The following is a 52,698-nucleotide window of genomic DNA, read 5'->3' on the forward strand; positions in this document are numbered from 1 at the left end:
CATAAAACGCGCGCTCCGCGGCAAAATCGCTGGTGCCGTATCCGACATAGCGAATCTCGGTAACACGGGCGGTCATGGGCAATTCCTCTCTGCGGGGGGCGCGGCGAACGGGGTCGTCGCGCGTGCCAGGGGTTCAAACTATCGCCGCATCGCGAGGACACGACGGCAATGTATAGGAGGGAATGGGAAGCAACGGACGGGGTGTGGCACCGGATCGATCCGGTCCTTCCCCTCGCCGTTCAAAGCCCCTTTCCCCCGTCATATTATTAGAATGTGATTTCTAATTAAAGAACCGCCAAGCGTCAATGCCGCGCGCCGTGACGCTTTGCAAAAATCTCGGCCGAATTATCAGGGCGCATGTCACGCGAAAGGAATGCCAGGGCAATCGCGATCTTGGCGGGCGCCGGCCCCACCGATCTCGCCTTCGTTCTGTCTCCGCCAACCGAATAATAGGCCGTACCGACGACGGCGATGCCGAGCAGCCGGGCGGTTTTTCCCGGAGGATGGCAGAAGACGTGGAACGAGGACCCCGATGCCGACCATCACCCCTGCGCCGAAAGGAATAAGGACAAGAACAGTCTGAAGCGCACTCAGCCACACCCCCTGCTGTTGCTAGATGGCAAAAACGAGCAGGCATCCCATGCCGGCCATGGCGAAGCAGATTGCCGAGGGTACGCCCCCGCGGAACGTCTGGATGTCGCAAAATGCAGGCTCGATAATGGCGTGGGAGCTCTATGCCCGGCCCCGCCGCGCGCGATCACAGCCAGAGACGACAATCGCAGATGACGCGATTTTTGCGTACCACGAAAGCGCCCAATACGCCGGGCTACGGGGCATTGAACAGCCCGCCGAAGCCCGCGGCGAAGATCAACGCGCCGACCGGATCGATGCGCAGATCGTCAATCCTGACGCGCGAACAGCTGCATGCCCGAGAACCAGGGCCGCCGATCCCCACGAACCGGCGGCCCTGTGTTTTATATCAGGCCCTGCTTCAAAAGTCCGACCGCGTGGTCCGCCGCACGCGCAGTCAGCGCCATGTAGGTCAGCGAGGGATTCTGACACGCGGACGAGCTCATCTGCGCGCCGTCGGTCACGAACAGGTTGGGGATATCGTGCGCCTGGCTGAAACGGTTGAGCACGCTTGTCGCCGGATCCCAGCCCATGCGCGCCCCGCCCATTTCGTGGATCGCGCTTCCGCCCGCACCCGGACGGTCGAATCCCATGACGACATGCCCGCCCGCCTGGGTGAGCATCTGTGCCGCATCCTCTTTCGCCTGCGCGAGCGCGGCAAGCTCTTCCGCACCGAACGCAAAGTCGATCTTGAGCTGCGGAATGCCATGCGCATCGGTCTGCGTGGGGTGGAGCGTCAACCGGTTCGTCGCGCGCGGCACGCAATCCGCAAACGCCACCAGCACGACCTGCCACGGCCCGGGCGGTTGCAGCGATTCCTTGTACGCCGTGCCCACCCCGGCCTCGCGCTTGCCCCGGGTCCAGCCCGATTGCAGCGCGCCGCCCTGATACGAGTAACCGCGGGTGTGGCCCACCCCGTCCATGTCGTCCATGTTGCGATACCGTGCGATCACCACGCCCGTCGGACGGTTGCCGAAGGTCGTCACGTTCTCGAACCCCGGCATGATCGCCATCGCCGAAAGCGTGCTGGCGTGGTCCATGATATGCGTGCCGAGAACTCCGCTCGAATTGGCGAGACCGTTCGGCATCGCCTCGTTCGCGGAATTGAGCATCAGGTGAACCGAGTTGAAGCTCCCGGCGTTGAGGAACACCATGCGCGCCGTGGCGCTCGTCCGGGTGCCATCCTTGCGATTGACCCAGCGCACGCCGGTCACGCGGCCCCGCGCCGCATCGTAATCGACGCGTTCGACCACCGCATCGGTGACGAGCGTAAGATTGCCGGTCGCCTGCGCCGCGGGCAGCGTGCTCGACTGCGTGGAGAAATACGCGCCATAGGAGCATCCGCGCGCGCAGATCGAACGCGCCTGACACTGTCCCCGACCATTGATCGGCCGGGTGAGATTTGCGGTACGCCCGATGGTGAGCACGCGGTCGGACCAGCGCGAACGGATACGCTCGCGCGCGGCCTGCTCCACCGGGTTCAGATCCCACGGAGGCAGGAACTTGCCGTCGGGCAATTGCGGCAAGCCTTCCGCCGCGCCGGACACGCCGATGAATTCCTCCGCCTTGTCGTACCACGGGGCGAGATCGGCATAGCGCAACGGCCAGTCGGTGCCATTCCCGTCACGCTTGTTCGCGCCGAAATCGTAATCGGACCAGCGATAGCTCTGCCGCCCCCAGGTCAGCGAACGGCCACCGAGGTTATAGCTTCGGAACCAGTTGAAGTCGGTCGAGGCGCCCGTTTGATAGGGATTTTCGCGGTCGTTCACGAAGTGGTTTTCGGTGTATTCCGTGAAATGCCGGTTCAGCATCTGCACCGGGTGGTCGCGCGCCCACCGCTCGGCATCGCCGCTTCCGCGAAACGGCATTTCCCACGGCGTCTTCATCTCGGTTTCATAGCCGGTCTGGTGCGGGATGTCCTGCCCGCGCTCCAGCATCAACACCTTCAGCCCCGCCTCGGTCAGCTCCTTCGCCGCCCAGCCACCCGAAATTCCCGAGCCGACGACGATCGCGTCGAATTGCATGGCTTCACTCATCATCCAAACTCCACCGCAGTCCAGTCACTCGACCAGCTGCGCGTATCGGGGCCCATGGGAAGGGAAGAATCGTAGCGTCCCGGCACCAGCTCAAAACGCAACTCCTCCGATCCGCCGACCTGCGATGTGTAATATCCGGTCAGGATCAACCCCTTCACCTTGCGCCAGGGATGCGTATCGTTCCCCTCGGCAAAGGCTTCCTTGTCGAGCTCGGTCAGGATGCGGATATGGTCGCGCGGCGAGCGGCGGACAAAATCGCCGTTCGCCCGGCGATCCAGCTCGTGCTCGAGCCAGCTCACGTAACGCAGGCTGCCGTCGCGCCGGCGATATTCCGGAAACGCCCACGGCATTTCGGCCGATCCCGCCGGTTCGCGCGTCCCGTCCAGCCCGTGCGCGAGCGCCAGGATAACGAAATCGCCGGTGCCGACCTCGCCCGCACCGGCCGTGTCCGTGCGGGGGAGCACGGCCTGGCTGACCTGCGTCATCATCGTGCGCTGACGCTCCGAAGGCGCGTCTTTCTCATCCAGGTCGGACAATGAGACGGCGGCCACCGGAACCCCGATCGCGAGCGCGAGCAATGCCGCCCCGCCGAGAAAATCGCGACGGTCCCAGCCCGTCTTCTGCGTGCTCGTATCAGTCAATTCCCATGATCCGCTTGTTCAGGTCGCGATCCGCGCCGCCCTTGGCGAAATCGTCGAACGCATGCTCGGTGACCCGGATGATATGGTCGCGGATGAAAGGCGCACCCTCTGCCGCACCCTGCTCCGGATGTTTGAGCGCGCATTCCCATTCGAGCACGGCCCAGCCATCGAAATCGTTCTCCGCCATCTTGGAGAAGATCGCCTTGAAATCGACTTGCCCGTCGCCGAGCGAACGGAACCGTCCCGCCCGGTCGACCCAGCTTTGATAGCCGCCATAGACACCCTGCCGCCCGGTCGGATTGAATTCGGCGTCCTTCACGTGGAAGCACCGGATCCGCTCGCGGTAGATGTCGATGAAATCGAGATAGTCGAGCTGCTGCAGCACGAAATGGCTCGGATCGTAGAGGATGTTTGCGCGCGAATGGCCTCCTACACGGTCGAGGAACATCTCGAACGTGATCCCGTCGTGCAGATCCTCGCCCGGATGGATTTCATAGGCGACATCGACACCGTGCTCGTCAAAATGGTCGAGAATGGGGCGCCAGCGACGCGCCAGCTCCTCGAACGCATCCTCGACAAGGCCGGCGGGACGCTGCGGCCAGGGATAGAGATAGGGCCACGCCAGCGCGCCGGAAAAGGTCGCATGCCGGTCCAGCCCGAGCCGCTGGCTCACCACGGCGGCTTTCTTGACCTGATCGACGGCCCATTCCTGCCGCGCCTTGGGATTGCCGCGCACGTGCTCGGCGGCAAAACCGTCGAATGCCGCGTCATAGGCGGGATGCACCGCGACGAGCTGTCCTTGAAGATGCGTCGACAATTCGGTGATCGACAGGCCGTGCTGCTTCACCGTGCCCGCGATTTCGTCGCAATAATCCTTGCTTTCCGCCGCCTTGTCGAGGTCGAACAGCCGGGTTTCGAACGTGGGGATCTGCACCCCTTCGTAACCGAGGCCGGCCGCCCATTCGCAAATGGTGTCGAGCGAATTGAACGGCGCTGCGTCGCCCGCGAACTGCGCGAGGAAGATCGCCGGTCCCTTGATCGTTTTCATGATGTCGTGTCCATTTCAGTCCGTGAGTTTCGCCCAGCCCGCACTCGCCGCGTTGGCGCGCACGCAGGTGTCGATGAATTGCATCGACCGCAGCCCATCCTCCAGCCCCGGCAGGAACGGAGCCTCTCCGCCGCGCAGGATCGTCGCGAAATCGCGGTAGAGATTGGCGAAGGATTCCAGATAGCCTTCGGGATGTCCGCCGGGAATCCGCGTCAGCCGCGTCGCTTCGGCGCCGAGCGTGGGGTCGCCCGCGCGCAACAGCTGCGTCGTCCCGTCGAGCTTGTGAAACAGGACGCTGTTCGGCGTTTCCTGATGCCAGACCATGCCGCCCGCCTCCCCGTAAACGCGGATGCGCAGGCCGTTGAGCTCGCCGACCTCGATCTGGCTGGCGAGCAGCACGCCGCGCATCCCGCCTTCGAGGCGCAGAAGCACGGTGCAATCGTCATCGAGCGCCCGGCCCGGAACCACCGCACCGAGATCGGGAAGAACCTCGGTCACCGCGCGGCCCGTCACGAATTCGGCGAGGTTGAACGCATGCACGCCAATATCGCCGATGCACCCGCCGGCCCCCGCCTTGTCGGGATCGACCCGCCACTCGGCCTGCTTTCCCGTGGCCTCTCCGGCCAGCCACCCTTGCGGATATTCGACGACGACCTTCCTCAGCGCGCCGAGCGCGCCGGCGGCGATCCGCTCCCGCATCTCGCGGACCAGCGGATAGCCGGTGTAGGTGAAGGTCAGGCCATAGGGCAGCCCCGCATCGCGCACGGTTTCGGCCAGTTCGCGCGCCTCTGCCAGCGTGGCGGTCATCGGCTTGTCGCTCATGACCGGTATGCCGGCGCGCAGCGCCGCGCGCGCGGAGGGGAGATGGTTGTGATTGGGCGTCACGATCGACACGAAATCGATACCGTCGGCGCGCGCCTTTTCGGCGGCGAGCATGGTTTCAAGATCGGGATAGCCGCGCGCGGGGTCGATGCCGTAGGTTTCGGCGGCCTCGCGGCTGCGGCCCGCATCGCTCGAAAAGGCGCCGGCGACCAGCTCGATCTCGCGGTCGAGTTCCGCCGCGATGCGGTGAACCGGGCCGATGAAGGCACCCGGCCCGCCACCTACCATGCCCATTCTGAGGCGTGTCACTGAAATGCTCTCCCATCCCATTTTGTAATGGCAGTTCTATTTTGAATGCTGGGCAAAGGCAACCCCTGCCGCGCGGGGCGCGCACGCACGGTCGCGACCGCCCCGCACGGAAACGCGCGCGGGTATCGCGGCCCGGAAAATGCATGAGGGGCGAAGCCGCAAGGCCCCGCCCCCATGTCCGTTCCGGTCAGAGTCCCGGCGGCAATGCGCCGATGTCGAGTGTCAGCGAAATGCCGTCGTCTTCTGCGTGACGCGCCACGCGAACCTTGCATTCGCCCTCGGGATAGCGCCAGCCATCGTCCTGCCACGATGCGAAGGCACGGCGCGTCAGCGGCACGGTCACCCGCCCTTCCTCACCGGGGTCGAGCATGATCTTGGCAAAACCGACCAATGCGGTCTCGGGCGCATCCCTGTAGACCTGGACGACCTCGCTGCCCGCGCGGTCGTGCGTGTTGGACAGACGCAGCGAGAGACCGCCATCCTCCGCCCGCGCATCGTGCCAGTCGAAGCGGGCATAGCCCTGCCCCGCGCCGAGCGTGTGGCGCGCCCGCTTGCCCGCGCCGATGATGCCGCGATAGCCGACCCGCGTGCCGTCGTCATAGGCGAGCTTGCCATCCGCGTCCGGCTGGAGCCCGAGCGCGGGATAATCCGCCTCGCTCTGCGCGATGGAGACGGGCATCCGGCCGCCCGGCTCGACATCGCCGGCCAGCACCGCGGCGATTGCATCGGCGAACCCTTCGCCCGGATACCACACGGCAAGATGGGCCGCGGCCCCGTCTTCCCAGCTCGCATCATAGGCATGGCCGACATTGGCGATGACCACCGTGCGCGGATTGGCCGCCGACACCCGCTCGATCAGCCGGAGCTGCAATTCGGGCAGCAGCGTATCCTTGCGGTCCTTGCTTTCGACCGAGCTGTCGGAGGTTTCGCCCACGAACAGGAACACCGTATCGGCCCGCGCCGCGGTGTCCTCCGCCTCGCTCAGCATTTGCTCCACGCTGCCCGGTTCGCGGACGCCATACCAAAGCCCGTGGACGCGCGCGGCCTCGAACGGGAATTCGACGACGATTTCGACCGACTGCCCCTTTGTCAGGGTGACCGACGTGCTCTCGCTGTCCCCGGATTTCAGCACGCCCATCGTGTCGCCCGGCGGCGTTTCGGTGGTCGCCACGATTTCCTCGCCATCGACGAACATCCGGGCCTTGCCCGTCGCGCCGAGGTGGAACGCGTGCGCCCCGTCCTTCGCCGCGCGATAGATACCCGATGCGCGGATCGACCCGCCATTGGCGAAATCGGCCTGATCGTGCATGCCGGTGAACCAGACCAGCGAATTGGTATCGCGCGTTTCCCGGGTCATCGGCGTGCCGCTGCAATCGGACGACGCGAAATATTCGAGCGTCATGCCGCTCGTGCAGCCGTCGCCGATATCCTGCGCCGGGCTGACCGCCATGAACGGCAGGCGCGGCGCCGGATCGACACCGGGTGCGAACAGGACGGTAGCGTCCTTTTCATACCGCGCACGGACCGTCTGCTCGGGCGTGGGGAGATCGGGCCGGACCGAAATCTTGGCAAAGGTGCCGCCCTGGAAACAGGGGGCGGCCGCATTCGGGCCGATGATCGCGACGGTCCCGGCCTTCGCGGGGGCGAGCGGGAGGATATCGCCCTCGTTCTTGAGCAGGACGAAACCCGCCGCCGCCGCCTCGGCGAGAAGGCTACGCGCCTCGGCATCGGTATAGGGGCGCGATTTTGCCCCCGTCGCATTTTTCGCGAGGCCGGCGACACGCGCGGCGGCATCGTCGACGCGCGATTGCGGCACGTCGCCTGCGGCCACGGCCTCCGCCGCCTTCGGCCCGAGAAAGCGGAACGGGCCCGGCATCTCCAGATCGAGACCGGCGTTGAGCGTCGGCGCGGTCGAATGCGTCCCGAACCAGTCCGACATGATCGCCCCGCGGTAATTCCAGTCGCCCTTCACGATCTCGGTCATGACGTGATATTGTTCGGCGCAATAATCGCCGTTCACCCGGTTATAGGCGGCCAGCATCCCGAAACAGCCCGCATCGGCGGCATATTCGAACGGCAGCAGGTAGATTTCGCGCAAGGTGCGTTCATCGATCTGAATATCGACGGTGTCGCGCGCGGTCTCGCTATCGTTGCAGACCAGATGCTTGGCGACGGATGCGGTCCCGGTGGACTGCAACCCCGCGATCCAGCAGCCGCCGAGAATGCCGGTCAACAGCGGATCCTCGGAGAAATATTCGAACGCCCGCCCGGCAAGCGGGCTGCGCGCGAGGTTGATATTGGGGGCGAGCACCGCATCGACCTCGCGCTCGACCGCTTCCTGCCCGACCAGCGCGCCGATGCGACGGACAAGATCACGGTCCCAGCTCGCGCCTAGCAAGGTGGCGCACGGGCTGAGCCGGGCAATATCACGCTCGTCCACCTTGCCGCTGGCGATGCCCATCGGGCCATCGCTCATCGCGAAGGCTACGATGTCGGCAGACGGCACCGCAACGCTCGACCACATCGTACCGCCGGCGGTGAGCGCGGCGGCATCTTCGAGTTTCAGATCAACCATGTCGCGCTAAGGCTCCCATTACGTGTTGTTTGGTGTCCGTGGCCGTACGCACGAACGGAGGGTAGGACGCGCATTTGCACGCCGAAATTCATCGCAGGCTTCCCCGCCATCGACGCCGCCGTTGATGGGCGCGATGGTCGCCGCCGTCTCACCAAGGTTCCGGCGATCGGGATGGACCGGGTCCATTTCATCGATGTCGAGGACGGCATTTTCGAACAGGATGTCGATACGCGAAAGCAGGCGGCAGGGTCCATTTCACCCGCAAAGGTTTCATGCCGACAGGAATGACGGCTCACGCCCCGCTCGATCGCCATCGTTCACCCTCCCCGCGCGCCATGCGCAATGGCCGCGCTGTGTGCCGCATCGGAAACCTTGCGTGCACCGCGCATGCCACCATTCTTAATTAGAATTGGCATTCTATATAAAATTGACGGGCGGTCAAGCTGGCCACCGTCCGCCGTCCGGCAAAACCGGACGTCAGACAGCGTGCCATCGCGCCCCGCACGCAGACGCGCGCCCTCCAGAAAGGAGCGCGCGCGTTGCAATCTCACGAAGGGTCGAAGCGGCTCCGATTGCCCTCGCAATGCCGCCTGCCCGAAGGAAGGCGACCTTCTGCGATCAGAATTCGACGCCGACCCGCACGCCATAGGTGCGCGGTGCACCGAAGGTGAGGTTGAAATTGTCGTCAGGCCCGGCCGAAACGAACGAGGCATAGGCCAGCGGCTGCGCGTCTTCCAGATTGCGCACGAAACCCTGAATGCTCCACATCTCGCTGTCCGGCTGATACTTCAGGCTGAGATCGGTCTGCGTGAAGGCGTCCTGCTTGCTCGACCGGTAATTGAAGATGTCGAGGAAATAGGCGCTCTTGAAGCGGGAGAACGCGCTGGCCGTAACCGTGCCCGACGTGCCCAGATCGAAGATGTGGTCGTAGCCCAGCGTGATCGTCACGTCCGGCGATTGCGGCAGGGTATTGCCGGCGAGGTTCGGCGGCGAGACGCCCGGACCGGGGTCGAGATCGGCAAGACCGTTATTGCCCGGATTGACCGTGTCCAGGACCGCGTAGGAGGCGAGCAGCTCGTCATATTGTGCGTTCAGATAGTTGAACGACGCGCTGAAGAAATCACGCGGGCTAAGCTCGAAGCTGCCTTCGACCTCGATGCCCCAGATGGTCGCGGCACCGGCGTTGAAGACCCGCTGACCCACGCTCGGATCGAGAAGGACGGCGGTCTGCAAATCCTTGTAGTCGTAGTAAAAGCCAGCGGCATTGATGGTATGCTCGCCGACCGGGCCGAGCCCAAGCTTCGCACCGGCTTCGTAGGCGGTGTTGGTTTCCGGTGCATACTGCCCGACGCTGTCGAAGCCGCCAGCCTTGTAGCCGGTCGAAACCTTCGCATAGAGCAGCGTGTCCAGATTGGGCTTGTAGTTCACGCCCGCCAGCCAGGTCAGCTTCTCGTTGTCCTGCTTCAGGTCGATGATCGACGGCGGCGGACCTTCGGGAGCGACAGGCCCGGTGTTGAAGCGGAAACCATAATTGCCGTAAACGCCGTCGCGCCGGTCGATGGTGTAGCGCAGGCCGCCCACGACCGTGATCTGATCGGTCACGGCATATTCGGCCTGACCGAAACCGGCGTAGCTCTTCGACGTGGCATCACGGGTGAACGAGTTGATGAAGCTGCCGTTGGGCGCGATGAACGGGCTGAACAGACCGCGAGCCAGACTCAGCTCTTCCCTGTAGAAGAACACGCCGCCCTGATAGGTCAATGCGCCGGTTTCGCCGCCCACGCGCAATTCGTGGCTCTGCGTTTCGGTCCGGTTGCCGAATTCGAAGAAGACATAGTTCGGCAGCGAAAGGTCGGCATCCTGATCCGTCCGGCGATACCCGCCCAGATAGGTCAGCGTCGCACCGCCAAGGTCATATTCGACGTTCGCGCGCGCCGCGTAGCTGTCCTGCTTATTCTCATTGAGCGGGATCTGCGGGAGCGGGCCGTCATAGTTGGAACGGTCACCGAACGCGTCCTGAACCTCGGTGCGCGTGGGGATGCATTGCCCGCCCGGAATCAGCGGCGCGGCATCTTCGAAACCGTTCTGCGAACAATCGGCGCCCGGCCCGTTGCCCGGCGCGTTGAAATCGAAGGACGCGAAGGCCGGCACGATGTTCCGATTGCGGACATATTCGCCCGACACGTCAATGGTCAGACGATCGGTCGGCAGGATGCTCAACGTGGCGCGCGCACCCAGATTGTCGGCCGTACCGCTGCGGACGCGGTCATTGCCTGCAGCCGCCCGGTTCGGGTGGAAGAAATAGCCGTCACGCTTGTTGTAAAGACCCGAGACGCGCAGCCCGGCAATCTCGCCGAGCGGAAGATCCACGCCGCCCTCGACCTTCACATGGTTGTAATTGCCATAGGTGGCGTTGACGTCGGCGCCGAATTCGGTCCCCGCCTTGCGCGTGATGAAATTGATCGCGCCGCCGGTCGCGTTGCGGCCATAAAGCGTGCCCTGCGGCCCGCGCAGGACCTCGATCCGCTCAATGTCGAACAGGGCGAGGTTCAGCACGTTGGGACGGTTGATATACTCACCGTCGATGTTGATCGCGACGGACTGATCCTGCGCTTCGTCGTTCGAATTGGTGCCGACGCCGCGGACCGCGACGCGGGTGTTGTTCGCGTCCTGCGTGATGTTGAGGACCGGCGCGATGCGAGTCAGATCCTGAAAATCGGTGATGCCGGCATCCTCGATCGCGTCGTCGCCGAAGACGTCGATCGCGATGGGAACGTCCTGCACGTTCTGCGAACGATTCTGCGCCGTCACGATGATCACATTGGCGTCAACGCCGGGATCGGACTCGGCACCAGGAATCGCATCCTGAGCCAGTGCCGGGCCTGCCACAGCAAACAGCGCACAGCCGCTCATGAGGGTACGATTGACCCGTGAAATTCGCATTTATACTCTCCCAGAAACAACCGCCATTGGCGGGTAACCATTAATTAGAATTGGCCTTCTAGTTATAGTTTACGGATTGTCAATCCATCCGGCTGAGGCCGACGCAACCAATGGCGAGCTGCTTGGCCATCGCGTCGAATTGCGCCGCAATCTGCGGGTCGCTGACGCTTCCGTCCTCGGCAAAAGGCTTCTGTTCGATCGAATTGATCGCGATTCCCATCGGCGTCGGCCAGCCCCGCATTGCGTGGATGATTCCCCGCAGCGCGGCGAGCGTCACCCCGCCCGCCTGCCAACCCGCCGCGGACACGAGCAGCCCGACGGGGCGCCCGTCGAAATAAGGCCGCTCATCCTCCCGCAGATCCTCCAGCAGGTCGATCGCGTTCTTGATCAGCCCCGAAACGCCGCCGTGATAGCTTGGCGAGGCGATGACGATGCCGTCGGCCCGCCGGACCGCCTCGACCAGTTCCTTTTCCCCCTCGGTCCGCTCCGGCTGATAAGGATCGAAATGGGGCAGCGCCGCAAGGCGTTCGCCTCCGAACAGTTCGACATGCGCCCCGTGCGAGGCACAGATGTCGAGCACCGAACTCACGAGGAGTTCAGTGCTCGAACGGGGGCGCTGCGTTCCGCCGATGCCGACGATACGCGGCTGACGCGCCATTATTTCAGCTCCGGCATGACGCGCGTCGACAACAGGTCGAGCGTCTGGTTGCCGAGGCGCAGCTTCTCCTCCGTCAGCGGGCCGGTCAGCGTTCCGCAGAGGATGTTGCCGATGCCGAGATCGCGATAGGGACGCAGATGCTCCACCACCGTTTCGGGCGAGCCATACAGGCACCACGTCCCGATCCAGTCCTCGGTCAGGGCGTTGGGGGTGCGGTCGGTCTTCTTGTTCGCATCGTCGCTTTCGGCGCGCGCGTTGAATTCCGCCTCGCGTTCGATCGCATCCTGATATGCGCGCAGGATGACCTCGAGTTCCTCGCGGGCCTGCTCGTCCGTCTCGGCGACGTGAACGCACTGATACGTGTGGGTGGTCCAGCCCAGCGCGCGGTTGATCGTCGCCTTGTCATGACCCGAAGAGGTCAGGATATCCTTGTAGGCGGTGAAATATTTGTGAACATGCTTGAACGGTTCGGTGCCGCCGATCTGCGGCGGCGTGAACGCCGGAATGAACGCCGGCCAGCCGTTTTCGCCGGCGCGGCGCGTGCTCGCCTCCTTCATGGCGACGGGCATGAGCGGGGCGTGCCCCTTGGTATAGGCGATCGGCGCGATGCGTTGCAGCACGCGGCCACGATGCGGGCCGTTTTCGAATTCGATCGCCGGGTCGTTCATCTCCTTGGCCCAGAGCTGCTCGGCAATCTCGAGATTGCGATCGGAGACGTCCTTCGATTCGGCGTAATTGACGCCGAGACCTATCATTTCCTCCGGCGTGGTGCCGCTGCCGACACCGACCAGCAGCTTCCCGTCGGTCAGCTGATCGAGGATATTGATACGCTCGGCCAGGCGGACGGGGTGATGCAGGGGCACCGACACGACCGAGAAACCGAAGTGCATGTCCGGCATCTGCGCGGCGAGATAGGCAGCAAAGATGAAGCTGTCGCTCGCGATCGGCATGTAGCCGTTGAAATGGTGATCAGGCATGAAAATCGCGTCGAAGCCGCAATCGCGGGCCTTCAATGCGTGCTTTTCCAGATCCTTGATAAGCTTTCGGTCGTCTTCCGGCCGCATCGCGCGCGCATTCAGAAATACGGAGAACCGCATGCTCCCATCCTTTCCCATAAAAATTATAACGGCTCCATCAACCCGAATTAGAATTGAGGTTCTTATTCCTTTGATGCTTTTGTTGCGCATGTCAACCCGGCGCCCCGGTTCCGGTATGGAGAAAATTGCCTCGCTGGCGGAACGCGGCGCGCCGTGCAGGGCGCCCATGGCGCGAAGCCGAAATCGAGCCGGAGCGTTGAGAAAGCAGCGCCGATTTCGCCGCTTCGGGCGTACGCGCGCGGACGACGTAACGGCCGGATTGATCTGCTTCTATTTGCGAAAGCGTTGGCCGCCGGGTTCTACCCCAGGATCGGGGAATCGCGCGCGTCGGCAATCGGTGCCGAGCCGCGCACCCTTCCCTCATCGGCGCGACCGGGCGAGCGCCGCGAGAGTGCCGCGCGGCCTATCGCGATCGTATGAGCAGGCTCGCGCGCATGCTGCACGCCATGGTGGGATAGCGCACGCGGCGACGCATCGCGTTGCCGGGTGGCAAGGCCTGCGTCCCGCTCAACGATCCGGAGCGAAGGGCGGCGCGCCGAACGCCGCCGCCATGCTTACGATTCGTGCCCTTCGTCCGCGCCGGGAAGATGCGGGGCCATATCGGCATATTCGGTTTCATGCGTCTCGATCACGCCGCGGCCGACCGCACTGCGCCTGCGGCTGTACCCGAAATACAGGAACAGCCCGATCACCGACCATACCGGCAGAACCAGCATGGCCTCCGACGGAAGATTGATGAACAGGAACGCGCAGCCCGCGATCGTCGCCGGGCCGATGAGCCAGAGCGCCGGCACACGGAAATGCCGGTGCCGTTCGGGGTCGCTGCGACGCAGCATCATCACCGCCACCGCCACCATCAAAAACGCGTAAAGCGTGCCCGCGTTCGCAATATCGGCAAGCGCGCCAACCGGGAAAAATGCGGAGCCCACGGCGACAATGACGCCGGTAATCGCCGTCACGACATAGGGCGTGTTCCAGCGCGGATGCACCCTGGACAAGACCTCGGGCAGCAATCCGTCACGGCTCATCACGAAGAAGATGCGCGTCTGCGCGAACAGCAGCACGAGGATCACCGACGGCAGCGCGAGGAACGCCGCAATACCCAGCATGTTGCCCACGCCCGAAAACCCGATTTGCCGCAGGACATGGGCGAGCGCCTCGTCCGAACAGACAAGCGCGGCGGCGTGTTGCGGCAGCGCGCATTGACGGGCCAGCTCCTCGGACCCTGCGGGGAACGGGATGCCGCCCGGCCCCATGATCGGCTGTCCGCCGATGGTGCCGATCGCGCCCGCGGCCACCAGGATGTAGAACACGGTACAGAACAGCAGCGACCCGACCAGCCCGATCGGTACGTTGCGCTGCGGATTGCGGGTTTCCTCGGCCGCGGTGGAAACCGCGTCGAACCCGACATAGGCGAAGAAGATCGTCGCCGCCGCGCCGACCGCGCCGACGCCCGAACCGCCCGGCCCCAACAACCCCGCCGGCAGGAACGGGTTGAACCGGTCGACATTGAATTCGGGGCTGGTGAACGTAAGCGCGATGAAAATGGTGAGCGCCGTCACCTTGATCGCGACCAGCACGGCATTGACGCGCGCACTCTCGCTCGTGCCGAGCATCAGCAGGCCCGTGATGAGCAGCGCGATGAACATGGCGGGCAGGTTGATGAATCCCCCCGGCTCCCCGCCCAGCGCCAGCGGCCCCGCCGCCAGCCATTGCGGCAGATGTATTCCGAAAAACTCGTTCAGGATCGTCCCGCTGAAATAGCCGGACCATCCGACCGACACCGCCGATGCGGCAATCGCATATTCGAGGATTAGCGCCCACCCCACGGTCCAGGCCAGCAATTCGCCCACCGTCGCATAGGAATAAGTGTAGGCCGATCCCGCGACCGGGATCATCGCGGCAATTTCGGCATAGCAGAGCGCGGCAACCACGCAGACGAGCCCGGCAATCACGAAAGCCAGCATCAGCCCCGGCCCCGCTTTCTGCGCGCCGGCGGCGGTGAGCACGAAAATGCCCGTGCCGATGATGCAGCCGATCCCGAACAACATGAGCTGTATCGGGCCGAGCGTGCGTTTTAACGATTTCTTCTGAGCCGTCGCGAGAATAGCGTCGAGCGGCTTTACCCTGTCGAATAGCATCGGGTCTTGAACTCCCAGGCCCGCAGCGAAACATCTCCGCCCTGCCAGCCTGCATCGCGCCTGTTTACCCGGTTTTCGAACCGCGACAATCGCAAAAAACGCGGCGCGCACGCTTCGCCTGAAATGACGCGGCGCGGACTTCGGCGGGCGCGGCAACGGGACCGCGCGCGACGCCCCCTGCCCTGCACGAAATCTGCACGACATGGACACAGCTTGCCCATTGCTTTCGCACGCCGGCCCACATCCGGCGCGGGCATGAAAAGGGCGAACAGACGGAGACAGCCCATGCCCATTTCCCGCGCCGTGCCGCAATCCGCGCGGTTTCGCTTCCTTGCAAAGCTGGCGATGGCGGCCATTCTGCTCGCATTGTCCGATGCGGTGTTTTTCGGATATCGCGGCGGCTCCGTCATGGGCGCTTTCGCGCTCGTCTGGCTTTTGTGCGTGGCGGTGTCGCAACCGTCCGCGCGGCGATCGCGCGCAGGCAGGATCGGCATCGCGGCGGCGTTCTTATATGCGCTCGTCCTGATCCTCGATCCGGGGGTGCTGGCGGTGCTGCTGTTCCTGACCGCGATAGGCAGCGTTGCGTTGCTTGCGCGCCATGATTTCGATCATGCCGGATACTGGTTCGTGCGGCTCTGCATCCTTGCGGCATTGGCGCCGTTTCGCGTGGCGATCGATCTTGCCCATGCGATGCGGCTTCTGCCACGCGATGGCACGCGCACACGTTCCATCGCCCTGCATGTCGCGATGCCGTTCGCCGGGGGCGCGATCTTCCTCCTGCTGTTCGCAAGCGCCAATCCCGTGATCGGCGATGTCTTCGCCGCCGCCATGCCGGACATGGAGCTCTTCGTCCTGCACGGGGTCCTGTTGCTCGTGACGTTGTGCCTTGTCTGGCCCTCGTTGCGGCCGCGCACGGTGCGCATGTCGGAACGGATGCGATTGTCGCGCGATGCCGCGTTCGACGCGCCGGTGACCGCGATGCTGCTCACGCTCGGCGTGTTCAATGCCGTCTTCATGGTGGAAAACACGCTCGATCTCGTCTTCCTGTGGAGCGGCGCAGCCTTGCCCGACGGGGTTACGCTGGCCGATTATGCACATCGCGGCGCCTATACACTCATTCTGACGGCGCTTCTGGCGGGGGGATTCGTGCTTTTCGCGCTGCGCCCCGGCTCGCCGGCGGCGGCGAATGGCGGCGTGCGTGCGCTCCTGCTCGCCTTCGTGGCGCAGAACATCCTGCTCGTCGCGTCCAGCATGCTGCGCCTCGTCGATTATATCGAGGCCTATTCCCTCACCGTGCTGCGCATCGCGGCGCTCGCCTGGATGGTAAGCGTCGCCATCGGGCTCGTGCTCATCTGCTGGCGCTTGATGGCCGGGCGGTCGGCGGGTTGGCTCATCAATGCGAACGCGCTCGTTCTGATGGGCATGCTGAGCCTTTTCGGGATCGTCGATGCGGGTGCGGTTGCGGCGGCATGGAACGTTCGCCACGCCCGCGATGGCAATGCGCTCGATCTCTGCTACCTCGAATCTCTGGGCACATCGTCGCTTATCCCGCTGATAGAATTGCGAATTGCGTCGGTGAGCCCCGTGACGCAGGATCGCGCCGCCCAGCTGAGCGAACGGATCCATGCCGACCTCCGCGCATCGCAATCCCACTGGCAGGGGTGGAGCGTGACCGGCGCGCGCCGTCTTGAAAAGGCCGATCGCATGCTCCGTGACGCGCCGAAATCGCCCGGTCGGAAGTGGGATGGACGCGCATGCGACGGAGCGCCCATGGCGTCCGATGCGAGCGCGGCGCGCGGCGAAGGATTGACGGGCGTGAAAAAGCCGTGATCCTGTCCCCCATGCCGCGCCGGATCCTCATTGTCGACGACGACCCCCATATTCGCCAGTTGCTCGGCTTCGCGCTCGGCAAGTCGGGGCTCGACACGATCGAGGCGGAGGATGGGGAGGCTGCGCTTGCCGCCGTCGCCGCCCGCGCCCCCGATCTTGTCATCCTGGACATCAACATGCCGCGCATGGACGGGCTGGAAACGTGCCGACGCCTGCGCGCGCAAAGCGATGTGCCGATCCTGTTCCTGTCATCCCGTGACGAGGAGATCGATCGCGTGATCGGCATCGAAATGGGCGCCGACGACTACGTGGTAAAGCCGTTTTCCCCGCGCGAAGTAACCGCGCGGGTGCAGGCGATCCTGCGCCGCGGCGCGACGCGCGGACCGGGCGGCGAATGCGCCGGCGGACGTATAGTGCACAACAGCCTTTCCATCGATGGCGAAGGCTGGCGCGCGGCGTGGGACGGTACGGACGTGCCGCTCACCGTGACGGAATTCGCGACATTGCGCACGCTCGCCTCGGCACCGGGCCGGGTGTTCAGCCGCGACGCGATCATCGACCACGTGCACGGCCCGGGCTTTGCCGTCACCGACCGCACCATCGACAGCCATATCCGCAATTTGCGCGCCAAATTCGCGGCGGTGGGCGCCACGACGCTGATCGAAACGCGGGCCGGCATCGGCTATACGCTCGGCCCCTGCACCGCCGCCGATGACTGACGACCGAAGCATGCGGACATCATGACCGGGGCAGGAGCGGGCATCAGACCGTGGATCAGGGCGCACTGGCCACGCCTGCGCCTGCGCACCATCGTGTTCGCCACGCTGTTCATCGTGGCCGCGCTCCCCGGAATTGCGGCGATGTTCCTGCGCGTCTACGAAAACACGCTGGTTCGTCAGACCGAGGGCGAGCTTGTCGCGCAGGGCGCCGCCCTCGCCGCGATTGCCGCCGCGGACTGGCCCGGCGCGCCACCGCCCCGCACCGCGCGCACAGGCTTTCGCCCGGAACCGCCACGCATCGACCTGAGCCGCAGCGCGGTCCTGCCCGAGCGCCCGGTGCCGGTCCCAGCCGCCCCTGCGGACAAGTCGGCAACGATGGTGGCGACGGCGCTCGCACCCGTGTTTGCGCAGACCAACAGCGTCACCCTCGCGGCCATTCTCCTCCTCGACAGCCAAGGCCGGATTGCCGGGCCGGGTGCAGGCGCAAGCCTTGCCGCCCTGCCCGAGGTACGCGCCGCATTGAACGGCCGGCCCGCCACGGTGCTGCGCCGCGCGCGCGCCGATCGCGCCGCCTATCGCCTCGAATGGCTGTCGCGCGCCGCGGCCGTGCGCCTGCATCATGCCCGGCCCGTGGTGGTGGACGGGCGCGTCGTCGGCGTGCTGCTCCTGTCGCGGCAGGCGCGCAATCTGTTTCGCGGGCTTTACGCCGATCGGGGGAAGATCGCGCTCGGCGTGGCTGCGATCCTCGCCCTGCTCATCGTGTTGAGCGGCGTGCTGTCACGCGCGATCGTCCGCCCGGTGGAGGCGCTTGGCCGCGCGACGCGTGCGCTCGGCACCGCGGAAGGGTCGATCCCTGAACCGCCCCGCACCGCCGCGGTCGAGATCCAGGGGCTCTATACCGATTTTGCGCGCATGGCCGATGCGATCGAGCGACGCTCGCGCTACCTGCGCGATTTCGCCCATGCGGTCAGTCACGAGTTCAAGACGCCGCTGTCCGGTATCCGCGGCGCGCTCGAAATCCTGTCCGACCATGGCGATGACATGTCGCCGGACGAACGCGCGCGCTTCCTCGCCAATGCGGATGCCGATGCCGCCCGGCTCACCCTGCTCGCGACGCGCCTGCTCGAACTCGCGCGCGCCGATCTCGGCACCGGCGGATCGGGCGACACCGGCGACCTGCGCGACGTGCTGCTGCGCCTGTCCGATGCGCAGAATCGTAAGGCGTTCACCGTCGCGGTCGACTGCGAGCCCGGCCTGCCCCCCGTCGCGATGGCCGAAGCCTCCCTCGACGCGGTGATCAGCGCACTCATCGAAAACAGCAGGCAGGCCGGCGCCATTTCCATCGCGTTCCGTGCCGGGGTCGAGAGCGGCGCCGCACACCTGATCGCGCAGGATGACGGCCCCGGCATTCCCGACGCGGATCGGGATCGCGTGTTCGAGCCGTTCTTCACCACACGCCGGACATCGGGCGGGAGCGGGCTCGGCCTTCCCATCGTGCGGTCGCTGATCGAGGCAGCGGGCGGAACGCTCACGCTCATGGAGAGTGCGGACGGCGCGTGTTTTCGCATCGTCCTTCCGCTCGCCTGACGCCGTTTCGCCGAAATCGGCCGGATAATTGCACGACGACCGCTGTCGCCACGCATCGGACCGGTTGCCCCGCGGCGCCTATTCCGTGATCGCGGGCGGTGCGGACGCGCTGCGCCCGTTATCCGCGTGCAGGTCGCCCTTCGCGATCTGATTGGCGAGCCATTGACGATCGTTCTCGCGGAATTTCGCCTCCAGCGTGTCGATCTCGCTTTCGTTGACCGCGACGCAGTCCAGCGCGGCGCGCGCCATGGCAATCGCGGATTCGCGCACCTCCCGCACGAGAAAACGATAGCGCGGCGGCGAAAGCGCCATGACCGAGCGGCGATCGAAGGCACGGACCATTACGGCGGCATCGGGAAACGCATCCCCGACCGAGGCGAGGAACTCCGACGACAGCTGATTTCCGTCGATGCAGAAACAGATGAGCGAAGCCTCCGCCGCGCCGGCCTGTCGCAGCACGTCCATCCGCAAGCCGTCGCCGTAATGCACGCGCGTGCCAAATTCGTCCGCAACGTCGATCTGGTCGACCTTGCGATCGATGAGCGAGATGCGGATGCCGGCCAGCGTCAGGATCTGCCCCACCGTCTGTCCGAACCGTCCATAGCCGATGATCAGCGCCGAGGCCCCGTCCGGCTGCGGCCCTTCGCGCGTGCGCGTGTCGCCGGGCCCGGACCGGATGCGCCGCGTCACCATCATGAGGAACGGCGTGGTCGCCATGCTGAGCGTGACGATGGCGCCGAACAGGCTGTTGGTTTCGGCATCGATAATGCCGCCGGTGAACGCCTGCGTGAATAGGACGAAGCCGAACTCGCCCCCCTGGCTGAGCAAGAGGCCCAGCGCCAGCGCCGCCCGCCAGCCCATGCGCAGCAGCATGCCCAGCCCGAAGATCACCGCCGTCTTGACCGCGACGAGCGCCGCCGCCATGCCGATCACGAAGGCCGGTTCGCGCGCAATCGCCGACAGGTCGAGCATCATGCCCACCGACAAAAAGAACAGGCCGAGGAGGATCGAGCGGAACGGTTCGATATCCGCCTCCAGCTCGTGCCGGTAGGGCGTATCGGCCAGCATGACCCCCGCGATAAACGCGCCAAGTGCGGTGGAAAGACCGATGCTCTCCATCAATGCGGCGGATGCAACCACGGTGAACAGGCCGGCGACGACGAACATCTCCCGCTCGCCCAGCCTCCCGATGAGACCGAACAGCGGGCGCAGGAGAAACCGCCCGGCCAGCACCAGCCCCCCAATCGCGCCGACGGTCTGTGCCGCGAGAACCCATCCGCCCGGCCCCGTATCCTCGCCGCCCGTCACGGACAGCGCAGTCACGATCGTGATTAGCGGAATGATCGAGAGATCCTGAAACAGCAGGATGGAAAAGGCGCGCTCCCCGAACGGCGTGCGTAACCGGCCCGAGCTTTGCAGCATGGGAAGCACCTGCGCCGTGGAGGACAGGCCGAGGGGAAGACCGATCGCCAGCGCCGCGGCCAGCGGAAAGGCCGCCGCGAGCCAGATCACCGCCACCATGGCCAGCCCGCATAACGCCACCTGCGCCAGGCCGAGACCGAAAATGGCGCTTTTCAGCCGCCATAACCGCCGCGGTTCCAGTTCCAGCCCCACGATGAACAGCAGCAGGACGATACCGAATTCGGCGAACCCGATCATGTCCGCGCCGTCGCCGCCGGCAAGCCCGGTCACCTGCGGCCCGACGACCGCACCCGCCACGAGATAGCCCAGCGTCGCGCCAAGGCCGAGTTTGCGAAAGACGAGCACGCACACCAGCGCCGCGGCCAGCAATACCAGCATCTGCCCGATCAGCGAGCCGCCGCCCTCATGCCCCATGTCGCCATTTCCCCAATTGCGCGCATCGCCGGCACGCCTTCGCGCCGATCCGTCCGCACGGAAAGGTACCCTTTGGTTGCTATCCCGCGCGCGGTCAACGCACGAAGGCGATCACCCCGCCGATTGCCCGGCACCGTCGTGACGCCCGTCCATACCGGGCTCTCGATCCATGCGTCAGGAAAGCGACTTCGTCATCTCGATAATCGGGACGTCGCCATCGTGAAACCGGCGAATTTCGGTGTAGCCGCACAGCCGGTAAAGCGCCTCCCCGCCGAGCGTCGCGCCAAGGGTCGTGGATGCAAAGCCATGGGCTCGGGCGGCGCTTTCGCTGGCGTGCAGGATGGCGCGTGCGACGCCGCGGCGCGTATGCGCAGGGCTCGTGTACATCGCGCGGATCCGGGCCGGTTCGCTTTTGGGACACAGCCGCCGCGCGTCGCGCCCCGTGCTGCCGTCGCCGCCGTAATGGGTCGCGCGAAAGCTCCATCCGCCGCAGCCGATGATCGTTCCGCCATCCACCGCCACGAAATAGGTGCCATCCTCGATCAGCTGCGTGTCGAGCGACATGAACCTGTGGCTCGATCGTACCTGCTCCGGGGTCAGGACATCCGGCAGCAATTTATCCACGCAGCGCCGGATCAGGATGCGAAGATCGGCGGCGTCATCCATCACCGCCGGGCGAAGCGCGAAGGCGCGCGTGCCGGCGGGGGCGGAACCGTCCGAAACGGCCCCGCCCCGCACCTGGCTCTTCATTTTGCGGCCACGACCTCAAGTTCGACGAGGAATTGCGGTGCCGCGAGCGCGGCGACCTGCACCGTGGAGCGGGCGAGCGTGTTGGGATTGTCCGCCGTATTGAAAAACTGGCGAAATCCTTCGTTGAAACCTGCGAAATCCATCGCGTCCTGCCCTTCGGGTGCGGCGACGAAGGCGGTCATCTTGATGACGTCGCTCATCGTGTAGCCGTGTTCGGCGAGGATCGCGGCGATCTTGTTCAGCGTGCTGATCGTCTGCGTCTTCGTGTCCCCGTAATCGGCTGCGGTGATCTCGGACCGGTCCTTCGCCTGTACCGCCTGCTCGTCGATCGGCGATGCGAGTTGCCCCGAAAGGTAGAGCATTTCCGTGCCGGGCCGGACCGTCACCGCCTGAAGGATGAGGCCGGGCGTGCTGCCGGTGTGGCGTTCGATCGCGGCGGGCTCTTCGCCGCCCGGCGGCGTGTCGGCGTGACCGGGATGGGCGTGCGCCTGTCCCGACATGCCGAGCAGGATCGAAAGTGCCAGAATTGCGGGCCTGAAATGCGGTACGATCATCATTCGTCTCCATATGCGAAGCGGTGCGAGCACGCACCGCTCCTGTTTATTCCATAAGGCGTCAGCCCGGCGTCACAGATCCATGCCGACCCGGACATACCAGAAACCGCCCAGGTAGCCGAGCGGCGAAGCATCGTTGTAAAGCCGGCCGCTCGCCTGCGCCCCGGTGGCGGGATAAATATTGCGCAGTTCGCGATCGGGATAGTTGTCGAACAGGTTCTCCGCGCCGACAGCGATGCGGAAACGGTCCTGCAAGGTGATCCCGGCCTCCAGGTCAAAGCTCAGCTCCGCGCCGAAACTCTGCGTCGTGAGGTCGGGCGTGCCGGCGGGCGGCGGCACGGCGTTATAGGACGTATACTCACCGTAATAATTGAGCCGCCCGGTCACATAGACCGCGTCATAGGTCCAGTTGGTCGACAGGACGCCGCGAAAATCCGGGGTCAGCCCCTCGATATTGGCGGCGCGCTGCCCGCTGATCGCCTCGGGCCGGGAGATGCCGGTGACCTCGGTATTGTTGTAATTGACCGCGAGCGAGCTGTTGAAGGTGCCGAACCCGGTCATCGCCCGGTGGGTGAGTACCGCGTCGACACCCTGCGTGCGGGTTTCGAAACCATTGGTGAAATAGTTCACCTGGCCCAGATCGAAGGCATTCGCGACGCCCAGTGCAGAGAGGGCAGCCTGGTCCGCCGCGCTGACCTGGAACGGGGAGGTGATGGCGATGCGGTCCCGCACCTCGATATTGTAATAGTCGAGCGTGAAGGTCAGCGTCGGCATTGGCGTCAGTACGACGCCGCCCGAAAAGCTCGTCGATTTTTCAGGGCTCAGCGGCTGGGACCCGAAATATTCGCCCGTCACGCTCCCCGGTGTGACCGTCGCGGTGGCGACAGGAACGGTGCTGCCATTGGGGAAGCCTGTCTGCACGTTGGAGGTGAAGGATTGCCCCGGTGTCGGCGCGCGGAACCCGGTGCTCGCCGCGCCGCGCAGGGCGATCGCATCGGAGAATGCGTAGCGCGCGCTGATCTTGCCATTTACGGTGTCGCCGAAATCGCTGAAATGATCGTAGCGTCCCGCCACGCCCAGCGTGAAGGCCTCCACGATATCGGCCTCCACGTCGACATAGGCGGAGTAGCTGTTGCGCGAGCCGTCCGCGACCGAGTCCGGGCCATACCCCGGAAAGCCGTTGGCGCCCACGCCCGCCGTCGCCTGAAAGCGGGTGCCGTCGGCGCGCTGCACCGTCTGCGTCGCATAGGGGCCGATGGCGTAGGATTCCGGATCGCCCAGCCCGACCTTGTAAGTCTCGCGCCGGAATTCGAGGCCGCCCGCGATATTGAGCGCGCTCGCAAATCCGACTTCGAGCGGATAGCTCACATCCAGGTTGAAATTGGTCTCCTGCTGCGTCAGCGACCCGAGATAGAACTCGGTCGGCGACGTCGGGCCGAGCGAGGGGTTCAGCGTCTCGTTCATGGTATAGCGGATGCGATCCTGTCCGGTTGCCGCGCTGAGGTCGAACAGCATCCCGAAATCGGTTTCGCCGCGCACGCCGATCACGCCGTAGACATCCTCGTTCGTGCTCATGAACAGGGGTACGAAGCCATCGGGGAAGAACGCGCTGGCCTCGAACGTGGCGCCGCCGGCGTCGTAGACCGGCGCACCGCCCGCGGTCAGCAGGCCCGGAATGGGATCGAGATAGATCGTGCCCACCGATTTTCCGAACGTCTGGTCCGGGCGTTGCGGTTGCCCGGGAAACGGCACCGCGCCCGGCACGGTCACTGCCACGGGCCGGCGATAGTTGAAGTCGACCTCGGAATCGGCATAGCCGTAATTGCCGAAGAAATAGAGCTCGTTCATATCGCCGAACGGCACCGCGGAATTGACCACCACGCGATAGGCGTCCTGCTCCGGTTGGCCGTAGCGCGTCGGCGGAAAGGGCACGTCGATGCCCATTGCGCGAAGGGCCGCCGAATCCGGCCGGTCGATCGCGCGGTTGAAAAGCGACTGGTCCACGTATTCGCCGGAGATATTCAGGAACCCCTCGCCCAGCGCAAGGCCGATATTGCCCGAAATCTGGATGTCCTCGCCATCGCCTTCGTAGCTTTGTCCGTAACGCGCGTTGAGCTCGATCCCGTCGGCATCCTGCCGCAGGCCGAGATTGATGACGCCCGCGATCGCATCCGAACCATATTGCGCCGCCGCCCCGTCGCGCAGCACCTCGACCCGGCCCAGCGCGACCGAGGGGATCTGCGACAAATCCGGACCTTGCGAGCCGGTCGACAGATCGTCGCCCGCCACCTGCACCAGCGCGCTCCTGTGCATGCGCTTCCCGTTGATCAGCACGAGGATTTGGTCTGGCGGAAGGCCGCGCAGGGTCGGCGGCCTCACGAATGCGGTACCGTCCGCACCGGCGTTGCGTTGCTGATTGAACGAGGGGACGAGGTTCTTGATGATCGTCTGAAGATTGGGGCTGGGCTGCGTCGCCAGATCCTGCGCGGTGAAGACATCGACCGGGACCGCGGATTCGGTGACGGTGCGGTCGGTGCGCCGCGTGCCGGTGACGATGATCTGCTCGCTGGCCAGGCTTTCGTCGAACTCAGCATTGTCGGTCGTACGGTCCGAAACGATGGGTGAAGCGTCCTGCGCGGCCACCGGCCCTGCAATCGAAAGAGCCACCGCAAGCGCGGCGAGCGATACCAATGATGCGTTAGTCATTCAGCTTCCCCTGTTGGTTGTTACAACCTTCCGGGCAAACCCCCCCGTTTTCGCGCTCCTCCGCACGATACCCATGCGAAGCGCGATCATCCTTTTTCGAAACGAGTCCTGAGAAACGAGATATCCGTCGGCAGGACCGGACGTTGTGCCCGGCCCGCCGTATTCAGGCCGCCTGCCGCCCTTCGAGCCGCACGCGCTCCGCCAGTTTCGTCACTTGCATGCGGGCGGACTGGATGCCGCCTTCCTGCCAGCCGGGCGTCTGGCTGAGATGGGCGCCGGCGAAATAGATCTGCCCGGCCGGCTCCTGCAGCAGGGCATAGGCGGGCAGGTCGATATGCCCCTCCTGCCCTCCGCTCGCCATGCCCGCCCCCCAATCGGGCCAGGGACCGAGCGAAAAGGGCGCCTTGTTCCAGTTGATGACGGCCGGGTTCGACAGCTTGGACGATTGTCCGGGATGCGCCCGTTCGACCGCGGCGCGCGATGCCTCGATCTGCGCGCTGAGCGGAAGCTTTGCGAATTCCTCGGCCACGTCGCCGGAATTGTAGCAGCCCAGAAGCATGCCCCGATCCGCGAACAGGTCGCCGGAGGGATACCAGATCAGCGCGGTCGGCGCCCCGACGAACGATATGCCGCCGTAGATCTGGTCATCTTCCCAGAAGCGGGGCGCGTCGAACCCCACCTTGTTCGAAAAGCTGTATTGGACGCTGCCGATCGCCTGCTTGACCGGGCCGGGCAGGTTGCTCTTCGTCTTGGCGAGGACCGGGAGCGGAATGGTGCAGATGACGAAATCCGCCATCAACCGGCGCTGCGCCCCGCTCACCCGGTCGCGCATCACCACGCTTGCGCCTGCGCCCGTATTGGCAAGTTCCACCACCTCGGCATTGCGCACGCTCGGTTTCTTGAGCGCGCGGTCCATCGCGATGTGCATCTGGTCCATGCCGCCCACCGGTTCGAACATGGTCGCCTGCATGTAGAGATTGTCCTCGAACAGGGTCATCGGCAATTGTTCGTTGGACAGCAACTGGCGCAGCGGCAATGGCGCGCCATGCTCCGAAAACGCCAGTCCCGCGCCGGGCGCCTTGCCGAAGCCCGATCGTTCGGTGCCGATGAACCGGCCCTGCGCGTCGAGATCGCCGTAACGCGACAGGAACGGCATCAACGCCTCGATGTCGTCCGCGCTCAACGTCTGGTCGAGCGATCCCTGCCGCAGCGCCTTGTTGAGAAGTTCGGACACGTGCCCGCGCATGTCGTTGATCGCGGTGCGCATGCGGATGCGGCTGCCGTCGGAGCCGACGATGAAGGCCGAACGGCTCGAATTGACCTCGACCTCCATCGGCACGCCGAATTTCTTCGCATAGCCCAGAAAGCCGGTGTGAAAGCTGGGTATGCGGGCCGGGCCGGCGTTCATGTAAAGCCCGTCCGCAAAGCAAACAGTCTGCGTTTCCTCGCCGATCATCTCGATCTTCGTGCCGTTGCGGAACGCCCACGCGCGGCCGCCCACCCGGTCGCGCGCCTCCAGCACGGTGACATCGAAGCCGGCCTGTTCGAGTTCGTGCGCGGCCACCAGCCCGGCAATGCCCGCACCCAGCACGATCACGCTACGCCCCGCGCCCGCCCCCGGAGGAAGCGCGGTCCAGTCCTGTGCATGGGCGATGCCCGCGATACCCATGGCCTTCATCGCCGCTGCGGTGACGCCGAGCCCGGCCGCCGAGCCGAGCGTGTTGAGCAACCTACGTCGTGTGATCATTCGCTTCCCCGAGATGAATGAATGCCGCGGCCCCCTCGCCGCACGCCTTTCAGTCAACCTCACCGGAACGAGATTAAGGATTCTCCCGAAAACCTTGCAGATGGCAAGGTAAACCGAGGTCCTTGCGCAACAATCTCTTCACCATCGATTCCTGTCAACAAGAATTGAAACAATTTGTCATAATGTAAGAAATTTTCTTGTTTTGAAGGGGATTGGCGCCGGGGTACACGCGCGAATAAACGGCGGGACGCAGGCGATAATCCGTGGGCCGCGGTCATCACCTCGTCGCGAAGATTCGATCGGAGGGAACGCTTGGCCTTGGCGCCTCGCTTTCGGGACCGACAAATGGCTGACCATCCATGCGGCGGGCCGTCCGTTAGTCGCAAGCCATTGTTTATATTCGGGGTTTTGAGGGGTCGCATGAAACGAGGTGGGCACCACCGAACCCGACCATTCTTTGCAGACGCGACGCATCCCGACCCGATCTTTCAACCCGGGACACGAAGGCGCACCCCCACAACGACGTCCGGTTCAGCCAGCCGGTTCGGCATCCGCCAGAACGAACGCGACCGACGCCGGCGCGATGTAAGGCACGGGCACGCCATTCGCCATCCGCGGATTGTGGAAGCCCGCGCGAAGCTCCTCGCAAGCGACCGCGCCGATCCGGGCACCTACTTCCGCATTGGTTTCGCATTGCGCAACATGGCCATCCGCGTCGACGAAAATCCGCGCCGCGACACGAAATGGCAGCGTCATGCCCGGCGGGCTTGCGGCGATTTCAAGAACCATATCGTCGGGAAAAGGCAGCGATTGGTGATGGGAACTCCCGTTCGGGCCAAGGTCGATGCTCAGCTTGAAGAGCCCATAGGAACCTGTGCCGTCGGGACCACGAGCCGGTTTTGTCTTACTCCCGATGAGCGCCTTGCACAGCATTTCGCTCGCTTCCGGCGTTCCCCCGATCGACATCGATTCGCACTCGATCACCTTGCCTTTCGGGTCGGTTAACGCGATTGCTTGCGCCTGTGCGGTGGCCTGCCCATTTTCGTACGAAGCGGGTAATTTTGTGAGAATGACTCTGGCCGTATTGGCGGTGATAACCGGCGGCGTCAGGGAAAGGATCAGCGTCAGCAAGGCACTCATGACATTCTCCGAATCGCCAGTCTGTGAAGCCTGCGAAAGTTCGCTTGCGCTATAGGACAGGTCCGGAACTGCAATGTCTTTTCGGCGCGGAGGCAGGGGCGGGATGCCGATGCAGGCCGAGCGCAATGGCGGCCGAGACGCGATGTGTCGGCGTTGCGGCATGATCGGCCGGCGATACGCTGGCGATATTGGCGCCACGTGAGCTCGGACGACCGGATCGCCTTGCCCTCGTGGCGACACGGCCCATAGAACTCGCTGGCCGCCTCAATAAAGGACGCGGGCATGCCACATCGAGCGATTGCAGGTACGACGCCCCGACTTGTTCGATAATTCCTGCGCGGTGCACCGGCCGTTCGCTATCGCGCTCTAAGATCGTTACCCGATGAACTGCACGATCGCGTATGATTGCAGCGGAAAGTCATACCCATGCGCCCGCCGATTGCAGGGATTTCGAGTTCTCTCACGGGCGTCGTCCCCATCGGTGTCGGATCGCCTGTTCGGGTTTAATCCGATGCTTTGCGCAGCGGGGGCTTGTCCTGCCCGAAAATGTCGGATGGCAGGCGGGAAACGCTGAGCAGAGACAGCGCCACTGCCGCGGCGATCGCAAGACCCGCCGGACCCAGACCGGCAAGACGCGCGGCTGCCTCCTCGCCCGTCGCGGCAAAATACACCGCTCCGATGATGGCGATGCCCAAGGCACCGCCGATTTGCTGCGCCGTGCGCAAGGTCGCGCTGGCCGTCCCGGCATTGGCCCGATTGACCTCCGCCAGGACGATCGGGCCGAGCGGCCCCGACATCGTCCCCATGCCCACCCCCGCGAGCGCCAGGCACGAAAGCAGGACAATGCCCCCGTCATCGCCGTTCATGATGGCTCGCGTTGCCAGAAATGTACCGACGATCATCGCGGCGCCTCCAAGCAGGGGCAGGGTTTTCCCGATACGGGGAAGCAGCCTGGGGACCAGCAAACCGATACCGACCATGACGCCGGCGCTGAACGGTATGTGGACGAGCGCGGTTTCGAATGGAGAGAGGCCAAGCCCCTGTTGCAGCGACACCGACAGGATGAGCAGAAAGCCGATGGACGCGCTGGCGAAGGAGAAGGCGGCGAGTACGCCCCAGCGGAACGTGCCTATGTTGAACAAGGCCGGTTCGATAATCGCCGGCTCCCCCCTGCCCCTGCGCGCGCCTGCACGGAACCAGCCGCCAATGATCATGGCCACGCACACCGCGAAGAGGCCGAGAAGCCAGACAGACCAGCCCGTTTCCGCGCCGGTGATAAGTGCGTAGAGAAGCCCGCCGAAGCCGGATGCGAAGATCAGCGCGCCCGCCGGATCGATCCGCAAGCTGGCGCTGGGATCACGCTTGGGCAACACGAACAGGCCCACCAGAATGGCGCCCAGGCCAATCGGAAGATTGATAAGGAAAATCAGCCGCCAGCCCAATCCGAACAGGTTCCATTCGATCAGGAGACCGCCGATGATGGGACCAAGGATCGCGGCAAGGCCCACGATCACGCCGAAATACGCCAGCTTCGTGACCCGCTCCAGCGGCGTGTAAAGCACCTGCACGACGGCCATCGTCTGGGGTGCCATCACGGCCCCTGCGGCGCCCTGCACCATGCGGGCGGCAATCAGTTGCCCCGGCGTCTGCGCCAGACCGCAAAACAGCGATGCGAGGACGAAACCGGTCGTTCCGACGACGAAAACCCGCGAATAGCCGAACGCATCGCCAAGCCTTCCCCCCAGAAGCAGAAGCGACCCGAGCGTCAGGAGGTAGCCTGCAACGATCCACTGCATCGCGACAGGCGAGGCCATCAGGCCGTCCCGGATCGCCGGCAGGGCGGTGTTCACGATGGTCGAATCGCCGACCTCCATCACGAGCGCGGTCAGCACCGTCAGGAATGCGGCCGTCTTGCGCCGATCCGACATTTCCTCCGGCCCGACGCACATCGCGCTGGCATCTGTGAGTTCGGACACGCGCCCCTCCATGAGAGGGCATCGCCATGACCTCGACAGCTTAAATTAAAATCATGCTTCTATTACCGCGAAATGATGCTAAACGTCAATCTCCGTCATCCGGACCCGGCATAAGTCAGGGCCACAGTGGCCAAGGGAGAGGTTATTTGGTTTCAAGCACCGTTCAGCAGCGCCAGCCCGGTATTCCGCAAGGAATAATCGTCATTCTTGCAGGTTTTCTGCCGATCCTCGCCATTGTGTCGATGTTTCCGGCCGTCGGGGCCATGATTGGCCATTTCGCGCCGATCGATCCCGATGCCGCCACCAAAGTGCCGTCGATGGTCACCGCTCCGGGCCTCGCGATCGCCGTGACGGCTCTCTTCATGGGCCTGCTCGTCGACCGGTACGGCCGGCGCAAGCTCGTTCTGGTATCGACGTTTTCCTATGGATTCATCGGTGTCATCCCGTTTTTCCTCGAAGATCTCGACTGGATCTATGCCTCGCGACTGCTGCTGGGCTTTAGCGAGGCCGCAATCCTCACCACGGTCAATACGCTGATCGCCGACTATTGGGCCGAAGAGGGTCGGCGCCGCTGGCTCACGCTCCAGGGCATGATCGGGCCCGCATTTTCCTCCATCATGATCTTCTTTGCCGGGACGCTCACGGCCTGGCGCTGGAACGGTATCTTCCTGCTGTACCTGCTCGCCATTCCCATCGCGATCGCGATGTGGCGCTACATGTACGAGCCGGAAAGCGATGCAACGGTCCGCCGCAACCTTGGCATGGACGAAACCGGTGAAGGCACTGCGTTCCCCTGGAAAACGATGTTCGAGATTGCGATCCTGACGCTGTTCAGCTCGGCGATCTACTACGTTTTCATCGTCAATGGCTCTGTCGTGTGGGAAGAACTCGGCGTTACCGATCCCGAGAGCATTGGCCAGATCACAGCGCTTCCGACCCTGTTCATCCTGGTAGGTGCCGGCCTGTTCTGGCTGCTGGGACGCAAGGGTTTCAGCTTCCGCGTCCAGGTCGCCACGTTCCTGACCCTGCTCGGCGCTGGGCTCGCCTTGATGGGTTACACCTCCAACTGGCAGGGCATGGTTGCCGGTATGGCGCTGCAGCAAACGGGCGCTGGCATGTCCATCCTGACGCTCATCGCCTGGGCACAGAGCCGCCTGCCCTTTGCCCATCGCGGACGCGGAATGGGCATCTGGACCGCGACCTTCTTCTTCGGGCAGTTCTCGTCGCCGCTGGCCGTGAGCGCTCTTCGCGGCCAACTTGGGTCCATGCAGGCTGCGTTCGCGGCGATGGGGCTCGTGGCGATCGCCGGGGCTGTCATCTTCTTCTTCGCACTGGGCCGCACGCGCGCCGAGGATGAAGAACAGCTGGTCGGCGCCGTGGCGAAAGAGGGACCGGTGCCCTGAATCCAGACGATTCAAGTCCGGGAATGCAATGGAGGCGCCGGGTCCAACCCGGCGCCTCTTTTCTATCGGGACACCAAATCGCACGCGAACGCAGACGCCCCACCGTGCGATCGACGGCATGGGCCGTAAACGCCATGCGGGTTGGCGAAGAGTTCTGTCGGTCGGACGAACTCCTCTGCGCGCCAACGGTCGCGACGCATTGGTGATGCCGTGGGCCTTGCGGGATCATGGCCCATTCGCGCGGCACCGCTTAATGGGACTGCGGTGCCACCCGACTTAGGCTGATCAAAGCCCATCCGCATTTTCCGCCTGTAAGGTACGACGATTGGGAATGATCCTCGATTCGGATCACGAGCACGTCGCCTGCTTTCGTCAGGCCGTTCGGCATCGCCGCGCTTGTTTCATAGGAATATTCCCTCGCCCAGTGCGAGCACCCCATGCATCGCGTACGGCCATCTTGCGGCTGTATCGGGTTACGCTCCGCTGCATCAAACGGCTAGGCAAAGGAAACGGTCCATCGCGCAATTGCGCCGGCTCCAGTGGCCACTGGCCAATCCAATGAACGTTTCGCCCCTCGCATACAAAGCCAGGATTTCGTCGTAGCGAATGGGGCCGCTCATGCCATGGCCGTGACGCTTTTTCGCACCGCGATCGTGATCGGGCCAACGATAGCTCTGATGTCCCGAGTTCAGCGAACGTCCACCGAGCCTGGAGCAGCCGTTCCGGTCGAGATCGGCACCCGCCCCCTCGCCGCACAGGTCTCAGCGTCGTTGATGCAATTCCTCCACGCATGCACCGTGAAATGGTGTTTGCGCATCCCGACCTGGTATTCGCTCGCCTACAGCCCCGCATTCCCGACACCACCGAACGTCACGCCGCAAGATGCTCTCATCTCCGGTTCCTACCCAGTTGGCGAAGAATACCCGTCCCCGCTCCCGCTCCCGCTCCCGCTTCAGCAGCAGCACCTTCAGACGGTCCGGAGGTCGTTGGGGATAGGAAAGTTTGCTGCCAACATCGGCATGTCGGGCGAACGCGGGATAAGCCGTTTTACGGTACTCGATGGTGACGCGCGCGCGTCAGCCAAGGCCCGCGGTCGCCAGCGAGCCTCGCGGCAATGTCATTAGCGGAGCCGTCCCACGGATACCAGGCCGCGACATGCGCTGCTGCTACGTCCTCCCCACAGGGATCGTAGGCGTGGCGGACGCCGGTGATTACCAACCTACCTTAATTGGTCCGACAGAGCCGGAACATCACGGTCAGTTGTTCTTTCGCAATAAGCAGGCCTTGCTGAGTATTGATCTCTCTACCCAATTGTCCGAAGTTTCGCCGACGACTAGGAAAACGACGTCGGCTTCCGGAGCAACGTCCTCGCCGTCCCGCAAACTTAATCCGCACTGCCGGGCTAGCGATTGCCGTAGCAAATGCCTCACACGCGAACCGTTTAGTAAAGAAATTCGACGCCGCTTTCTGCAGCCTGTCCACTCGTGAGCGAAAATGCTGCAAATTCTGCAGAGTTGCCACACTTCGATCACGGTGCAGCGGTATTCAGATCATCTTGCTGTCGATCATGGCATCGCACTCCTCCATGCAGTATTGAGGGCGGGAACTTCGCGATCGCAGAGCAGGCGGGCCGGCATCACCTGCTGCCGACGGACCTGTTCGACGCTGTCGGGGGCCTCGGCGTGCTTGATTCAGCGATGGCCTTCATATTGTGAGTAGATGGAACCGTAGTAGCACCTATTATGCGCACCTCTACGATCTCGTGATAAGTGGGCGAAGGCTCCCCCTAGTCCTCTGTCAAAAGGTGCAGCTTGCCGCGGATGTTGTAGATGCGGTGCATGTAATCGAGAATGCACTTCGGCTCGAAAGCGGCGTTGCGATGCGCCGTTTCGGCCATCTGGATCGCAAGTCGGACCTGCCCATCTGATGCACGTCGAGCATGATGTTCTCCGCCAAACACATGATCTGGGTTAAGACTTCACGATGGAATCGGCGACAGGCACGGGCACGGCCATGCGCGCCCCCCCTCGCTGTGCCGGCGGAAAGGCGCGCAGGAACATGCCCCTGTCGGGCAAGAAGCCTAGCGCGTCGCAGCCGCCTTTCTTATAGGTTTCGACGTGGCGGATGATCCATGGATGGGCGAAGTACAAGGGGCTTGCACGTCGACCAGGATCTTGATGGCCCTCTCCTCCGCATGGGGCGTCGGGCGAAACAGAGCAGAGCGCGCGAATAGATTTGATCTCCAAACCGGCGCCAAAATTGCTGCGACTCTTCCCGCTGGCGACCTGTTCATCGAACGGCATGATCTGCCTGTTCACACGCTTGGAATCGCGCATGAAATCGCGGCTGAGGGGTACGCAATCGTACGTCCTGATCAGCCGATGCCAGTTTTCGATAGCGGCATCTTCCACGCCGACTTCAGCCCCAGAGTACCTGCTGGCCGAGGATATCGAGGCAGTTCGCGCCGAACTCGGCCGATGTCCGGATGCAATCTTCCAGGCTCGTCTTACCCTTAAAGGTCTCGTTCCGATGTCAATAGAGGCTCACGCGCCGCGTGAGAGCCATCGTCATCCTCCGCGCTTCGCTGGCAAATCGCCGGCCTTTTTTCATGAAATGCGTCAACGCCGCTTGCGTTGCCCTTCATTATAATCAAAACTATAATTCTATAACAATCTGCGCGAGGCCAAGTCTACTTGTGCCGCGACGCGGGAAAGAGGGGTGGATATGCAAGAGCGAAGCAGAAAAACGAACTGGAAATCCGTCACGACTTGGGTGACTCTTGCCGCGCTGGTGATACCGATCGGCGGGTTTTCCATTTTTGTCGGATGGAACAAGGCGAATGCCCCGATCGAGATACTTGCGGAGCATTCTGCCTGGACTTATCATCTTCCGGTCTGGCTGGGTCGGACGGTTGGCTGGTTGGAACTCGTGGCCGCCGCGGTCCTGTTCGCTGGCTTGCTCATTCCGAAATTCGCGCGGCCGGGCATGTTTGCCGCCATCTGGATCACGCTCAATCACATCGTTGCCGCCATCGTCCATATCATCTTCGCGGAGTGGCATACGCTCACGCAAAGCGCCATCGTGACCACCTTGTGCGTGATTATGGTCCTGCTGTTTGCACAACGCGTGCGCAGAACCATTTGAGCAAACGCAAACCCGAAGCAATTGTCGCACTACCTGGTCTTACTGCAACAAGCCTGGCTGCACGGATATCGGCCAGGTCGAACGCCGAGACTATCGGTTCCCGGCAAAAGGAAGGGGGTGTCGCGACACGCCCCCTTCTCGCCCGAAGCCGTCAATCTTCCGTCTGGTATTCTTCCGGAATGTCGTAGGCAGCCGCTTTGTCGTAGGGCGGGATCGTAACCTCGCCGGTGGCCGCCCATTCGGTACCGCGGACAATGAGCGTCCTCACCCCGTCGAACATCAACGTATCCGGACCGTGGCCGAGCGTGATGGAAAATACGCGGCCCTTGCCATAATCCTGAACCCAGACCAGCGGGTTCGCCGCATTCATGCCATCCATCTTCGCGACGTTATCTGCCGAATAGGCTTCGTAATCGTATTTCGGGCCGGCCAATTCCGGTACGTAATTCTTCATATCGTCGAAACCGGTCGCCAGAACCGTGACGTTCGCGTCCGGCGCGAAACTCATGTTCGTGTACATGTCCTCCATGAAGGACCAGACATAGCGCCGTACGCCGCGCGTTATCGGGTGGTCGGCATCGGTCATCCGAACGCGAAAGCCGTCGGGCGGCGACCGTCGGCTCTGCCCCGGTACCATCGTGGCACCCAGCAAACGCTTGTACTCCGGAATGTCGAAACCCCAGGTGAAACTGGAATGGAAGGCGACGAGGCCGCCGCCCTGGTCGACGTAATCGTAAAGCGCCTGAAAAGCCTCGGGTGACCAGAGCTTCTGCTCCGCATCGGCGTAATTCCAGCGACTGGCATAGTTCAGGAAGACGACATCGTACTTCTGCAGCATTTCCAACGTGCCGAATTCGAAATCCTCGACCACCCGGACATCGAACCGGCCCGTGTCCTTCAAATGCGTGCGAAGGCGGTTGTTCACCCCTGTCCAGTCATGCTCGTACGTGTTCTCCCCCGATATGATCAGCACCTTGAGCAATTCGTCCTGCGGGGTGACCGGGGTGACCACGCGCTGGACGGTTTCGGGGGGTGCGTAGGGGACCGCTTCGACCGTGGTGGGTATGTCGGCGACCGGCACCTGCTGCGCCGCGGCAGGACACGCGATGGCGACGCTCGCCGCGATCGAGGCGAAAATAGCTGCTTTCATTCTGTCTCTCCCTTCAACGGATCGGTCCAGTCCGTCCGGCCCTTCCCGGTTTGCTCTTTTGTTCGATTGTCCATCGGCCAGAACAGGACCGTGATCGCCTGGATCGCCAGCATCGTCGCGGCGACCCCGTAATAGGCAAAGCGGATGTTCGCGCGCGCCTCATCCGTGACGCTCGCCGGATCGTATGACGCGAAAGCCAGGACATAAGCGGCGAGCGCGCTGCCGATGGCCATGCCGATTTTCGTCGAAACGCTGATGCCGGAGGACAGCAGCCCTTCGTAGCGGACGCCGTGCTTGGACTGATGATAATCGACGGATTCAGCCGCCATCGTGAAGATCGCCGTGATCGTGATCGACGTCGTGATGGAGAACAGGAAATACGGCAGCAGGAGCGGCGGGACGCCCATTCCCGCGATCTGCCAGTCGGTCGCGCTGTCCACCGACGCCATCGCCGCGAAAAGCGCGAGCGAGACCCCGATGGCTCCGACGCAGCCAGCCTTGATGCCCGTGCGCGCGAGGATCGGCGGCGCTATGAATGCCGCGATAAGCAGGCCGCCCGACACCATCGGAAGCATGACCGGGATCAGCCAGGGCTTCCCGACGACATCCTTGGCAAAGAATATGGTCAGACCCAGCATCGCTCCGAACCTGATGAAGTACAGCAGGCAGAAACAGAAGCAGACCAGCCACGCCCGGTTACGCACCATTTGCACGATGGCCGGCCATACCCGGAAATCGGACACCGACGCATTGTCCTCGAACCGTTCGCGGCAATTCAGGAACAGCATGGCCAGCGCGACGAGTGCGATCGCCCCGAACAGGATGGTCGTCCACGTGAAGCCCTGCTGAAGGTCATCGCCCCCAAAAAACGCGACGAGCGGCATTGTCGCGGCCGTGCCCAGAATGACCGAGATCGAAGTGCCGACGGAACGCGCACCACCAAGTTTCATCCGTTCCTTCGTGTCGAGGGTCATCATCGGCATTAGCGCGGTATACGGAATGGAACCCGCGCTCATCAGGATGCCGAGAAGCTTGAATGTCACGAATGCATAGGCGAGCTGCAACCCTTGCGAGACGTCCGGAACATGAAATACGGCAATGAAGATCGCCACGTAAGGTATTGCCGTAAAAAGGAAATAAGGCCTGGTGCGGCCCCACCGGGTCCGGGTCTTGTCCACCCAGATCCCGAAGAGCGGATCGATGACCGCATCGAGCAATCGCGCGACGAGGAAGATCGTCCCAACGGCCTCCGCCGGCAGCCGCACGACGTCGGTATAGTAGAACAGCAGGAACGCGCCCGCCATGTTGTACGCGAGGCTGTATCCCAGGTCGCCCCCGCCATAGCTGAAGCGTTCTAGAAAGCTGAGCTTGCGGCGAGGGGCGGTCGCCTCAACCATACATGGCCTCTCTCGCGGCGGCGATGGATTGGTCCATCGGCATGGTCGGCATGTATTCCAGGCCGAGCGGACCGCGATAGCCCAACTCCTCAAGGTCGGCGACAATCTGCTTCCAGTCGAGATCGCCTGTGCCGGGCTCGTTGCGTCCGGGGGTTCCGGCCACCTGCACATGCGCCACGAGGTGCATCCGTCCGGCCAGAACCTCCTTCGGGTCCTCACCCATCACGGCGCTGTGATGAACGTCGTAAATCAGCCTGAGATTGGGGCTGTCGACCGCCTCGATAATATCCAGCGCGAGTGGCGTGCTGACGAGGTACATCTGGGCGAAGAGCTGTGTATTCAATGGCTCCAGCACCAGCGTCACGCCGGCATCCTCCGCCATCTTTGCGGCCCGCTTCAGAACCGAGACGGCATTGGCGAAATGGTCTTCTTCCGAAACGCCCTCGACGCGAAAACCCGATGCGATGATCAGCGGCGGCGAGCCGACCTTGCGCGCTTCGGCAATGGTGTCGCTCACAGCCTGCAGCATTTCCTCGTGTTCGGCAGGATCGACGATCGACCGGCGCGGATCGACGCAGAACCCGGTCAGGGTGACGCCCGTCTCGTTGAGCGCATCGGCGACACCGGCCATGTCCTTGTCCCGCCAGAGGTGGAATTCGGCGTGATGCAACCCTGCATCCTTCACCGCGCGAATACGGTCGGGAAGACCGGAGCCGGCTTCGGTAAATTGCCATTCAATACATGCAGATAGGTTGGACATTTCATTCTACTCCGAAATGGTCGGCCACTTCGCCGCCGCGAAATCCATGGGTGAACGTGTCGTCTCGGTAAGGGAGCATGCCCGCATTCCAGCGCTCCCACCGGGTGCGCAGGTCATTGAAGCGATCGGGCATGCGCGCCTTCAGATTTGCGCGCTCCATCGGGTCGGCGACGATATCGAACAGGAATTCGTTGCCCGCGATCGAAAGATACTTGTGCCGCCCGAGGCGCACCGCCTTCTGGTCGAGGTGATTGTAGCGCCAGAACATCGGCCGCTCGTCGAACCCGCCGACCCTGAGATCCCGGCCGTCGGGCAAGCGATCCTGCGGGAAGCAGGCGCCGCCGGCCGCGGCGAGCATGGCCGACAGGTCCATGGTCATGTGCGGCGTATCCACCACCCGGCCGCCTCCAAAGACACCCGGCCAGTGAATGATCGTCGGCACGCGGATGCCGCCCTCGAGCAGCTCCGTCTTGCGCCCGGTAAACGGCCAGACATCGGAAAAGCGCTCTCCGCCATTGTCGCTGGAAAACACGATGATGGTTTCCCGATCCGTGGGGAGCGCGCCGACAGCCTCGACGACTGCGCCGACCTGTTCGTCCATGCGCCTGACCATCTCGGCATATGTCGCCATGTTGCCGCCGTCGAAATGGGCGAGCTTGCGGTAGCTTGGATCGGTCGTCAGCCGTTCGGCCTCCACCCTGTCGTCAGGCGTTTCCCAGGGCCAGTGCGGCGCCGAAAAATGCAGGCTCAGGAAGAACGGCGCGTCGCTGCTGCGCTGTGCATCCACGAATTGCGTGGCGCGCTGCCCCAGCAGACGCGTGAGATAGCCGTCCTCAGTGATTTCGTGGCCGTTCTCCCACAGCCCTTCGCCGCGCGCATCCTCGTGGCGCAGATAGTCAATACCGCCGCCGCGATAGCCCCAGAAATAATCGTATCCGCTTTTCAACGGGCCATAGTTCGGCAAATTGCCGAGATGCCACTTGCCGATCAGCGCCGTGCGGTAGCCCGCCTTCCGCAACAGGCCCGGCAGCGTGGGTTCATCCGGCGGCAGACCGGTGTCGCGCGGTCCGATCGGCTCTTCGAGGCCAGCATCCAGCCGATACTGATACCGCGCCGTCATCAGACCAAGCCGCGTGGCCGAACAGACAGGCGAGTTCGCATAGGAATGCGTGAACCGCACGCCCGCGGCGGCAAGCCGGTCGCAAAATGGCGTCACGTAATCCCGGCGACCGAAGCATGAGAGATCAGCATACCCCAGATCGTCTGCGAGGATGAAAACGATATTGGGTTGGCGTTTGTCCCCGCCCACCTCTCTTGCCGAAGCGATTCCCGGCAACAGGGACAGCGCCCCTGCTGCGAGCACCTGCCTTCGCGCGACGTTCATCGCAGGGCGGGCTCCCCGCCGGAAGGAGCGCGCCGCCCTATGCATCGCAATTCGTAGCCGACGCGCACGCCATGAGCGCGCGGGGGCGCCGGGGCGCGAAATTGAACCTACCGTCCGGCCGGGCCGCAACGAAACTGGCGTAGGCGGACGGTTGCGAAGCCCCTCGGTTCCGAGCGAGACCCCGCATGCTACGGTTTTCGAAGGCTGGCTCGTATTTGAGACCAAGCTCGGTCCGAGAAAAAGAGCCCTGGCTGCTCGACTGTTGATTGAAGATGTCGAGGAAATAGGAGCTCTTGATCCGCGAACGGATGCCGGCCGAAATGACCCCGCTGTTGCCGATGTCGGATTTTGGGTCGGAACCGGCGGCAATGGTGAGCCGGACAGAGCGCGGAAGCGTGTTTCGAGAAAGATCGGGCTGAACCACCGCCGGTACCGGGTCCCGATCCGCCAGACCATTATCGCCCGGAGTGACCTCGAACGTACCCTCGACCTCAAGACCGTAGATCGTCGCGTCACCGGCGTTGAAAATCTGCTGCCCGATAGCCGGGTTCGGCAGAAGGGCCGCCTGCAGGTCGGTGTAGTCATGGTGAAACCAGCGAAAATTCCCGATAGGCTGACCACGATCGACAACCGTCGATTTTGCACCCGCTTCATAAGCCGGTTTGGTCGCCGGTTCGTACGGCCCAACGCTGCCGAAACCTCCGGATTTGTAGCCGATCGATACCTTGCCGGAGACGAGGGCATCGGCATTGGGTGTGTAATTCATGCCGGCCAGCCAGGGCAGCTGTTCGTTGTCATGTTCCAGATTGACAATCGGCGACGGGGACGTCGTTGGCGCGACGGGACCGGCAATGAAACGCAATCCGTAGTTTCCAAAAATCCCTTCCCGACGCTCGATCGCGGAGCGGAGACCGCCCATGAGCGTCAGCTGATCACTTTGGATACATTCCGCCCGGCGAAAACCGGCGAAGCTGAGCGATTTGGTGGCAGGGGCGAATGCATTGATGAGGCTGGCGTTGGGCGCGATGAACGGGATGAGACTGCGAAGATTGTCGCCTTTCTCCTGATAGAAGAAGACGCCCGCCTGATAAGTGAATGCACTGTTGACGCCCCCGATCCGCAGTTCATGGCCCATCGTGTCGACCGTGTTGTCGAATTCGCGGGAAGCGTCGTCCGATAGCGCGAGATCGGTATCCTGATCCGTGAAGCGATAACCGCCGAGATCAGTGACTGTCGCTCCACTCCCATCGCATTCGATCTCCCCACGGACCGCATAGCTATCCCGCAGCTTCGGCGTCGGCGGAGTCTGCGGAAGTGGAATGCACTGGCAGTCCGGGATCAGCGGTGCAGCGTCCACGAAGCCGTTTTTTGTACAATCCGGCCCGGGTTCGCGGCCGGCAACATTGAAGCTGTGCGAAGCGAAAGCGGGGACGTAGCTCTCGTCGTGCCCATACTCGCGTGAAAGATCGAACGAAAGACCATCGGGCAGCAGCAGCGCAATGGTCGCCCTCACCCCCCGATTGTCGACGGTCCCACTATGAACCACGTCCGCCCCCTGCAGCGGCGCGGTTGGGTCGGAGGAAAAACCCGTCGCGCGTGTTGTACACCCCCGCGAGGCGCAACCCGCCAACCCTGCCAAAAGAAATATCGATGCTGGCTTCCAGGTTGCGGGAATGCCAAATGCAGTAGGTCGCGCTGATGGCCCCGCCGAAAGTCGTACCCGGCTTGCGCACGGCAACCCGGGAATGACTACCGTCTTGCGTGGTCGAAACGGGGGCGACACGGGTAAAATTGCGAAAGGCGGTGATGCCGGCATCTTCGACGGCTTGGGCACCCACCACATTGATCGCGATCGGCACGTGCTGCACGTTCTCGGCATGATCTCGCGCCGTAATAACGATGGCATTCGTGGGTTCGGGATCGACCGGCGCGGGCTCGCGCCGCGCAATCTGCGCATGGGCCGGCATGCAAAGCACGGCCAGCGCACTTGCGAAAAAAAGAACGGTTTTGTGATTCTGAAACTTCATCAGGATCCTCCCCGTACCCCCGGTTTTTCCGGTAAGCATAATAGAACTAAAGCTCTAGTTATAGTTGAGTGATTGTCAATGCCTGTCGCCGGACCGACGTAATCAATTGCGAATTGGCCAGCCATCGCGCCAGGCTGGCCGGCAGCAGGATCGGCCAGAACAGAGCCATAGGAAGCAAAATACGTCGGCTCGGAGGAATTGATCGCGAACCCCAAAGGTGCATTCCATCCATGTACGGCGCGCAAAGTCGCGACTGTCATCGCGCCGCTATCCTCGAAAATCAGGAAAGCTGCGGGACAGCCATCGAATGGGAGCCGCCCGTTCTCCCCGCAAATCTTTCGTCGCGTCGATCTTGTTCTTGATGAGGCCGGAGGCGCCGCCGTGATGGCTTGGTTACGCGGTCAGGATGCCATCGGCTTGGGGGACTGCCTCGACGAAGGCCAGTTCATCGTTGATCCGGTTTCGGGGCCAAGGCTTGTGATGGAGTTGCGGACATAAATGCTCACCGCCAAAGAGGCGGGTGCGCGCCATGCGATGTACATAGGTCCACGACCGACCTCATCAGCAGTTCGATAGACGAACCGGGCCGCTGTTTTCCGCCTATTGCGACAATACATGATCGTTGGCTTATCATCGAAGCTCAGCGCATGTCACGTTTCGCAAACAGGACCGATCGTATGACCCCTTGCGCGCAGATTCTCCTCCATCGGCCGTCCGGTGAGAGTGCCACAGAGGATCTTCCCACTTCCGCGGTTTTCGCAAGACTTCGCCTGCTCCACCACCGGTTCCGGCGAACCGTACAGGCACCATGTGCAGATCCACTTTTCCGTAAGAGCATCGGAAGTATGCTCCGTTCGCCTGCTGACCTCTTCGCCTTTCGCCCGGGAGGTCGAATCCTGCAAGGCGCGCAGGATGACCTCAAGTGCCGCACAAATCTGCTCGCCGGTCTGCTCGCTATCTATGCAACGGCAGGTGTCGGTAGTCGAGAAAGACGCCCGGTCCATCATTGCAGCAAATATGGAGCTCCGGCTACCGACCGGCCTATCACCTTTGACGTGATAGCCGGGCATCAAGATCGGCTCGAACACGCAATCATGCGCCTTTTTGCGTGCTATTCGACACTTTTCGATCAGTTGCCAATCATCCTCCCGCTGAATTGCGCGTGCCTTCGAGAAAACGGCACACTGCATCTTCCCGCACCTTGCGCGATTAAATTATAATTTCGGCTCGATACAAATTGGAATTGACGTTTCTATTCGCTTAATGCTTTCGGAAAAGATGCCAAGCGAAACAAACAGTGCTTTTCCTGCGGTTGAAAAACTTCTCGAGGAGGCCATCCGCCGAAAGCCGCGACAGGGGCGCTCACTTGCGTCTTTCGAACGCATGCTGGAAGCGACTCGAGAACTGATGCTCGAGCGCGGAAGCGAAGACTTCACGCTTCAGGATGTGAGCGATCGCGGAAACGTCTCGATCGGCTCGATCTATCTGCGGTTTGAAAGCAAGGACCACCTGCTCTACGCAGTCATCGGACAGGAACTTCAGACGGTCGTGGAAACCGAAGCGGCGATGGTGCAGTCGATCGCTGCGGAAAGTGGCAGTCTCAAGGAGTTTCTGACGAAATATCTGGAGGCCTATATTGCCTTCATGGCCGAGCATTCGGCGATCCTGCGGGCCATCATGCAGCGCGCGGCGATTGATCCGGTGGTATCCCCATGCGGGAAGGAAGCGTGTCATAAGGCGCTATCGGAAACGGCGGATGTCATTCTGTCCTATCGAAACGAAATCCAGGGCAACGACCCGCGCGAAAAAGCCGAAGCTGTCCTGCACATGGTCTTCGCATCGGTCGCCCGGCAATTTGGTCTGGGCGCCTCGATCGAAGCGGGTGATCCCAAGATCTGGAAGAAACTGCGCCCCCAGCTGTCCGACATGGCCTACGCCTACCTGACCTATAAGGATTGAACCGGTCCCGCGCCGGCGTCTCGAAAACCGGTTCAGGATCCCGGTCGGGTCCTTCACTCGCAAATTTTCGATCCCGGGGAAGAGGCTCGCCGAATTAGCGCACCGGCCAGGATGGTCGATGCGGCGTGAGGTACGAGATCGATACGCCACCGCCTGCGCAATCTGTGTATCGTCACTTTGCGGGGAAAAAGAAACGCTCAAAGCATAGCGCCACAGTTGCGAACCCCGACCGGCGGCGTCATGCCTATTCCATCGACCCTGGCGGCGTCAGCGGGCGAAAGGCAATCGACCAGGCCTTTCGCGCGCAAACGTAGCGCAACACGTCATAGTGTGCAGGCCAGGACAAGTTCTCGCCCGAGGCCACCGAGGGTTAGCCAGGCCCGAACGACGCTCGCGAGGTCCGGGTCCGACTTTGCCATTTGCAATGTTCGAACGATCCGGTTCGCTCCCTAGTCGTAGATCGGCCGCAACTCATTGTCGAGGTAATGGCGGGTGAGCGCCATCGATGCCAGCAAGTCGGGCGATCCGTCGTACTCGATCGACATCCAGCCCTTGAACTCGTGCTTCTTCAGCAGGCGATACAGGCCCTTCAGGTCCAGATTTCCAAGGCCCGGCTCCCAGAACCAGCGCTTGCCGTCATCCGTGATTTCGGGGTCCTGCGCATAGCGTACGCTATCGGGCTGCCCCGCCGATGCAGTGTCCTTGAGGTGGAACGTGCTGATGCGGTCGTGATAGTCGTCGTAGAACGTGCAAAGATCCTCGCCCATGATCGCGATCTGCGCCGTGTCGATGCAATAATGGACCAGCTTTGGATCGGTCGATTCAATCAGCTCCCGGTGGTTCGGCAGATTGATCGCGCAGAAGAATTCGTTGTGCAGGCCGATCTTGATCCCATGATCGGTCGCATATGCACCAATCTCGTTCATGACCTTGGCGCATTGCTGCACCTCCTCTCGCGAGAGAGGTCCAGTGCCGCAGTAATTCTGCGTCGGGCAGGTGTTCATGTACTGACCGCCGAACTTGGCGATCGTGTCCACGGCCTCGCGCCCGGAACGAATGGCCTCATCGTAATGCGCCGGATCGTGCGAGGCGTGCGCACCGTGAAACATGCCGATCACCTCGACCCCTCGCTCCTTCGTGAACGCGGCAAAATCTTCGGCCGATCCGAACAGCGGAACAAGATCCGCCAGGTCCCATGGCGCGATTTCGATCCCGTCGAAGCCCAACGCAGACTGATATTTCAGGATCGTGTCCCAATCCGAATAATAGGCCGTATTGGTCTTGTCTTCATAATAGAACTCACGGAAATTATTGATCTGCTTGTAGGGGATCGTCTTCCAGTGGCTCATATTTGCGTAGCGGATATTGGGCATCGCGGAATCTCCGTCCGTCTTATATCGACAATGTTTTGAGGAGGGCGCGGGTTCTCAGCAGGGCGCGGAACGGATCTCTCGTCTGGCGGGCGCTGCATATGACGGGCCCTTTGTAATCCATCCTGTCGAGCAAACCCGTGATCCCGGCCAGATCGACCGATCCCGTGCCCGGATCGCGGTAAACCTGCGTGGCCTGATCACTGGGAAACTCGGGATTCGGCGTTTTCCAGGTCTCGTCCTTGTCGACGAAATCGGTATCGGTGAGGTGCACGGTCCCGATCCGGGTAATGTTGCTTTCGATAAAGCGCGCGGGCGAAATCCCCGCTACGAAAAGGCTCGCCGTATCGACGTCCAGCTTGACGCTGTCTTGCAGGGCGTCGGCTATGGGAATGATGCGCTCGCCCCCGAACAGGCTCCAGTATTCGTTCCGCAGAACGAGCGTGACACCAAGCTCACCCGCCTTTTCCGCAAGCGTACCCAGCATCTTGATCGTGCGCTCGGCAAACTCATCCATCCTGTTGTCGATGTCGGGATGGTATTGCGCGACGCGCCCGTAATAGGCGGAGGGGCTGATGGCGAGATAGCGTGCGCCCATTTCGGCCGCATGGGAAAGCGCCTGGCTTCCGAAATGGCCCGTCGCGCCGAAGAAGAAGTCGATCTGGTCGTTGCGCATGAAGAGGTTGGGATCGAACGTGAGGCCGGTGACTGCCTCGATGCCGTTCTCTTTCAGGAAAGCGCGATAATTGGCCGCGTTTTCGTATTTTGCATTCACGCAATATTCGTTGAACGGCACACCGGTCCGCCCGCCGAATTGCCACACCGGTTCGTAAGGCATCTCGATCGTCGAGAACCCCGCTGCGGCGATCAACGGATAGAGTTCTTCCCAGAAATACCGGCTTTCATAGCGGTTCCGGTTGGGTTCCTGGTAATGACGATTGATCAGATCGAGGCTTATCGCGATCGCTTCGCTATTCATATCGGGGACAGGCTCCTCAGGCGGCCGCATCGAAAAACCGCAGCCTAGGTTCGTCCGCGCGGTTATCGAGCAATCGGGCCGGCAGGCGGCCGGCCGTAATGCTGATACCGATTACTGTTTTGGTCGGACGAACCCACTCAAATTAGAAGACCCAATCCAATACGGCACGGTCCATCTGCTGTCAATCTCGGCATGTCCGATCCCGCGAGGCCCGATGGTGCCCGGCATTCGTCGTTTGCGAACGAACGTATTTTTTATAATAGCGGTTCTAATTATGCCGAAGTGCGTTTACGTCGAGGCAACGACAGACAAGGTGGGCAAGGATGTTTCTGGGTTTAGATCTCGGCACCTCGGGGGTTAAAGCCGTCATCGTCGACGAAGACGGCAAAGCTGTTGCACAGGGTCTTGCTCCCCTGACCGCAAACAGTCCGTACACCGGATGGTCCGAACAGGACCCGTCCGCATGGTGGCACGCCGCGTGCGACGCCGTTTTGGCCATCGATCCCGAATTTCGCCGGGCTGTCCGGGCGATCGGGTTGAGCGGGCAGATGCACGGAGCGACGTTGATCGATGAAAATCATCGCGTGCTGCGCCCGGCAATCCTGTGGAACGACGGTCGGAGCGCCGCGATGTGCGCCCGCATCGAGCGTGAGGTACCCCAATCGCGAACGATAACCGGCAACATCGCCATGCCGGGTTTTACCGCACCGAAGATCGCCTGGGTGCGCGAGCACGAGCCCGATGTCTTCGCGCACATCCATAAAGTCCTGCTGCCGAAGGATTACCTGCGGTTGTGCATGACGGGGGCGATGGCCTCCGACATGTCGGACAGCTCCGGCACGTTGTGGCTCGATGTCGCGAAGCGTGCGTGGTCGGACGAGATGCTGGCCGCGACGGGGCTGACCCGGAAAAACATGCCCGACCTGTTCGAAGGCACCGCGCAAAGCGGCGTTCTGCTCGCCGACGTTGCATCGGCATGGGGCATGGATCGCGTACCCGTCGCGGGCGGCGCCGGCGACAATGCCGCGGGTGCCGTGGGTATTGGTGTCGTCGAAGACGGCGATGCGCTGCTTTCACTCGGCACGTCCGGTGTGACCTTTGTCGCGACCAGGGATTTTCGACCAAACCCGGACGGCGCCGTTCATGCCTTCTGCCACTGCCTCCCGGATCAGTGGCATCAGATGGCCGTGCACCTTTCGGCAGCGTCGTGCCTGGACTGGGCGGCCCGGTTGCTCAACATTGGCGGGCCGGCGGAACTCATCGCGCTGGCCGAAACGGTTACGCCGGGCGCCGGGCCCGAATTGTTCCTGCCCTTCCTGAATGGTGAGCGCACCCCGCACAATAACGAACGGTTGCGGGCCGGCTGGATCGGTTGCGACGGATCGACCACCCCTGCCCGTCTCGCGTCCGCCGTGCTGGAAGGCATCGCGTTTGCCCATGCCGACGGGCTGGCTGCCCTGCGCAATGCCGGAACCACGGTTGACCGGATGACGGTCATCGGAGGGGGATCGCGCTCGACGCACTGGGGCCGCATTCTGGCGACATCCCTGGATGTGACGCTGGATTATCTTCAGGACGGTGAACTTGGACCGTCGATGGGCGCGTCCCGGCTGGCCCGCATGTGCGTGACCGGGGAAAGCCCTGCGACCGTTTGCACCCGGCCTGCGCTCAACGCCACGATCGAGCCCGATGAGACTCTCCACTCCGCGCTTGGTCAAAAACTCTGGGAGTATCGCCGGATCGTCGGCGTCATGGATACCTTTTAGGAGCACATTATGTCTGCCAGCTATTTCAAAGACTTTGAAACCGTCCAGTTTGAAGGGCGCGATAGCACCAACCCCTTCGCCTATCGCTATTACGACAAGGACCGCGTCGTCCTTGGCAAGCGGATGGAAGACCACCTGCGCATGGCGGTTTGCGTGTGGCACACGTTCTGCTGGCCCGGCAGCGACGTATTCGGTGCAGGAACCTTCGACAGGCCATGGCACCGCGGCGCGAATGACGCCGATGCAGCGCGATCGAAGCGCGAAGCCGCGCTGGCCTTCGTGGAGAAGCTCGACCTGCCGTTCTATTGCTTTCACGACGTCGATGTCATGGCCGATGCGGACGGGATCGGCTCTTTCCGCAAAAGCTTCGCCGAAGCGGTCGACCATCTCGAGGAATTGCAGGCGAAGCACGGTCGCAAACTCCTGTGGGGTACGGCCAATCTGTTCAGCAATCCCCGCTACATGGCGGGCGGAGCAACCAACCCCGATCCCGAGGTCTATGCCTGGGCTGCCAGCCAGGTGCGCGACTGCTTGGAGGCCACGCATCGCCTGGGCGGCGCGAACTATGTCCTTTGGGGTGGGCGCGAAGGGTACGAGACCATTCTCAACACCGAGATCGGCATCGAACTCGACAATTTCGGCCGCTTTCTCAACCTCGTCGTGGATCACAAGCATCGCATCGGCTTTGAAGGAACGATCCTGATCGAGCCCAAGCCGCACGAACCGACCAAGCATCAGTACGATTTCGATACCCAAAGCGTCTTTGCGTTCCTTCAGCGTTACGGCCTGGAGAACGAGGTCAAAGTGAACATCGAGGCTAACCATGCGACGCTGGGCGGGCATAGTTTCGAGCACGAGCTGGCGATGGCGCGGACGTTCGGGATCCTCGGGTCGGTCGATGCGAACCGCGGCGATTATCAAAATGGCTGGGATACCGACCAATTCCCCAACTCGGTGGAGGAATGGACTCTGGCCATGCTGGAAGTCCTGCGCGCCGGAGGTTTCACGGATGGCGGATTCAATTTTGACGCCAAGATCCGCCGCCAGTCCATCGATGCCGAAGACCTGTTTCATGGCCATATCGGCGGCGTCGATACGATCGCGCGCGGATTGCTTCGCGCGGCGGAACTGATCGAGGACGGTACGCTGGAAGACTTCCGCCGGGACCGGTACGGCGACTGGTCGGGACGTCTTGGGACCATGATCCATGGCACGGGCACCTCGCTCGCCGATATCGCCGATTACGCGGTAGAGCATGATCTCGACCCACAGCGCCGCTCCGGACGACAGGAATGGTGCGAAAATATCGTGGCAAGAACCCGTAGCTGACCCTCACGGCGATCTGACTTTGGCGGCATCGGCGTTTTTGCGCGCCGATGCCCGGCCACCCCCCGCTGCCACCGGCATCGTCGACTTCGAATGGTGAGCAGCGGTTGCTGAACCCAAGTTACCCTGCGGTCAGTCGAAGCCTTTTTCGATGATCACCTCGGCGATTTTCGCGCGGCTGATCTTTATGAACTCGCTCGCGTCGTCGACGGACGGTATCGCGGTGTCGAACCGCGTCGCGAGTTCGAAGATGGCCCGGATATCCTCGCGGTGATGGCTGATGGAGTGGAATATCCGGTCCATCTGCGCCGAAAGATTGCGGTAGATCAGTTCGAGTGGCGGGTTACGCGTGGCCTCCGCAAGCAGATCGAAGCGTTGCCGCGACATGCTGATCCAGCTTTCCGGATCGAGCTTCGTCTTCCGGACCGCCCGCGCATGTTCGTTATGGATCGCGTTGAGAGCCTCGATCTGCTCTGGCGTCGCCCTTTCGTGGGCCAGTCGTATGAGCAACGGGGATACGGCGCTCCACACGGTAAAGAAATCATCCACCGATTTCAGTGTCAGCCCGGCGACGCGATAACCGCGGCGGGGGATCGTTTCGACGAGCCCATCGTGGTTCAGCCGGTCCAGCGCTTCCCGCACGGGCATCGCCCCGAAACCGATCTCCGCTGATATCTCACGCTCGGTAAAGGGCATGCGGGGCGGCATTTTCAGCGTCACGATCCGCTCCCGCAGAAGCGCATAGGCCTGATCGGCGAGCGTCTGCTTTCGTTTAGTGCCCTCTGCCATGCAGCAACTCCAGGTCGGCCCGTTATCGAAGCGATCGCCGTTACCGTCGATAAATACCGGCGAGATTGCAACCCTTGACCAGGAATAATGCGCGTGTATTGGTGATATATCACGAGATGGCGATGCGGGGATTGCCTCGACAGCATCGGCATGAATTTTGGGAAGGAAGCGAAATGTCGAGATCTGACAAGATCCTTGTTGTCGGTGCGGGTATTGGTGGGCTTTGCGCAGCCGTAGCGCTGGTTCAGAACGGCGCCGAGGTCGATGTCATCGATATCAAGCCCGACAACTCGGTGGCCGGCGTGGGCTGGGGCCTGCGGACCAATGGGCTTCGCGCCCTGCGCCAGATCGGGCTGCTCGAAGAGACGCTTGCCATGGGCTTCCCGACGCCCCCTCTGACCTATTACGATAGGAACGGAGACCATGTCGTCGACATTTCCTATGGGCGGAAAGTCGATGGCATGCCGAACAACGTCCAGCTGCCGCGCCTGGAATTCCTCGAAATGGCGAGCGCCCGCGCGATCGAGCTGGGATGCAATATCATGATGGGCACGACGGCGGTCGACATCCAGCAGGATGACGATGGCGTCACGGTGGAGCTCAGCAACGGATCCACGCGTCGCTACGACCTCGTGATCGGCTTCGACGGTATCAATTCCCAGATCCGCGGGCACCTGTTCGGGGACAAGTACGTCCCTACTCCCAGCGGCGGCGTCGCCTGGCGGGCCGCGGTGCCCGCGCCGGAATCTCTCGACGGTGCGCTATTCTGTCACGGTTTCGGCGGGAAAGTCGGCTTCGTACCGCTGGTCGGCGGCATGATGTACGTGATCGTCACCCATTTCGAGCCCGGTCGCCCGCGCCACGATCCCGCCGCATTTGCCACGCTGATGCATGAAAGAGCGCGGCAGATGATGGGCGATTCCGATTTCATGGCGGAGGCGATCGACTCCCTGCAACATGCGACCAACGTGGCTTACACGCCTCTCGATACGGTCATGGTTCCCTATCCCTGGTACCGGGGCCGGGTCATGATCATGGGCGATGCCGCGCATGCCACGACGCCCTATCTCGGATCGGGCGCCGCCATGGCCATCGAAGACGGGGTGGTCTTTGCCGAACTCCTTCGCTCCGACGATTCGCTCTACGATATCCAGACCAAATTCATGGCAAGGCGGTACCCCCGCGTGAAAACCGTGTGGGATTGGTCGTTGAAGATGATGCACGAGGAATTCGATTCCGAGACGCCCGAAGCGCTCGATCGACGCCTGGACTATCTGGTGAACGAAGAGCCGGCAGCAATCGATTATATCAACCGCGTTTTGGAAAGTGATTACTGATGACTTCGAACCCCATTGCAAAGCTGTCCGTCGATGCAGGGCGATCGACCGGCGACATGCGCAAGCTTCACGGCACGTCGGGCATTCCCGCGCCGGCTCCGGGCACGGAGAGCGTCCCCGACATTCGGGACGTGTGGAAGGACGCGCAGGTAACGCTCGTCCGGTCATACGATTGGGTTTCGAGGCTGGATACGGTCGACAATCCCAAGAGCCTGTTTCCCGACTGGTCTGCCGATCCCAGCGATCCGGCAAGCTACAACTTCGCGGCAACAGACACGTGGGTGCGTCAGACGCGCTCGCTGGGCGCGGACATCCTTTTCACGATTGCCAGCGAGATCCCGTTCAACAAGAAGCCGGTCGCCGATCTGGAAAAATATGAGCAGGTCGTCGAGCATATCGTCCGCCACTACGTATGCGGATGGGGCGACGGGTTCGAAAAGGCCGTCAGGCATTGGGAATTCGGGGATCAGCCCGATTTCGGCACCCTGCACTTCTCCGGCACGCCCGATCAATTCTACCAGATGTATGCGGCCGCTGCGCGCGCGGTAAAGCGCGTCGACAAGGATATGAAGGTCGGCGGCCCTTGCGTCGCCTTCCCCTTGAATGAAGGCCCGTTCCGCGAAGGATTCCTGGATTTCATCAAGGACCATTCGCTGCCTTTGGATTTCCTTTCCTGGATGTGGTACGGCGACAACTCCCGCGACCCGCTCGACTTCCGGACGGTTGCTGCGGAGGTGCGAGCGGTCGCCGACAAGCACGGTTTCAGCGATGCCGAACTGCTCCTGTCATACTGGAGCATGACGGGCATCCCGACCGCCAAGTTCGAAGATGCCGACAACGCCGCCTTCATCGCGGCCGGGGCGGTCTATATGCAGGATTCGGACGTCGACAAGGCGATCTTCTTCCGTGCCGATACCGGCGCCGATTTCCATTATAACTTCACCGACCCCGCCGGGATCTTCGAAGCCGATGGCAGCCAGAACGCGAGGACGGGTGCCTTCCGCTTCGTCGGACGAACACTGGCCACGGCGGACCGCCTCGCCGCAACCGGTGGAGACGAGAACGGCTTCGCAGTGCTGGCCGGCCGCACCGCGAACAGCGATGCCGTTCGCATTCTGATCTCCAATTATGCCATACCGGAAGAGTACCTGAAGGCACGGGATCGTGATGTTTTCAAATTTCAGGTACCGATCGGCACGCATAAGGAGGACATGTCCCTGAACGTTCCTCCCCGCCGGGTTGACGCAAAAAGTGCCGCATATTCGGGCTATGAACTCGAAGTCAGCGACCTGCCCTGGGGCGATGGCCCGTACCAGGTGGCTCGATATCGAGCGGACCGCAATCACCACGGCGAACTGCTAGGATCTGAGCAGGGTGAAGGTGCATCCGTCACCATTCAGGGTGAGCTGCCCGGTTCCGCAGTGGAGCTTGTCGAAATAACACCATTGCAGTCCTGAGTTTAAGGTTAGAAAACCGCCACGCCACGAAACGCGAATATAGCCATTTGCGTTTCGTGGTCAGGCTTGTGAGCGGTTGATACGCGCGCTATGGTCGCTCCTTAATCTGTTCGTTCGGCTGGCTTTACGGGGAGCTTTCTGCCGCGCGCAAACTGCGGTTCGTTTTGCCGGGTGCGCCCATCCCCCGCCGTTGTTCCGGCCACGAGCTTTTGCCACCCGGTCAGGGCAACGGAACGGCGCGTGTTGTCAGTTTGCCGGTCGACAAGACCCAAGTTCGAGTGTGCCCCGCCGGACTTCTCTAGCGACTCCACTTGCCGGAAGCGCAGCATCGTTCGGACTCCTCGTCGAAACGCCAGAGATAAATTCTGGGCACGCAAATCCCCTACCCTGCGCTCCGCAATTTGCGAAGGGTACGATCCTTCTGACAATTCCGAGGGCCGTTCTTTTGGTCGGAGAGCGAAGTTTCAATCCAACAAGCCATCCGTGTTAATCTCGCTGCCGCTCTGGATCGGGCGATGATACGGAATGAAGCTTTCAGCATTTCTTAGCGAGCGAAAAGAGAAGATACGCGGCAAGCCCAAGCTAAGCTGAGCTCAGGAGCGCCATTCTCGGAGATTTTGGCCATGTTTAGGCCTCGTGGACAAAGGGTATCCACAGTTTGACTGAAGCGAGCGCGACGAAGCCGAGGTAGGACTCCTTGGTTTT

Annotated in this window: 37 protein-coding genes; 10 read left to right on the plus strand and 27 right to left on the minus strand. The window is 62.7% G+C overall.

Annotation, left to right across the window (positions count from 1 at the left end; genetic code table 11):
* Positions 1 to 974 precede the first annotated feature (974 nt).
* The 9 genes from Q0897_RS14310 to Q0897_RS14350 form a co-directional block, all read right to left on the minus strand.
* A complete protein-coding gene (locus Q0897_RS14310) occupies positions 975 to 2,654 on the minus strand; it encodes a GMC family oxidoreductase (protein WP_299310074.1) in 1,680 nt (559 codons plus the stop codon).
* Between the two features lie 11 nt (positions 2,655 to 2,665).
* Positions 2,666 to 3,307: a gluconate 2-dehydrogenase subunit 3 family protein gene (locus Q0897_RS14315; RefSeq protein WP_299310075.1), complete on the minus strand. Its 642-nt coding sequence runs from the start codon at positions 3,305 to 3,307 to the stop codon at positions 2,666 to 2,668.
* On the minus strand, positions 3,300 to 4,355 hold the full coding sequence (locus tag Q0897_RS14320; protein ID WP_299310076.1) for a sugar phosphate isomerase/epimerase: 1,056 nt from the start codon (positions 4,353 to 4,355) through the stop codon (positions 3,300 to 3,302). Before Q0897_RS14320 ends, Q0897_RS14315 begins: the two co-directional genes overlap by 8 nt.
* A 15-nt stretch (positions 4,356 to 4,370) precedes the next feature.
* A complete protein-coding gene (locus tag Q0897_RS14325) occupies positions 4,371 to 5,486 on the minus strand; it encodes a Gfo/Idh/MocA family oxidoreductase (protein WP_299310077.1) in 1,116 nt (371 codons plus the stop codon).
* Positions 5,487 to 5,673: 187 nt separating this feature from the next.
* Positions 5,674 to 8,061 carry a glycoside hydrolase family 3 C-terminal domain-containing protein gene (locus Q0897_RS14330; RefSeq protein WP_299310078.1) on the minus strand — a complete coding sequence of 796 codons (2,388 nt, stop codon included), beginning with the start codon at positions 8,059 to 8,061 and terminating at the stop codon, positions 5,674 to 5,676.
* Between the two features lie 618 nt (positions 8,062 to 8,679).
* Positions 8,680 to 10,974, minus strand: coding sequence for a TonB-dependent receptor (locus Q0897_RS14335; protein WP_299310079.1), 2,295 nt, complete (start codon positions 10,972 to 10,974; stop codon positions 8,680 to 8,682).
* 109 nt (positions 10,975 to 11,083) lie between these two features.
* Positions 11,084 to 11,662: an NADPH-dependent FMN reductase gene (locus Q0897_RS14340; protein WP_299310080.1), complete on the minus strand. Its 579-nt coding sequence runs from the start codon at positions 11,660 to 11,662 to the stop codon at positions 11,084 to 11,086.
* Positions 11,662 to 12,759: an LLM class flavin-dependent oxidoreductase gene (locus tag Q0897_RS14345; protein WP_299310081.1), complete on the minus strand. Its 1,098-nt coding sequence runs from the start codon at positions 12,757 to 12,759 to the stop codon at positions 11,662 to 11,664. Before Q0897_RS14345 ends, Q0897_RS14340 begins: the two co-directional genes overlap by 1 nt.
* Before the next feature lie 554 nt (positions 12,760 to 13,313).
* On the minus strand, positions 13,314 to 14,900 hold the full coding sequence (locus tag Q0897_RS14350) for an amino acid permease (RefSeq protein WP_299310082.1): 1,587 nt from the start codon (positions 14,898 to 14,900) through the stop codon (positions 13,314 to 13,316).
* A 285-nt stretch (positions 14,901 to 15,185) separates the two neighbouring features.
* On the opposite strand from Q0897_RS14350, the gene Q0897_RS14355 reads away from it, so the two are divergent.
* Genes Q0897_RS14355 through Q0897_RS14365 form a run of 3 tightly spaced genes read left to right on the plus strand, consistent with a single transcriptional unit; the run spans position 15,186 to position 19,036 of the window.
* The gene (locus Q0897_RS14355) at positions 15,186 to 16,730 is read left to right on the plus strand and encodes a DUF4173 domain-containing protein (RefSeq protein WP_299310083.1); all 1,545 of its coding nucleotides are present in this window, start codon (positions 15,186 to 15,188) and stop codon (positions 16,728 to 16,730) included.
* Complete coding sequence (locus tag Q0897_RS14360; RefSeq protein WP_299310084.1) at positions 16,727 to 17,449, plus strand: response regulator transcription factor; 723 nt, start codon at positions 16,727 to 16,729, stop codon at positions 17,447 to 17,449. Before Q0897_RS14355 ends, Q0897_RS14360 begins: the two co-directional genes overlap by 4 nt.
* A gap of 21 nt (positions 17,450 to 17,470) precedes the next feature.
* On the plus strand, positions 17,471 to 19,036 hold the full coding sequence (locus Q0897_RS14365) for a HAMP domain-containing sensor histidine kinase (protein ID WP_299310085.1): 1,566 nt from the start codon (positions 17,471 to 17,473) through the stop codon (positions 19,034 to 19,036).
* 78 nt (positions 19,037 to 19,114) lie between these two features.
* On the opposite strand, the gene Q0897_RS14370 is transcribed toward Q0897_RS14365, so the two are convergent.
* The 7 genes from Q0897_RS14370 to Q0897_RS14400 all read right to left on the minus strand — a co-directional run bounded on the left by Q0897_RS14370 (position 19,115) and on the right by Q0897_RS14400 (position 29,745).
* Positions 19,115 to 20,872, minus strand: a complete 1,758-nt coding sequence (locus Q0897_RS14370) for a cation:proton antiporter (RefSeq protein ID WP_299310086.1) — start codon at positions 20,870 to 20,872, stop codon at positions 19,115 to 19,117.
* 174 nt (positions 20,873 to 21,046) lie between these two features.
* The gene (locus Q0897_RS14375) at positions 21,047 to 21,622 is read right to left on the minus strand and encodes a GNAT family N-acetyltransferase (RefSeq protein ID WP_299310087.1); all 576 of its coding nucleotides are present in this window, start codon (positions 21,620 to 21,622) and stop codon (positions 21,047 to 21,049) included.
* A complete protein-coding gene (locus tag Q0897_RS14380) occupies positions 21,619 to 22,179 on the minus strand; it encodes a RidA family protein (protein ID WP_299310088.1) in 561 nt (186 codons plus the stop codon). Before Q0897_RS14380 ends, Q0897_RS14375 begins: the two co-directional genes overlap by 4 nt.
* 69 nt (positions 22,180 to 22,248) lie before the next feature.
* Entirely contained in the window at positions 22,249 to 24,882 is a 2,634-nt protein-coding gene (locus Q0897_RS14385) for a TonB-dependent receptor (RefSeq protein WP_299310089.1), read from the minus strand.
* Positions 24,883 to 25,045: 163 nt separating this feature from the next.
* On the minus strand, positions 25,046 to 26,629 hold the full coding sequence (locus tag Q0897_RS14390) for an FAD-dependent oxidoreductase (RefSeq protein ID WP_299310090.1): 1,584 nt from the start codon (positions 26,627 to 26,629) through the stop codon (positions 25,046 to 25,048).
* Between the two features lie 531 nt (positions 26,630 to 27,160).
* Positions 27,161 to 27,769 carry a hypothetical protein gene (locus Q0897_RS14395; protein ID WP_299310091.1) on the minus strand — a complete coding sequence of 203 codons (609 nt, stop codon included), beginning with the start codon at positions 27,767 to 27,769 and terminating at the stop codon, positions 27,161 to 27,163.
* A gap of 503 nt (positions 27,770 to 28,272) precedes the next feature.
* On the minus strand, positions 28,273 to 29,745 hold the full coding sequence (locus Q0897_RS14400; RefSeq protein WP_299310092.1) for an MFS transporter: 1,473 nt from the start codon (positions 29,743 to 29,745) through the stop codon (positions 28,273 to 28,275).
* 53 nt (positions 29,746 to 29,798) lie between these two features.
* Here Q0897_RS14400 and Q0897_RS14405 point away from each other — a divergent pair, with 53 nt between their 5' ends.
* A complete protein-coding gene (locus Q0897_RS14405) occupies positions 29,799 to 31,148 on the plus strand; it encodes an MFS transporter (RefSeq protein WP_299310093.1) in 1,350 nt (449 codons plus the stop codon).
* 1,970 nt (positions 31,149 to 33,118) lie between these two features.
* On the opposite strand, the gene Q0897_RS14410 is transcribed toward Q0897_RS14405, so the two are convergent.
* Positions 33,119 to 33,559, minus strand: a complete 441-nt coding sequence (locus Q0897_RS14410; RefSeq protein ID WP_299310094.1) for a hypothetical protein — start codon at positions 33,557 to 33,559, stop codon at positions 33,119 to 33,121.
* A 313-nt stretch (positions 33,560 to 33,872) separates the two neighbouring features.
* On the opposite strand from Q0897_RS14410, the gene Q0897_RS14415 reads away from it, so the two are divergent.
* A complete protein-coding gene (locus Q0897_RS14415; RefSeq protein ID WP_299310110.1) occupies positions 33,873 to 34,292 on the plus strand; it encodes a DoxX family protein in 420 nt (139 codons plus the stop codon).
* Between the two features lie 151 nt (positions 34,293 to 34,443).
* On the opposite strand, the gene Q0897_RS14420 is transcribed toward Q0897_RS14415, so the two are convergent.
* The 7 genes from Q0897_RS14420 to Q0897_RS14450 form a co-directional block, all read right to left on the minus strand.
* Positions 34,444 to 35,442: a ThuA domain-containing protein gene (locus Q0897_RS14420; protein WP_299310095.1), complete on the minus strand. Its 999-nt coding sequence runs from the start codon at positions 35,440 to 35,442 to the stop codon at positions 34,444 to 34,446.
* Entirely contained in the window at positions 35,439 to 36,839 is a 1,401-nt protein-coding gene (locus Q0897_RS14425) for an MFS transporter (RefSeq protein WP_299310096.1), read from the minus strand. Before Q0897_RS14425 ends, Q0897_RS14420 begins: the two co-directional genes overlap by 4 nt.
* Positions 36,832 to 37,599: a TIM barrel protein gene (locus tag Q0897_RS14430; protein ID WP_299310097.1), complete on the minus strand. Its 768-nt coding sequence runs from the start codon at positions 37,597 to 37,599 to the stop codon at positions 36,832 to 36,834. The genes Q0897_RS14425 and Q0897_RS14430 overlap by 8 nt, the downstream gene beginning before the upstream one ends.
* Before the next feature lies 1 nt (position 37,600).
* Positions 37,601 to 38,983 carry a sulfatase-like hydrolase/transferase gene (locus Q0897_RS14435; protein ID WP_299310098.1) on the minus strand — a complete coding sequence of 461 codons (1,383 nt, stop codon included), beginning with the start codon at positions 38,981 to 38,983 and terminating at the stop codon, positions 37,601 to 37,603.
* Between the two features lie 37 nt (positions 38,984 to 39,020).
* The gene (locus tag Q0897_RS14440) at positions 39,021 to 40,496 is read right to left on the minus strand and encodes a TonB-dependent receptor (RefSeq protein ID WP_299310099.1); all 1,476 of its coding nucleotides are present in this window, start codon (positions 40,494 to 40,496) and stop codon (positions 39,021 to 39,023) included.
* 22 nt (positions 40,497 to 40,518) lie between these two features.
* Entirely contained in the window at positions 40,519 to 41,010 is a 492-nt protein-coding gene (locus tag Q0897_RS14445; RefSeq protein WP_299310100.1) for a hypothetical protein, read from the minus strand.
* A 650-nt stretch (positions 41,011 to 41,660) separates the two neighbouring features.
* The gene (locus tag Q0897_RS14450; RefSeq protein ID WP_299310101.1) at positions 41,661 to 42,200 is read right to left on the minus strand and encodes a hypothetical protein; all 540 of its coding nucleotides are present in this window, start codon (positions 42,198 to 42,200) and stop codon (positions 41,661 to 41,663) included.
* Positions 42,201 to 42,288: 88 nt separating this feature from the next.
* On the opposite strand from Q0897_RS14450, the gene Q0897_RS14455 reads away from it, so the two are divergent.
* Positions 42,289 to 42,969, plus strand: coding sequence for a TetR/AcrR family transcriptional regulator (locus Q0897_RS14455; protein ID WP_299310102.1), 681 nt, complete (start codon positions 42,289 to 42,291; stop codon positions 42,967 to 42,969).
* A 449-nt stretch (positions 42,970 to 43,418) separates the two neighbouring features.
* On the opposite strand, the gene Q0897_RS14460 is transcribed toward Q0897_RS14455, so the two are convergent.
* A complete protein-coding gene (locus tag Q0897_RS14460) occupies positions 43,419 to 44,342 on the minus strand; it encodes a sugar phosphate isomerase/epimerase (RefSeq protein ID WP_299310103.1) in 924 nt (307 codons plus the stop codon).
* 19 nt (positions 44,343 to 44,361) lie between these two features.
* Positions 44,362 to 45,318, minus strand: coding sequence for a sugar phosphate isomerase/epimerase (locus Q0897_RS14465; protein ID WP_299310104.1), 957 nt, complete (start codon positions 45,316 to 45,318; stop codon positions 44,362 to 44,364).
* Positions 45,319 to 45,641: 323 nt separating this feature from the next.
* Between Q0897_RS14465 and xylB the strand changes: the two genes are divergently transcribed.
* Both xylB and xylA read left to right on the plus strand, forming a co-directional pair.
* Entirely contained in the window at positions 45,642 to 47,084 is a 1,443-nt protein-coding gene (xylB, locus tag Q0897_RS14470) for a xylulokinase (protein ID WP_299310105.1), read from the plus strand.
* Between the two features lie 9 nt (positions 47,085 to 47,093).
* Positions 47,094 to 48,413 carry a xylose isomerase gene (xylA, locus tag Q0897_RS14475; RefSeq protein ID WP_299310106.1) on the plus strand — a complete coding sequence of 440 codons (1,320 nt, stop codon included), beginning with the start codon at positions 47,094 to 47,096 and terminating at the stop codon, positions 48,411 to 48,413.
* 129 nt (positions 48,414 to 48,542) lie between these two features.
* Here the strand turns inward: xylA and Q0897_RS14480 are convergent, their stop codons facing one another.
* Positions 48,543 to 49,199: a GntR family transcriptional regulator gene (locus tag Q0897_RS14480; RefSeq protein ID WP_299310107.1), complete on the minus strand. Its 657-nt coding sequence runs from the start codon at positions 49,197 to 49,199 to the stop codon at positions 48,543 to 48,545.
* Between the two features lie 173 nt (positions 49,200 to 49,372).
* Between Q0897_RS14480 and Q0897_RS14485 the strand changes: the two genes are divergently transcribed.
* Positions 49,373 to 50,536 carry an FAD-dependent monooxygenase gene (locus tag Q0897_RS14485; protein ID WP_299310108.1) on the plus strand — a complete coding sequence of 388 codons (1,164 nt, stop codon included), beginning with the start codon at positions 49,373 to 49,375 and terminating at the stop codon, positions 50,534 to 50,536.
* A complete protein-coding gene (locus Q0897_RS14490) occupies positions 50,536 to 51,993 on the plus strand; it encodes a hypothetical protein (protein ID WP_299310109.1) in 1,458 nt (485 codons plus the stop codon). The genes Q0897_RS14485 and Q0897_RS14490 overlap by 1 nt, the downstream gene beginning before the upstream one ends.
* The last annotated feature ends 705 nt before the right edge of the window (positions 51,994 to 52,698 follow it).

Origin of the sequence: uncultured Croceicoccus sp. (assembly GCF_947496385.1) — a bacterium.
Taxonomy (GTDB): Bacteria; Pseudomonadota; Alphaproteobacteria; order Sphingomonadales; family Sphingomonadaceae; genus Croceicoccus.

What these genes read in the sequence shown, in the direction of transcription:
- Q0897_RS14310 (WP_299310074.1), bottom strand. Translation starts at nt 2,654, where the DNA reads ATGCAATTCGACGCGATCGTCGTCGGCTCGGGAATTTCGGGTGGCTGG.
- Q0897_RS14320 (WP_299310076.1), bottom strand. Translation starts at nt 4,355, where the DNA reads ATGAAAACGATCAAGGGACCGGCGATCTTCCTCGCGCAGTTCGCGGGC.
- Q0897_RS14330 (WP_299310078.1), bottom strand. Translation starts at nt 8,061, where the DNA reads ATGGTTGATCTGAAACTCGAAGATGCCGCCGCGCTCACCGCCGGCGGT.
- Q0897_RS14335 (WP_299310079.1), bottom strand. Translation starts at nt 10,974, where the DNA reads ATGAGCGGCTGTGCGCTGTTTGCTGTGGCAGGCCCGGCACTGGCTCAG.
- Q0897_RS14340 (WP_299310080.1), bottom strand. Translation starts at nt 11,662, where the DNA reads ATGGCGCGTCAGCCGCGTATCGTCGGCATCGGCGGAACGCAGCGCCCC.
- Q0897_RS14345 (WP_299310081.1), bottom strand. Translation starts at nt 12,759, where the DNA reads ATGCGGTTCTCCGTATTTCTGAATGCGCGCGCGATGCGGCCGGAAGAC.
- Q0897_RS14350 (WP_299310082.1), bottom strand. Translation starts at nt 14,900, where the DNA reads ATGCTATTCGACAGGGTAAAGCCGCTCGACGCTATTCTCGCGACGGCT.
- Q0897_RS14355 (WP_299310083.1), top strand. Translation starts at nt 15,186, where the DNA reads ATGCCCATTTCCCGCGCCGTGCCGCAATCCGCGCGGTTTCGCTTCCTT.
- Q0897_RS14365 (WP_299310085.1), top strand. Translation starts at nt 17,471, where the DNA reads ATGACCGGGGCAGGAGCGGGCATCAGACCGTGGATCAGGGCGCACTGG.
- Q0897_RS14370 (WP_299310086.1), bottom strand. Translation starts at nt 20,872, where the DNA reads ATGGGGCATGAGGGCGGCGGCTCGCTGATCGGGCAGATGCTGGTATTG.
- Q0897_RS14375 (WP_299310087.1), bottom strand. Translation starts at nt 21,622, where the DNA reads ATGAAGAGCCAGGTGCGGGGCGGGGCCGTTTCGGACGGTTCCGCCCCC.
- Q0897_RS14380 (WP_299310088.1), bottom strand. Translation starts at nt 22,179, where the DNA reads ATGATGATCGTACCGCATTTCAGGCCCGCAATTCTGGCACTTTCGATC.
- Q0897_RS14385 (WP_299310089.1), bottom strand. Translation starts at nt 24,882, where the DNA reads ATGACTAACGCATCATTGGTATCGCTCGCCGCGCTTGCGGTGGCTCTT.
- Q0897_RS14390 (WP_299310090.1), bottom strand. Translation starts at nt 26,629, where the DNA reads ATGATCACACGACGTAGGTTGCTCAACACGCTCGGCTCGGCGGCCGGG.
- Q0897_RS14395 (WP_299310091.1), bottom strand. Translation starts at nt 27,769, where the DNA reads ATGAGTGCCTTGCTGACGCTGATCCTTTCCCTGACGCCGCCGGTTATC.
- Q0897_RS14405 (WP_299310093.1), top strand. Translation starts at nt 29,799, where the DNA reads ATGCTTCTATTACCGCGAAATGATGCTAAACGTCAATCTCCGTCATCC.
- Q0897_RS14415 (WP_299310110.1), top strand. Translation starts at nt 33,873, where the DNA reads ATGCAAGAGCGAAGCAGAAAAACGAACTGGAAATCCGTCACGACTTGG.
- Q0897_RS14420 (WP_299310095.1), bottom strand. Translation starts at nt 35,442, where the DNA reads ATGAAAGCAGCTATTTTCGCCTCGATCGCGGCGAGCGTCGCCATCGCG.
- Q0897_RS14425 (WP_299310096.1), bottom strand. Translation starts at nt 36,839, where the DNA reads ATGGTTGAGGCGACCGCCCCTCGCCGCAAGCTCAGCTTTCTAGAACGC.
- Q0897_RS14430 (WP_299310097.1), bottom strand. Translation starts at nt 37,599, where the DNA reads ATGTCCAACCTATCTGCATGTATTGAATGGCAATTTACCGAAGCCGGC.
- Q0897_RS14435 (WP_299310098.1), bottom strand. Translation starts at nt 38,983, where the DNA reads ATGAACGTCGCGCGAAGGCAGGTGCTCGCAGCAGGGGCGCTGTCCCTG.
- Q0897_RS14445 (WP_299310100.1), bottom strand. Translation starts at nt 41,010, where the DNA reads ATGAAGTTTCAGAATCACAAAACCGTTCTTTTTTTCGCAAGTGCGCTG.
- Q0897_RS14450 (WP_299310101.1), bottom strand. Translation starts at nt 42,200, where the DNA reads ATGCAGTGTGCCGTTTTCTCGAAGGCACGCGCAATTCAGCGGGAGGAT.
- Q0897_RS14455 (WP_299310102.1), top strand. Translation starts at nt 42,289, where the DNA reads ATGCCAAGCGAAACAAACAGTGCTTTTCCTGCGGTTGAAAAACTTCTC.
- Q0897_RS14460 (WP_299310103.1), bottom strand. Translation starts at nt 44,342, where the DNA reads ATGCCCAATATCCGCTACGCAAATATGAGCCACTGGAAGACGATCCCC.
- Q0897_RS14465 (WP_299310104.1), bottom strand. Translation starts at nt 45,318, where the DNA reads ATGAATAGCGAAGCGATCGCGATAAGCCTCGATCTGATCAATCGTCAT.
- xylB (WP_299310105.1), top strand. Translation starts at nt 45,642, where the DNA reads ATGTTTCTGGGTTTAGATCTCGGCACCTCGGGGGTTAAAGCCGTCATC.
- xylA (WP_299310106.1), top strand. Translation starts at nt 47,094, where the DNA reads ATGTCTGCCAGCTATTTCAAAGACTTTGAAACCGTCCAGTTTGAAGGG.
- Q0897_RS14480 (WP_299310107.1), bottom strand. Translation starts at nt 49,199, where the DNA reads ATGGCAGAGGGCACTAAACGAAAGCAGACGCTCGCCGATCAGGCCTAT.
- Q0897_RS14485 (WP_299310108.1), top strand. Translation starts at nt 49,373, where the DNA reads ATGTCGAGATCTGACAAGATCCTTGTTGTCGGTGCGGGTATTGGTGGG.
- Q0897_RS14490 (WP_299310109.1), top strand. Translation starts at nt 50,536, where the DNA reads ATGACTTCGAACCCCATTGCAAAGCTGTCCGTCGATGCAGGGCGATCG.